Consider the following 56,902-nt stretch of genomic DNA (forward strand, 5'->3'; position numbering starts at 1 on the left):
CCCGACCCCCGCTACGACCGCGGCCCCGATCCGCGGTACGACCGCGACGCGCCCGACCCCCGCTACGACCGGGGGCGTGACCCGCGGTACGACCGCGGCGCACCCGATCCCCGGTACGACCGCGGCACGCCCGACCCGCGCTACGACCGCGAGGACCCGCCGCCGCGGCCGTCGTGGCCGGGCCCCGACGACCGGACGCGCCGCGTCCCGGACCCGCGCGATCCCGGGCCCGACTCGCGTCCGCCGTCGCGGTCCTGGGCGTACGACGACGAGGAGCTGCCGCCCCCGCCGCCGGCGGTACCCCCGTCCCGGCGCCGCCCGACGCCGCCCCGGCCCGCGGAGCCCGACGCGTCCTCCGGGCGACGCCCGGAGGACGCCCCCGCCGAGGAGCCCACCCGGCTCCGGCCGCCGGAGGTCCCGGCACCCGGGTCCGGGAGTCGCTTCGGGCGCCGCCGCCGGCGCCGGGACGACCGCTGAGCGACGGCGGCGCCCGTCGCCGGCGTGGCGCCCGGCCGCGCGACCGGGCCCGCCCCCCGCGGCTACGGGTTCTTGTCGACGCCGCGCTCGGCGTCCTGCTTCGCGTCGCCGATCGACCCGTCCGCGGGCGGCAGGCTCGTCGGGCGCAGGGTGTCGGGCGCGGGGCCCGGGGCGTCCTGCCAGGCGCCGAAGCCGCCGATGATCATCCCGAAGGTCGCCAGGAAGAGCAGCACGAGCCCGGTCGCGAGCAGGGACCGCAGCCGGGTCAGGTGGCCGAGGATCGCGAGCACGACGGCGATCGCCATGAGGACGACCACGGTCTGCGCGGAGATCGAGACCGCGAGCGGGAGCGAGGACACGATCCGAGGATCCCACAGGCCCGGCCCGGTGTGCGGCGGACCGCTCCGACCGGCGGGCTCGAACCGGCGACGGGCCGGAACGGCACGGGCCCCCGGGCGACCGGGTCCTATGATGCGGAGGACCGTGTCCGCCGTTCCCTCGACCGTCGACGAGCTCGCCACCGCACTGCGCGGCGTCGGGTACCTGCCGGGAGCCCGCACCGCGCTGGTCTCCCACCTGGCGGTCCAACTCGACAAGCCGGTCCTCGTCGAGGGGCCCGCCGGCGTCGGGAAGACCGAGCTCGCGAAGGCCCTGGCCGAGGTCCTCGGCCGCGATCTCGTGCGCCTGCAGTGCTACGAGGGGCTCGACGAGGCCAAGGCCCTCTACGAGTGGAACTACCGCAAGCAGCTGCTGGCGATCCAGGCGCGCACCGCGGCCGGTGACGGTGCGGCGACGCTCGACGACGACGTCTTCGGCCACGAATTCCTGCTCGAGCGGCCGCTGATGCGCGCGATCGCCAGCCCGACGCCGGTGGTCCTGCTGATCGACGAGATCGACAAGACCGACCAGGAGTTCGAGGCGATGCTGCTCGAGCTCCTGTCGGACTTCCAGATCACGATCCCCGAGCTCGGCCGGATCGAGGCCACGTCGCAGCCGATCGTGCTGCTGACGTCGAACAACTCGCGCGAGCTGACCGAGGCGCTGAAGCGCCGCTGCCTCTACCTCTGGCTCGACTACCCCGAACTGGAGCACGAGCTCGAGATCGTCCGCGGCCGCGTGCCCGGGCTCTCGGCGTCGTTCTCGCGCCGGCTCGTCGAGGTCATCGCGGACGTCCGCGCGCTCGACCTGAAGAAGCCGCCGTCGATCGCGGAGTCCATCGACTGGGCCCGCGCGCTCCTCCTGCTGGGGGCCGACGACATCGACCAGGACGTCTTCCGCGACACGCTCTCGGTGATCGTCAAGCACCGGACCGACCTCGACCTCGTGGCCGAGCGCATCGGCCTGCGCCTGCCCGAGTCCGGCGCGACCGCCGGCTGACCGCCGGACCCGCGCCGGCAGCGCCGATCCTCCCACCGCCGACCCTCCGGGCTCCCCGATCTCCCCACCGTCCTCCCGACCCCAGAAGGCCCTGAGCCCGCGGCAGCTGCGGCGCGCGGCGATCCACGCCGACGTCGAGGGGCCGGTCCCCGGCGGTCTGGCCGGCCAGCTCGTCGTGTTCACGGAGGAGCTCCGCGGGGAGGGCATGGCCGTCGGCACCAGCGAGCTGCTCGACGCGACCGTCGCGCTCGGGGCGATCGGGTGGTCGGCCCGCGAGGACTTCAAGGAGACGCTCGCCGCGACGCTGGCGAAGTCGCCGGAGGACCGCCACGTCTTCGACCTCGTCTTCGACCGGTTCTTCTTCCGCGCGGCCGAGCTCGAGGCCGTCCGGCACGCCGCCGCCGGGCACGACCCCGAGTCCGACCGCGAGGCGGACGAGGTCTCGGGCGACGGCGAGGGCGTCGACGGGGAGGGCGAGGGCGAAGGGGACTCCGGGCCGCCCGACCTGGACGCCGTCCGCGAGGCGATCGCGCGCGCGATCGCCGACGGCGCCAGCGGCCAGATGGGCGACCTCGCGTCGCTGGCGATCGGCAGCGTCGGCGGCCGCGTCAACGACACCGGCGTGGTCGGCGTCGACGTCCAGCGGATCCGGCGCGCGCTGGACCTGAAGCCCGAGGCCGACCCCGAGGCCCCCGAGGGCGACCCGCGGCGTGACGGCCTGCCGCGCGAGGGCATCCGCGAGTTCGAGCAGGCGCTCCGGCGCGAGCTCGAGCGCCGCAGGATCGAGCGGCTCGGCGAGCTGCCTCCCGCACGGGCCCTGAACCAGATGGACCGCGCCCTGCCCACGGGCGCCGGGCAGAGCCTCGCCGACATCCACCGGGTCGTCCGCCAGCTCAAGCGCCGCCTGAACACCCAGGGGCACGAGCTCCGCGGCCAGCGCCGACGGACCCAGGTCGACCTGCGCGCCACGATGCGCGCGTCGCTGCAGACCGGCGGCGTCCCCGTCGTCGTCAAGGAGCGCGCGATCCGCCCGCGCCGGCCCGAGATCTTCGTGCTCTGCGACGTCTCCACGTCGGTGACGAGCGCCTCGCTGTTCTTCCTCTCCGTGCTCCACGCGCTGCACGACGCGTTCCGGAAGATGCGCTCGTTCGTGTTCGTGGAGCGGATCTCCGAGGTCACCGAGCTGTTCGAGCGCGAGCGCGACTTCGCGAAGGTGTCGCTCGCCATCGGCCGCGACGCCGGGGTCGCCGACGTCACGGGCTACACCGACTACGGGCGGGTCTGGCGCGAGTTCCTCGAGCAGACCGAGGACGACCTGAACCCCCGCTCGACGGTCATCGTGCTGGGCGACGCCCGCACCAACGGCCGCGATCCGGCGGAGGCCGCGTTCGCGCAGATCGCCGAGCGCGCCGGGCGCGCGTTCTGGCTGAACCCGGAGCCCGCGCTCTACTGGGACTACGGCGACTCGGTGATCAGCCGCTACCGCCCGTACTGCCAGGTCCACGAGTGCTGGACCGCGGACCAGCTCGAGGAGTTCGTCACCGCGCTCACCTCGAGCGTCGTCACCGCGCCCGCCCCCGGCCGGCCGCCCCGGTAGGTCCGCCGCCGCTCCCGGCGGCGCAGGCCCGGTCCGACGGTCGGGCCCGGGTCAGGGGACCTTGATCCCCGGGAGCCCGACGACCGGCGGGACGGCGACGGTCAGCCCCGACGGGCCGCCGAGCGTCACGGTGCCCGAGCCCTGTCCGGGGATCGGCACGGCGAGCGTCACGCCGTCGGAGCCCACGGTCACCGTGGGGAGCGCCGGGAGCACGGGTGACGAGGTCGTCGGCGTGGGGGCCGGGCCGGGATCCGCGGCCGCCGTCGGGGTGGGCTCCTCGGCGGGCGACGCGACGGTCGGCTCCGTCGGCTCCGTCGTGCCGGGGGCGGGCGACTCGGTCGTGGTGGTCGGCGCGCTCGGCGTCGCCTCGTCCGTGTCGGTCGTCGTCGGGGGCGTGGGGTCCGTCGTCGCGGTGGGTGCCGGATCGTCCGCGGGTGCCGCGGCGACCGAGGTCGGACCGGCCGGATCCGTGACGGCGCGGAGCCCGGTGCCGCCGGCCCGCAGCGCCCGCCCGGCGTCGCGGCCCGTCGACCGGAGCGCGCGGCGCGTCGTCCGCACCGTGGCCCGGCGCTCGGCCGGCGTCGCCGCCGGCGGCGCGGACGCGACCGGCGGGGCGGTGGTCGTCGGCGCGGCCGACGCCTTCCGGTCGCCGCCGCCGGGCAGCACCGCGGCCGCGGTCGCGACCGCCGCGACGGACGCCACCGCGCCGGTGATGATGCCCGCCTGCGTGCCGATCCCCGCGAGGAGGCCGCCGAACCCGGACCCTCCCCCGGTCGCGACGGTCGCCGTGCCGCCGACGGACGCCGCCGCGCCGGCGCCGACGACCGACGCCCCGCCGACCGCGGCCGTCCCTCCCAGCACCGCCGGGACCTGGGTGGCGCTCAGGCCGACCGCGGCCCACGGGAGCACGATCGGCGGGACCGCCGCGCCGATCCCGCGGAGCGCCAGGACGCGGGCCCGGCAGCCCGAGCACTCCCGGAGGTGGTCGCGGGCCAGCACGTGGCGCGGACCGCCCTGCTCGAGGACGCCGAGCGCGTAGGCCGTGATCAGCGACCGCTGGGACGCGCACCACTCGTCGCCGCTGACCTCCTCGACGACCGACCGGACGACCTTCGACGCCCGGTCCATGACCTTCTGCATCCGCGAGGCGCGGATGCCGAGCTCGTCAGCGGCCTCGTCCCGCGAGTAGCCGTGCAGGTAGCAGAGGACCGCGGCGCGGCGCTCGCGCTCGCCGAGGCGCGCGCGCATGCCCTCGGCCAGCTCGCGGAGCCGGCGCTCGTCGTCGAGGCGGTCCTCGATGTCGCGGTGCGGCGCGGCGAGCGTCGCGGGATCGACGTCCTCGCGGCGGTCGCCCCGGCGGCCGCGGTGCTCGTCGACGACCCGGAAGAACGTCGCCTGCGTCAGGAAGCCCGCGGGGTTCTCGACCTCGTCGCCCGACGCGAGCTTCGCGTACAGGGCCTGCCACGCCAGGTTGTAGGCCGGATCGATGTCCGCGGGGTCGACCCGGGCCCCCAGCCGGCTGAGCTTGCGCTCCACGGCGGAGCACGTCGCCGCGCGGAGGCGCTCGTAGTCGCGCTCGAGGACCTTGCGGGCCCGGCGCTCCACCCCGTGGGCCCGCTCCCGCGGACGCGGGAGCTCCGGGGCGCTCATGGACGGAGGCCGGGCGGGCCGGCTGATCGACGGACGGACATCGGGATCGGGCGTCCCCGTGGACAGGGCCCGCGGAACGGTCCCGTTCATGATGCCCGATCCGCGGGCCGCCGTCGCTTCTTCCGTCGCGGCGGCACGGCCCCGTCCCTCGCCCGCGGCGGCGGAACGACGCCCGGTAGAGTCCGTAGCATGAACGAACCCGCCAAGCCGCCGGCTGCTCCCGGGACCCGTCGGAAGACGATCACCTGGGAGGACCCGCTGCTGACCGCCCGCGCCGGCGCCGACCTGCCCGGGCTCGAGTTCCTCGGTCGCGTGGCCGCCGGCGAGATCCCGCCGCCACCCATCGCCCGCCTGATGGGCTTCGATCTCGGCGAACTCGCCGAGGGCGTCGCCGAGTTCGTGGGGACGCCCGACGAGTCCGTCTACAACCCGATCGGGATGGTCCACGGCGGCTACGTCTGCACCATGCTCGACTCCGCCCTGGGTTGCGCGGTCCACACGACCCTGCCCGCGGGCGTCGCGTACACCTCGATCGAGATCAAGGTGAACTACCTGCGCCCGGCCCACGCAGACGTCGGCGAGCTCCGCGTGCGCGGCCGGGTCACGAAGGCGGGCCGGCGCGTCGCCTTCGCCGAGGGCGACGTCCGCGACGCCGCGGGACGCGTCTTGGCCACCGCCCAGAGCTCGCTGCTGATCATCGCCCCCGCGTAGCCGCGCCGGCGGCGCCCCCGGGACGGCCGGTACCCTGGGCCGCCGGTGAGCTCCGACGACCTCCCGGCCTCCGGGGCCGCCCCGCTGGTCGCCCGTAGCGTGTCGCGCAGTCTCGGCGCGCTGCCCGTCCTGGACGGGATCGACCTCGAGATCGGCCCGGGCGAGGTCGTCGCGCTCGTCGGGCCGTCCGGCTGCGGGAAGTCGACGCTGCTCGAGCTCGTCTGCGGGCTCCAGCCCGCGGACGCCGGGACGGTGACGGCCCGGCCCGCGGCGCTGATGCCCCAGCGGGACCTGCTGCTCCCCTGGCTCGACGCACGGGACAACGTCGCGCTGCCGCTCCGGATCGCGGGCACCGGCCGCAAGGAGGCCCGCGGGCGCGCCCAGGAGCTCCTGGACCACGTCGACCTGGGGCGCTTCGCCCGCAGCCGCCCGGACCAGCTCTCCGGGGGCATGCGCCAGCGGGTCGCCTTCCTGCGCGCCCTGGCGACCGACCGCGAGCTGCTGTGCCTCGACGAGCCCTTCGGCGCCCTCGACGCCATCACCCGCGAGGAGCTCCGCGCGTGGCTCGCGCGACTCCTGGACGAGCGACCGCGCGGCGTGCTGCTCGTGACGCACGACGTCGAGGAGGCCGTCCTGCTCGGCGACCGGGTCGTCGTCCTGTCGCCCCGCCCTGCGCGCGTGACCGGGACGTTCGCGGTCGAGGGCGCGCGCTCCGGGCGCGACGTCGCCGACCCGTCGGTGCTGGCGGCCCGGACCGCGGTGCGCGACGCGCTCCACGACGCGATCGCCGCCGGGCGCGGGGGCATCCCGTGAGCCCCGCGCCCCGCGCGTCGCGGCCGTCCGGCGACCGGCGCCCCCTGCCCCGCGGCGTCCGCGTCCTGCTGGGCGTGCTCGGCCCGCTGCTGCTCCTCGGCGGCTGGCAGGCGTACGTCCGCCTCGCCGACGTCGACGAGATCCTGCTGCCGGCGCCCACCACCGTGCTCACGGCGCTGCACGACGACCGCCACCTCCTGTGGCACGCGTTCCAGCGCACCGCGCAGGAGATCCTCCTCGGCCTGGCCATCGCGCTGGTGGTCGGAGCGCTCCTGGCGATGACGATGCACCTCTCGCGCGTCGTCCGGGCGCTGCTCGGCCCGCTGGTGATCGGCACCCAGGCGATCCCGCTCCCGGTCCTCGCCCCCGTCCTCGTGTTCTGGCTCGGCTTCGGGCTGGCGCCGAAGCTCGCGATCGTGGCGATCATCTGCTTCTTCCCGGTCACGATCGCGACGCTCGACGCCCTGGAGCGGGTCGACCCGGAGCTGCCGCGCCTGCTGCGCACGATGGGGGCCTCGCGGCTCCAGCTCCTGCGCTGGGTGGAGCTCCCGGCGGCCCTGCCGGCGGCGCTCTCGGGAGCGAAGGTGTCGGTCGCCATCGCCGGGATCGCGGCGATCTTCGCGGAGTACGCGGGCTACGAGCAGGGAGAGGGCGGGCTCGGCGGGGTGATCCAGACGGCCCAGCTGAACACCGCGCGGGCGTTCGCGGCGGTGGCGATCCTCGCCGTCTTCGCCGTCGTCACGACCGGGGCGCTGGCGGTCCTGCAGCGCCTCGCGGCGCCCTGGGCGCACAGCGGGCGGCGCGGCTGAGCGGACGGGCGTCGGGTGCGACGCCGCGATGCCGACCGGGCCGCGGGGACTACCGGCCGGTCGCGGCGACGCCGGCCCGACGGGCCGGGCGCTCCGCGGCAGCGACCTCGACGACGCGGCGCTGACCTGAACGATCGGCGTAGGCGACGGCCCCGAGGAGCGCGACGTTGACGGCGACCCAGGCCACGAGCAGGAGCAGGACGATCAGCATGGGATCCAGTGTGGTTGCGCCTCGAACCAAAGCCGGTACGAAACCGTATCGAGCTGGTGTCTCCGTCATCCGTCCACCGGACTTGCGTCGCCGCCCGGGCCCGGCCCGCGGCGTGCGGCGGGGCGGGCGGTCGAGCCGATACCCTCGACGCGTCTGAAGAACCGGGGAGTCCCAGGCGGGGGCTGAGAGGGCGCCGGGTCCGCGCCGACCCGACGACCTGATCCGGCTCATACCGGCGGAGGGAGCACGATGGAACGATCCGACGGACCGCTGAGCACGCGAGGGACCGGCCGATGACGCGCCGACCGCTCGTCCTGCTCGCCGCGGTCGCCACGACGCTCGGCCTCGCGGCCTGCGGCGAGCGCAGCGAGGACGTCGCGGGGACCTCGAAGCCCCCGGCGGCGAAGCTCTCGCTGCTGCTCGACTACCTGCCGAACGCCGACCACGCCGGGATCTTCCAGGCGCAGAGCAGCGGCGCGTTCACGAAGGCCGGTCTCGACGTCGACGTCAAGACCCCGGACGACCCGGCCACCGTCCTGAAGCTCGTCGAGACCGGCAAGGTCGACGTCGGCATCTCCTACGAGCCCGAGGTCCTGCTCGCCCGCGCCCAGGGCCAGAACGTCGTGGCGATCGCCGGCGTCGTCCAGCGTCCCCTGACGTCGCTGATCAGCCTGCCGAAGGCCGGCATCGCGAAGCCCGCCGACCTCGAGGGCAAGACGGTCGGCACGGCCGGGATCCCGTACCAGAACGCCTACCTCGACACGATCGCGAAGTCCGCCGGGATCTCCCCGTCGTCGATCAAGCGCGTGGACGTCGGGTTCAACCTCGACCAGGCCCTCGTCTCGGGCAAGGTCGACGCCACGCTCGGCGGCTTCTGGAACGTCGAGGGCGTCGAGCTGCAGCAGAAGAAGCGGGATCCGCGGATCACGCCGGTCGACAAGCTCGGGGTGCCGTCGTACGCGGAGCTCGTCCTCGTCGCCCGCGGGGACACCCTGACGAAGAAGGAGTCCTCGATCCGGCGCCTCGTCCGCGCGATCGGCCAGGGCTACCAGGTGGTCCGGAAGAACCCGTCGGAGGGCGTGAATCCGCTCCTGAAGGCCAACGAGGACCTCGACCCGAAGCTCCAGGAGGCGGCGGTCGCGAAGACCGTCGACGCGTTCTTCCCCACCGGCAAGAACGCGAAGCAGCCCTGGGGCTGGCTCGACACCGACCAGTGGGCCGACTACGCCCAGTGGATGCTGCAGAACGGCCTCCTGAAGAAGCAGCTCCCGCTCGACAACGTCGTCACGACGGACTTCCTCGCCGGTGAGGGCGCGGGCGTCGGCCGCAAGACGCCGGACGGCTCGGCCCGCCCGGACCAGAGCCTGCCGGGCTACCGCGGCGAGTAGCCGCGGGCGGGCCGGACGCGCCGGGGCGTCCGGCCCCACGCCCGTCGGGCGGTCGCGGTCCCGCGTCGACGACGCCGCGGCGCGCTCAGGCCGCGACGGGCGCCGCGTCCCGCGGGGGCGCCGCGACTCCCGCCGCGACGACGTCCGGGGCCCGGGGCGACGGAGCCCGCACGACCACCGGCGCCCCGGCCGCCGCGGGATGCCGCGGAGCGCGGGCGGCCCCGGCGGCGGGGACCGTGACGGCGCCCCGGCCCGCGAGGACCTCCGGGCGCGTGGCCATCACGTGGACCGCCGCCAGCGCCCCGTACGGCGCGTAGCGGTCCAGCCAGGCGTCGACCTCCTGCTCCGGCACCCGGGCCCGGGGGTCGCCGGTGAGGATCCGCCCGAGCGCCTTGCGGAGGTTGAGGTCACCGGACGGCGGGCGGTCGTGCCGGCCCAGCGCCTGGGAGGCCACGAGCGCGAGGGTCCACGTGCCGATCTCCGGGAGCCGCCCGAGCCGCAGGAGGACGCGGTCGGGGTCGCAGCCGGGGCCGGCGTCGATGCGGCCCGAGGCGATCTCCCGCGCCGCGCGATGGAGCGCGACGGCCCGCTTCGGGGCCAGCCCGCAGCCCTCGAGGTGCGCGGGGACGAGGCCGTCGGCCACGGCCTCCGCGTCGGGGGCGTCCCGGAGCCGGGGGTGGGTCGCGACGTCGGGCGCCCGGACCGTGCCGTGGCGGGCGATCAGGCGCCGCTCGATCCGCACGGCGTCCTCGTAGGCGATCAGCTGCTCGCACACGGCGCAGAGCAGCGCCTCGAAGACCGACAGCCGCCGGCCCGGACGCAGCCACGGCCGCGTGCGGATCGACGGCCCGATGAGCGGATCGTCCTTGTGGGCCGCCACGAACGGCGCGAGGTCGAGGTCCACGCCGAGCCCGAAGCGCCAGCGGGCGAGTGCGGACGCGGCGGCCCGCCGAGGATCGCCCTCCCCTCCCCCGTCCGCCCGGGCGCCGAGCACCACCCGGCCGTCGCGCAGCTGCGCGGCCCGGAGGAGCACGTCGTGCCCGCCGGAGCGCACGTAGCGGAAGAGCACGCCGTCCCGACGGCGCAGGAGCCCGTCGGCCGAGGAGCGCGGGAGGCGGTAGGGACCGGCCGGGCCGACCTCGGCACGGACCTCGATCACGCCGGGCAGGCTACGCCGCCGGGCGGACGGCGGGGTCAGCGGTCGCCGAGCAGGTGCACGTCGACGAGGAACCGCCGGGATCCCACGACGGGGGGCAGGCGCCGGGCGTCGCGTCGACCGCGGACCGCCGAGACCTTGTGCGAGACGACGGCGGTGGCGATCACCCCCGCCACGAACCCCGTGCCGACGGCCGCGGCGGCCGTCGCGGCGACCACGGCGGGGTTGCGGCGGGCGAGCTCCCGGACCTCGCTCCGGCCCGTGGTCACCGCGGAGCCCTCGTCGGGCGCCGGGGACACGAGCTCGGCGTCCACGAGCTCGACGACGACGTCGTCCTGGCCGTTCAGCGCGGTCTCGGGGGGCAGCACGCCGCCGAGGATAGCGGCGCCCGCGGTCGTCCCCGCCGGGCGCTCGGGAGCCGACGCCGGCGGGGCCGTGCCGGTCGCCCCCGCGCGCCCGTCGTGGGCCCGGGAAGGCCCCTCGGCAGTACCGAAGGCCCCCGGCCGGTGTACAACCAAGGAGCGCCATGACCGACTCCTCCGCACCCGCAGCCCCCGTCGACGTCTTCGCCAAGGTCCGCGGCCACGAGCGCGCCGAGCAGCTGGCGGCGGCGCGTGAGGCCAACCTGCTGCCGTACTTCCACGTGCAGGACAGCCCGGCGCTGCCGGTCGTCACGATGGAGGGTGCCGAGAAGATCCAGCTGGGCTCCAACAACTACCTGGGCCTGACCTCGGACCCCCGCGTGATCGCCGCCGCCCACGGCGCGATCGACGCCTACGGCACCGGCCTCACCGGGTCGCGCCTGCTCAACGGCACGATCCCGCTCCACGTCCAGCTGGAGGAGGAGATCGCCGACTGGATGGGCACCGAGGAGGCGATCGTCTACTCCACCGGCCACCAGGCGAACGTCGGCGCGCTCGGGACGATCCTGGCGCCCGGGGACACCGTCGTCGCCGACTCCGGCGACCACGCGTCGATCCTCGACGGCTGCCTGCTGTCGAAGGCGAAGCTGCGCCCGTTCCGCCACAACAAGCTCGACAAGCTCGAGAAGCAGCTCCAGCGCGCCCAGGGCGACGGCGGCGGCGTCCTCGTCGTCGTCGACGGCGTGTTCTCCATGGAGGGCGACATCGCCCCGCTTCCCGAGATCGCCGCGCTCTGCGAGCGCTACGGCGCCCGGCTGATGGTCGACGAGGCCCACGGCGCGGGCGTCCTCGGCGCCCGGGGGGCCGGCACCAGCGAGCTGCTCGGCGTCGAGGAGCAGGTCGACCTCCGGATGGGGACGTTCTCGAAGTCGCTGGCGTCCTGCGGCGGCTTCATCGCGGGCTCGCACGAGGTCGTCGAGTACCTGCGGATCAGCTCGCGGTCCTTCCTGTTCACCGCATCGGCCGTGCCCGCGGCCGTCGGGGCGGCGCTCGCGGCGCTCCGGATCGTGCGCTCCGACGAGGGCCCGGCGCTCACCGGCGCCGTCCTCGACAACGGCCGGTACCTGCGCCAGGGGCTCGAGGACCTCGGCTACGCCGTCCTGCAGCCGCAGCGCGTGAACCCGGCGGGTGCGCCGGAGACCGACATCGTCACGCCGATCGTGACCGTGACCGTCGGCGACGACTGGAAGGCCGTCCTGCTGTGGCGCGCCCTGTTCGACGCCGGGGTCTTCGTCAACACCGCCCTGCACCCCGCGGTGCCGCCGTCCGGCGCCGCGCTGCGCACGTCGGTGATGGCGACCCACTCCCGCGAGCACCTCGACCGCGCGCTCGAGATCTTCGGCCGGGTCAAGCGCGACTTCGAGGCCGAGCACGGCGAGCTGCCGGGCCCGGACCTCCACCGCTGAGCGGCTAGACGCGGTACGTCAGGCCGCCGCTCTTCTCCTTGAACTTCAGCCGCATCACGCGGAACGTCCCCGCGAAGACGAAGATCGCGACGAAGAGCAGCGGCCACTGGGGCAGGCCGACGTTCGCGACGTTCAGGAGCAGGCCCAGGCCGACGGCGCTGACCATCGCGCACACGGCCGAGATCAGGGACGAGTGCGAGCGGTAGCCGGCCATGTGCTCGCGCACCGCGAGCTCCAGGGAGCTCAGCACCAGCAGCGCGAGACCGCCGAGCACGAGGCCGGTGCTCTTGGAGAACAGGCCGACGACGGCCACGACGAGCCCGACGAGGATCAGGACCTCGGTGATCGGCAGCGGGTGCCAGATCGCCTGCGGGGCCTCGCTGCGGTCGGCCTTCACCGACGGCGGGCCGGGCGCGGCCTTCCGAGCCTCGCGGGCCTTCTGCGCGCGCTGCGCCTGGGTGACCTTCTTCGCCTTCGCCGGCTGGGGCTTGGGCCCGGGGGCCGCGGTGCCGGACGAGGTCGCCGTCCCCTTGGCCGGCGCGCCGCCTCCGGAGGCCGCGCGGGCGCGCTTGCGGGATCGACGCTTCTTGTTCTTCGGCTGGGCCACGACGCACCGAGGCTATCGGCCGGGAGGGGTCGCGTCGACCGTCGTCGTCGGCGGGGCGGCGGATCGTGCGAGACCGCGCATCGCACGCACGAGCGCGTCGGTGCTCAGCCGGCCGATGATCCGCTTCTCGACCGTGCCGTCGCGGCGGACGAACAGCACCAGCGGGCACGCCGGGGCGCCCAGCAGCGCGGAGAAGCCGCGGTCGCGGTCGTAGGCGACGGGGAGCGTCCAGCGCCGGGAGGCGGCGGTCTCGGCCGTCGCGTCGTGCTGCCCCAGCGTGGCGACCGCCAGCGTCTGCAGCGTCGGGAAGCGGCGGCGCTCGCGGTCGAGCAGGTCGACCGCGTCGACGCACTGCTGGACGCCGCGGCTGAAGAGCACGAGGACGAGCGGGCCACGGTCCAGGAGCGCGCAGGAGGTGACGACCGACGGGTTCCTGATCGAGCACGCCGCGTACTTGCCGGCCTCCCCCTGGCCGTCCTTCTGGGCGACGTTCACGTCGTCCCGGTCGAGCTTCGGCGCGGTCGCGAGCGGGGCCGCGAAGTCGGGGAGCTGCTCGCCCGCGGCGACGTCGCCGCCGGTCGGGCCGCCGTCCCGGCCCCCGATCAGCGTGGTCACGCCGACGAGGAGCACGAGGACGATGCCCGCCACGGCGAGCCAGCGGACGCCGACGGCCTGGGCCCGGGCCGACGCGGCCTCGGCGGCCGCGCGGATGCGCGCGGCCTCGTCGTCGGAGCGCCTGGCGGCCGAGGGGCGGCCGCGGCGCCGCCGCCGGGAGGGGGCTGCGGCGGTGGTGTCGTCGGCGCCGACGGGTGCCACGGCGGGACCGTCGGTCGCGCCGGGCGCGGCGTCCGGCCGGTCGTCCGCGGGCCCTTCGGAGCCGGGGAACGCGAACGGGTCCTCGTCGGCGGTCCCGCCGGCGTCCCGGGCCCGGTGATCGCCGGGCCCGCCGCCGGACGGACGCGAGTCGTCCGGGAACGCGAACGGGTCCTCGTTCCCACCGTCCTCCGACCGCGGGTCGCCGTGCTCGTCCGGCTCGTCGGGGCGCTCGTCGGTCATCGACGGTCCATCCTCGCGCGTCGCGGACCTCCGTGGGCCACGAGCCCCGCGATCGCGGGGCGGAGCGTCGTCCCGCTCAGCGGTCGGCGGGGACCTTCGGGACGTCCGTGCGGCTGCCGTCCGCCGCGGTGAACGGCGCCTGCTGCACGCACGGGGGCGCGGCCGTCGCGGTCGCGCCGCCGAGCAGCTGGAGCAGCCCGGACGCCGCGCCGGTCGTGGACGTGGAGCGGCCGCACTGCCGGCCCTCGAGCACGGGCAGCCCGGCGCCGAGGCCGGAGAAGACGCCCGGCTGGGCGTAGGCGTTCGGGCGGTTGGTGGGGAGCCGCTGCCGCTGGACGGCGACGTTCTCCCCGTTGATGGGGGTGATCAGCCGGAGGTAGCCGTAGCGCCGTCCGTCGGCGCCGGTCGACGACGCCTGCAGCGATGCCGCGGCGTTCGTGAAGAACGAGCGCAGCTCGCCCGGGTAGCGCGCGACGAACGCGGCCGCGGGGTTCGTCTCCCGGAGCAGCGGCTCGAGCTGCTGGAGGGCGGGCCGGAGCGCGTCGGTGGTGCGCCCGAGCGCCGGGACGCCGGCCGCCGAGGCGTTCACGAGCGGCGACACGTCGCCGAACAGGCCGCGGAGGTCGGGCGAGAGCCGGCGGAGGTCGTCGAGCGTCGGCGAGAGCTCCTGCGCGACGGGGGCGAGCCGGGCGACGAGCGGGTCGGCCTTGCGCTGGAAGCGGGCCAGCCGCTCGACGGACCGGCGGGCCTGGCGCTGGAACGGCGCCAGCGCCGTGATCGCCTGGCGCACGCCCGCGGAGCGCCGGTCGGTGATGGCGAAGAGCCCGTTCGCGTCGTCGATCAGCCCGGCGAGGTCGCCGCGGCGCTCGCTGAGCGCCCCGACGGCCACGCCGCCGTCCCGGACGAGCCGTCGGACGGCCTGCTCGTGGTCGTCGAGGATCCGGAGCAGCGTCCCGCCGTCCTGCGCGAAGGGCGAGAGCGTGCCGATCGACGCCGAGAGGTCCGCGCCGCGACCCTGGAGCGCCGTCGCCGAGCTCTGCAGGCCGTCCTGGAGCGCCCGGCGCGTCCGGGGGTCGAAGGTCCTGAGCACCTCGTCGAAGTCGACGGTCTCGCTGACGCGTCCGGCGCCGAGGGTCCCGCCGTCGGGGACCTTCGCCGCGGTCGCGGTGCCGGGAGAGAGCTCGACGTAGGTCTCGCCGAGCAGCGTCTTGCTCCGCAGCGTGGCGCGGGTGTCCCGCGGTACGGGCGCGAAGCGCGGCCGGATCTCGAGGACGACGTCGGAGCGCCCGGTCCGCCGGTCGGTGTCGATCGACTTGACCTTGCCGACCGGCACGCCGGAGATCCGGACGTCGGACTCGGTGACGAGCTGCGCGCCCTCCGTGAAGGTCACGTGCATCCGGTAGCCCTGCGCCCGCAGGGGGACGGAGCCGCCGAACGACGTCCAGAGGAACAGCAGCAGGCCGAAGCAGGAGCCCGCGAAGGCCACCATCACGAGGATCCGGGCGATCCCGGGCGAGCGCGTGCTCATCGGCCGCCCTTCCCGCCCGCGCGGGGCGTCGTCGTCAGATCGGACCCGCCGCCGGGCCCGATCGGGCAGGAGCCGCCCTGCGCGAGGGTCCCGAAGGCGCCGTCGAGCAGCGACGCGAGGGGGTTGACCTGCCCCACGCCCGCGAGGTCCTTCAGCGTGTCGCAGGTGAACATCAGCTGGCCGCGGCGGATCGGACCGTTCGCGTCCTGGGTGTTGAAGATCCACGGGGCGAGGTGCGACAGCCACTGCGCCCAGAAGAGGTAGCCCTGCTCGTCGCCGGGCGGGTCGTAGGCGAGCATGTTCCCGGCCGTGTTCAGCCGCCGGAGCGTCGCCGTCGCGTCCGGGGCGACGGCGTTCGTCGCGGCGACGGCGCTCCGCAGCCGCCGGACGGTCGGGAGCGTCTCCTCCGTGAGCGGCAGCAGCTGGTCCGTGAGGACAGGCGTCGTCCGCTCGAGGAACGGGTGCGTCGAGCGCAGCGCGGGGGCCAGTGCGTCGGCGACCGGCAGCAGGGCGCTGGTGGCGGGCCGCAGCTCGGCCGCCAGGCCGGCGGTGTCGGTCAGCGCCGCCTGCGTGGTGCGCAGGGTCGCCGGGAGGGCGCGCAGCGACGCGCGGAGCTCGGCGCTGCGGTCGGCGACCGTCCCGACGACGGTGTTCGTCGTCTCGACGGCGCGGACGACGTCGGTGCGGCGGCGCGCGAGCTCGCCGCTGACCAGCCGGAGGCTGCGGACGGCGCGCCTGGTGTTGGCGGCGCGGTCCTCGAGGGCCTCGCCGACCCGGCGCAGGTCGCGCGTGACCGGCCCGGTCTCCCGGATCGCCCGGGAGAGGTCGCGGGCGCGCTCCGCCGACCCGACGCCGGTGCCCGTCGAGGAGAGCAGCAGCTGGAGCGCGGACCGGGTGTCGACGTCGAGCGAGGCGAGGATCTCGTCGGGGTTGACGTTCGGGGTCGTCCGGGACTCGGCGATCGTCGCGCCGGCCCGCACCTTCCGCGCGGACGGGGTCCCCGGGTCGAGCTCGAGCACCATGTCGTTGAGGCCGGTCTTCGGGCGCAGCAGCGCGCTGGCGTCGGTGCGCATCATCGCGGCGTACTTCGGGCGCAGCCGGAACCCGACGCGCGCCCTGCCGTCCTGCACCCGGACGTCGGTGATGTCGCCGACGTCGATCCCGGCGATCGTGACCGTCTGGCCCTGGCCCGGGGTCAGCGACTGACCGGTCGAGAAGACGGCGTGGAACCCGACGCGGTCCTGGCCGCCCGGGAGCCACGACGGGAAGGCGACGCGCTGCTTGCCGAGGATGAAGATCGCGACGCCGGCGGCGAGCAGGACGTTGAAGGCGATCACGGCCACCCAGCGGCCGTGGCTCCGCATCGCGCGCATCATCGGTCGTCCTCCTTGCCGGTGGAGCGCAGCGCGCCGAGCGCCCGGCCGAGGCCGCGGGTCAGGCGCTCGTCGTCGGCGGCGCTGGACGCCCCGACGGCGGCCCGGCCGCGGGGGGCCGTCCCGTTGGCGCGCCCGACGACCGCGGCGGCGTCGCCGGGTGCGGAACGGGCCGCGTTGGCGTCGGGCACGGGCTGCGTGCGGCACGCCACGTCGTCGCGGTAGGGCGGACGGGCGCTCGGGCGGACCGGGCGGACGCCAATCGGGGCGTCGGCGGCGGCCGCGAGGAGGTTCCCCTGCTCGCCGACGGGGCCGAAGTCGAGGAGGTTCGGCCCGAGACCGGTCTGGACGCGGGCGTACGGGCCGTTGCCGTCGCTGTTCTGCCCCTCGCCGGCGAGGCCGACGAGGCCGTGGAAGAAGCTCTTGTAGAGCTCGCGGCCGGTGGTGAACCTCCCGTCCTCGATCTTCTGGTTGCCGGCCGGGATCACGACGCGGCTCAGGCACAGCGCGGCGTCGTCCAGCTGCGGGAACAGGGCCCGCCCCTCGGTCGTCAGGCGCGTGAGGACGGGGACCGTGGGGCGCAGCTCGCGGACGAACCCGCGCAGCGCGCCCTTGGCGGTCAGGCGTCGGGCGGCGGCCACCCACGGCAGGGCGTCGTCGACCGTGGGCCCGGTCTCGCGGACGCCGGGGACGAGGGCACGGGAGAGGCTGCGGACCCCCGGGAACGCCGCGTCCAGCGCGGTGAACGTGCCGTCGGCGCGCTCCAGCGTCGGTGCGAGCTCGGCCAGAGTGCGCTGCAGCGCCCCGCGGTCGGCGGTCAGCGCCGCGGTCGTCGTGTCGAGGGCGCGGACGGCGCCCCGCAGCTGCGTGAGCCGCGGGACCAGGCCGGAGGTGACGGCCCCGGTCGAGCGGACCAGCGCGGAGAGATCGTCCTGCCGCACCCCGCGCAGGGCGTCCAGGTTCGTCCGCGTGGTGCGCAGCGCGACCGGCGCGTCGTCGAAGGTGCGGTTCAGGGCGTCGGCGGCCGACGGCGGGTCCTCGAGCGCGTCGCCGAAGCCGACGATCGTCCGCCGGAGGTCCCCCCGGACGGTGCTCGGGAGCGCGGTCAGGAGCTGGTCGGCCTGGACCGCGGACGACGTCCGGGTGATAGGGAGCGTGCCGTTCTCGCCGAGCGCCGGGGCCTGTGGCGAGCCGGGCTGCAGGTCGACGAAGAAGTTGCCCTCGAGGAAGATCCGGGGCCGGATCTTCAGCGTCGCGTCGGCCCTGATCGACGGGACGTCCTTCGTCAGGTCCATTCGCACGACCGACGTGGTGCCGTCGCCCCGGGCGTCGACGGCGGTGACCTTGCCGACCGCGATCCCGGCGATGCGGACCGGGGAGCCCTTCGCGATGGCCTGGGTGTCGGCGACGACGGCGTTCACGCGCGTGCCGTGGGTGCCCGGGACGTGGCCCTTGGTGACGCCGACGGCGATCACGAGGGCCAGCACGAGCAGGGCGAGGGCGCCCGCCAGGAGCGGGTTCATGCCGGGCGCCTGGGCGCTGCGGGTCCGTCGGCGGAGGCGCACGCTACTTCTCCAGCCCGGGGCTGCGGTCGACGGTCGTGCCCTGGTTCCCGGGCACGTTCCCGATCCGACCGCCGGGCGCGAACGGCTCGTTGCCGCTCTCGCACTCGACGGGCGCGCCGGGCTGCCCGACGTTCGGGTAGGGGTCGTAGTTCAGGTCGGCGGCGGGCTTCGCGGTCGGCGTCGTCTGCTGCGGCGCGAGCATGAAGAGGATCCGCTCCCACGTGCCGTACCTGTTGCCCTCCGACAGGTGGTTCGCGAGGTTCTTCCCGAACAGCGTGATCGCGTTGCACGTCACCTGCGCGGGCGTCAGCTGGTCGAGGACCGGCGACAGGACCTTCGCCGCGCGCGTCTGCGCATCGAGGCTCCTCGGCGTCAGCGGGTCCTTCGCGAGCCGGTCTGCGGAGCGCAGGGCGCCGTCGAGCCGGGTGGTCAGCTGCGGCAGGCGCGGGAGCGTCCGCGTGCCGGTGCCGAGCGCCCCCGCGATGTCCGGCGCCGCAACCCGCAGGGACCGCAGCCCGGGGCGCAGGTCGTTCAGGAGCCTGCGCGTCCGGCGCATGAAGGGCCGCAGCTGCGGCGACCGCAGGATCACCGAGCCCTCGAGCGGGGCCGCGGTGCTGACGGCGTCCTGGAGCTCGGGGCGGGCGACCGGGGCCAGCGGCGTGAGCGTCCCGTCGAGGTGCCGGAGCAGGCTCGCCTGGGTGCCCGCGACGGGTGCGACCTCGCCCGCGGTGCGTCCGAGGAGGCCGATCGTCCCGGAGAGGGCGGTCGCCGGGTCCGCGAGGTTGCGCATCACGGGCGCGAGGTCGTCGAGGAACGGCCCGAACGCGTCGACGGCCGAGCCGAGCGCCTCGCCGCGGCCGGCCAGCGCGTCGCCGAGCTCGTGGTTGCCGCGCTGGTACGCGCGACGGGTCCGGTCGTCGAACGCGGCGGTGATCTGGTCGACGTCGACGGGCTCGACGGTCGCCTGCGCGAGCGTGAGCCCGCCGCCGTCGGGCACGGTCGTGCGCGAGCGCCCGCGGGTCAGCTCGAGGTACTTCAGCCCGAGCGCCGAGCGCGACCGGACGAGCACGGTGGTGTCGGTCGGGAGCGGCCCCACGCCCTCGTCGAGCTTCAGCTCGAGCGTCGCGTGGATCCGGCCGGTCCGCGGATCGCGGGTCGGGGTGACGTCGGCCACCTGGCCGACCCGCGCGCCGCCGAGCCGCACGTCGCCGCCGGGGAGCAGGTTCTGGCCGCTCGGCACCTCGGCGCGGATGTCGTACGTCTTCACGAACGGCAGCCCGCGGTTCGCGTTGTACGCCAGGACGACCGCGACGATCGCCAGGAGCACCGCGGCGGCGCCGATGAGGACCGGGTTGGCGACGATCGAGCTCTTCCGGCGCATCAGTCGCCCGTCCCGAGGAGGGTGCGCAGGAGCCGCGAGGCGGCGTCGACGGGCGAGGTCGCGCCGGGGATCGGGTCGTCCTGCACCTCGATCGGCGCGTCCGATCCGCGCGTGGTCGAGCCCGACGTCCGCGGCCGGACGGGGGCCGTCGAGCCGCGCCGGTCGGCGAGCCGCTCGAGCCGCAGGACCACCTGGCGGAACCGCGCGTCGCCGCGGGCGTCCCGTAGCACCGCTGCGGGCGACTCGCCCGACAGCACGCGGCGGGCGAGCGTCGCCTCGGGGGTCTCCCCCGCGCGGCGGGCCCTCCCGGCGGCGGACCGCGTCCCCGCGACGTCGCCGTACCGCGCGGAGCAGCCGGCGACGGGCGTCGTCGCGTAGACGCTGCACGGGCTGACGGTCGCGTTGATCCGCAGGTAGTGGCCGACGTCGTCGAACGCGTTGATCGCGAGGACCTGGAAGTAGCCGTAGTCGAGGATCCGCTTGAACCCCCCGGTGTCCTCCAGCGACGTCGTCAGCGCGCGGGCGTTCCGCAGCACCGGCGCGGCGGTGCGGGCCACGGTGCCGAGCCGGCGGATCGTCGGGTCGGCGTCCTCCAGCGTCGTGCGGGCGCGGTCGGCGGTCCGGCCGAGGTCCTCCACCGGCTCGATCGCCGCCTTCCCGAACGGGTCCAGGGCGCGCAGCACCTCGAGCCCGGCGGGCGCCGTGCGGCGGAGGTCGCGGGCGACGGGAGCGCCCTGACGCGACAGGCGCGAGAGCTCGCGGGCGGTCGGGCGCAGCTGCGCGAGCGTCGCGGGCAGGCGCCGCAGGTCGGTGTCCAGGTCGGTCCGACGGTCGGCGACGGCGTCCTGGAGGTCGGCGGCGCGGGAGACGACGTTCCCGAGCGCCGCCCGTTCCGCGGCGACGGGGCGGAGCGCGCGGTCCCCGTCGGCGGCGAGCCGGCGCAGCCCGTCGCTCTGCGAGCGCAGGAGCGCGAGGACGCGGTCGGTCTCCCGCAGGCCCGGGAGGGCGGCGCGGATCGCCCGGCGGAGCGCGGGCCCCCGGGCCGCGAGACCGACGCCGAGCTCGTTGAGGAGGATCGCGGTGCGCTGACGCTCGGGCAGGCGGTTCATGCCGACGACGAGGTCGAGGTCGATCGGCTTCGTCGTGCGCGAGACCGGGAGCAGCTGCTGGTGCTGCCCGTCGACCGTGACGGTCCGCAGGGGCGCCGGGAGCGTGCTGCCGGTGCCGCGCGGCTGCGTCGGCGTGCACTCGACGTAGCGCTCGCCGATGATCGACTGGGGGCGGATCGTGCACTCGGCGTCGGAGCGGAAGTCCTGGAACGCGCGGTCGTCGATCCGGAGCACGAGGACGGCCTTGCGGTCCGGGGTGACGTCGGTGTCGTCGACCTTGCCCACGCGGGCGCCGGCGACGCGGACCTCCTCGCCCGGGATGACGGCGAACGCGTTGTCGAAGATCGCCCGGACCCGGTAGGCGCCGTCGTCCCGCCCGTCGTCCGACGAGGACGTGAGCACGACGACGGCGACCGCGAGGACGAGGAGTCCGAGCACGACGGTGAGCGCGCGACGCCTCATGGGCCGGGGAGCACCGCCTTCTCGTCGCAGTCGAGCGGCTCGTCGCTCTTCGTCGGGTCGTTGGAGCCGTCGGGACGGATCTGGGTGGCGGTGCCGGGGCAGCGGCGCGCTCCGACGTCCTGCGCCCCGGTGCCGGCGGCCGGCCCGAGCAGGCCGACGAGGCTCCGCACCGCCGGGCCGAGCACGCTGTCGCCGACCACCGCGTTCTCGTTGATGATCGGCTGGATCCGCGCGTAGTGCCCGTTGGCGTCGTACCCGGCCGACGCCTGGGAGAAGTCGCGCAGCCAGCCGACGAAGTCGGGCGTGTACGGCCGGACGAACCGGGCCACCGGGCGGGCGGCCGTGGCCGTCGAGGCCGCGTCGCGGAGCGCCGGGACCGCGGCGTCGGCCAGCCCGGGGGTCCGTCGGAGCAGGTCGATCAGGTCGTTCTCGCGGCCGGGGCTGCGGACGAGCCTCCGCGTGTCGGAGATCGTGGGGACCGCGGCGCGCGCGAGCGGCCGGAACCGTCGCAGGAGCGGGGCGAGGCGCCGGGTCGCGGGGAGCGCGGCGTCGACGAGGGGGTCAGCGGTCGCCAGCGTGGTGTTCAGCCCGCCGAGCGTCCGCTGCCCGGCGCGCAGGGTCCCGGGCAGGCGGTCCAGCGCGGCGTCGACGGCGGACTCCTGCGCGACCACGTCGGCGGCGGTGGTGCGGGCGTGGCCGACGAGGCCCGTCAGCGTCCCCTTCTCGAGCGCGAGGGCGCCGACGACGCGGGACGAGCTCTCCAGGAACGTCCGGAGCGCCGGGGCGTCCGCCGCGACTTCGGCGAACAGCGCACGGCCCGAGCGCAGCGCCGGGTTCAGCTGCTCGAGGGTCGCATTCGCGAGCCGCTCGCGCCCGGCGGTCGTCCGCGACGCCCCGCGGATCAGCTTCCGCAGCCCGCGGCGGGTCGGCGCGTCGAGGGCCGAGAACAGCTGGTCGACGTCGACGATCTGCGTGACGCGGTCGGGCGCGATCGTGGCGCCGTCCGCGAGCTCCGGCGCGTTGTTGGGGCCCGGGCTGAGGGAGACGTAACGGTTGGCGATGCCCGACAGCGACGGTGCGCGGACCGTGGCCGTGGTCCCCTCGTGCAGGGGCGCGACGTCGTCGTCGACGTGCAGGTCGACGAGCGCCGTGCGGTCCCGCGCGAGCCGCAGGTCGCCGATCGTCCCGACGCGCCGGCCACCGACCCGGACCTCGTCCCCGTTCACGAGCTGCCCGGCGTTCGGCAGGGCCAGCAGGTAGCGGTGTGGTCGGTCGCGCGAGGCGAGCACGAGGACCGCGAGGACCGCGACCACGAGGACGGTGAGCGCCGCAGCGGCCCGTGGGCGCCAGGAGGACGCTGGCCCGTCGGGACCGGTCGATGAGGGGGGCGGGGTCGTCGGCACCGGTCGGGCGGCCGGGCGTCCGCCGCCCAGCTTCCCTACCGATGGTACGGATCCGCGGAGCCCCACTTCCGGGGGGCGTCACGGACGGCGTACGCCCGTCCGCCGCCGGCCCCGCGCGGACCGCGCGCCCGGGAGGCCCGGACGCGCCGCGCGGGCAGGCGGTCAGTTCATGCCGAGCGGGCCCCTTGAGGCGCCCGCGAGGAACTGGTTGACGAACGCGTTGTCGGAGTCGAACAGCTCGTCCGCCGGACCGGACTCGACGATCCGGCCCTTCCACACGACGTTGATGAACTGCGAGACGCGGCGCGCGGTCATGATGTCGTGCGTGATCAGGGTGAAGGCCGGCATGTGCGGCCAGTTCTTCTCCCGCGCGTCCTCCATCGTCTCCTGATGGATCTCCTGGATCAGCTCGCCCAACAGCGCGGTACGGACCGGGTCCAGACCGGAGTCCGGCTCGTCGAAGAGGACGATCGACGGGTCCAGCACCAGCGCGCGGGCGAACCCGGCGCGCTTGCGCATCCCGCCGGAGAGCTCGTTGGGGAACTTGTCCCACGCCGCGCCCAGACCGACCTCGTCCATGCGGCGGTCGACGATCTCGAGGATGTCCTTGTCCGGCTTGTCGGTGTGCTGCCGGAGCGGGAACGCGACGTTGTCGCGGATGTTCATCGACCCGAACAGCGCCCCGTCCTGGAACAGCACCCCGAACTTCTGGCGCATCCCGAGCAGGTGGTCCAGCCCCATCGACGGCACCGACTCGCCGTGGACCAGCACGTCGCCGTCGTCGGGGTAGAGCAGCCCGACCATGTGCTTGATGCAGACCGACTTGCCGGTGCCGGACGGCCCGAGGATCATCGAGATCATGCCCTCCGGCAGGCCCATGTTCAGGCCGCGGAGGATCTTGTTGCGACCGAACGCCTTGTGCGTCTCGACGAACTCGACGGCGTCGGGGTTGCCCGTCGGACGACGGATCCCGGTGTGCCACTGGTACTCGTCGTCCGGATCCTCCGCCTGCGGCTCCCGCACGACGCTGACGCCGCCTCCGGTTCCGGCCGACGACTCCCTGCGGGACTCCTCGGCGTTCCCGGACAGGCGCGTGAGCGGCGCCCGCTGGTCGACGTCCTCGGTCCGGTCGTCCGGCAGGTCGAGCTCGGTGTCGTCCGTCGTGGACGCCCGACCCTCGTCGGGGTCGACGAACAGGCCGGTGTCGTCGGGGACGGCGACGTCGTCCTTCCGGCCGGAGCCCGCCGTCGGGTGGACGGCGGTGTCCTCGGTCTCGGGGCGGTCGTCGTCATCGCGCCCGCGGCGCTTGGGAATGAACGGCATAGGTCCTTAGCCTCCGATCGGAGCGCGCGGGTTGGCGCCCCAGAACAACTGTGTGCCGAGCATCCCGATCAGGTGGACCATGATCAGGTTGACGACCATCGACTTCGCCGTCGCCGTGCCGACGCCGACCGGTCCGCCGTTGGCGTTGTAGCCGTAGTAGCAGCCGACGAGCACGATCACGGTGGCCATCGACATGGCCTTGATCAGGCTGTACAGCAGGTCGGGCGGGTTCTGGAACATCCAGAAGATCAGCAGGTAGCCACCGGACGAGACGTCCCCGACCTGCTCCACGACCGTCAGGTACGACGCGAAGAAGCCGGCGCCGATCGCGGCGACGTACATGAACGGCAGCACGAGCCACGACGCGAGGAGGCGGGTGGCGCAGAGGAACAGCACCGAGTCGAAGCCCATGACCTCGAGGGCGTCGATCTCCTCCGAGATCCGCATCGAGCCGAGCTCGGCCACGATGCCGGTGCCGACCTTGGCGGCCATCATGTACCCGAAGGCGTACGGCACGAGCTCGCGGAGATCGCACCACGCGGCGAACACGCCGGCGTACGCCGGGGAGCCGATGGAGCGGGTGAAGTACGCGCCCTCGAGGCCGCACTGCAGGCCGATGATGAAGACGAGCCCCCAGATGACGACCGTCGAGCTGGTGATCAGCACGCCGGCCTGGCGCAGGGCCTCGCCGAGGAACCGGAGCACCCGCAGCGAGTACACCTGCCCCATGATCTTGGCGGAGAACTTGGCGCCCTCGCCGACGTTGGCGAGGAGGTCCTTCGGCTGCTCGAGCCACGCGCTCATCGCACGACCTCCGTCCGGGTGACGCAGCGGGAGGTCACTTGATCACCAGCATCTCGGGGTTGGTGGCCAGGAGCGTCTGGGTGAAGACGTAGTTGAACGCGAAGATGCCGAGGAAGGCGATCACCACCGCCTGGTTCACCGCTCTGCCGACGCCCTCTGCACCGCCCTTCGCGGTCATGCCCTTGTACGAACAGACCACGGCGATGATGGCGCCGAACAACGTGCATTTGACGAAGGACCCCCACAGGTCGGTCGTCGACGCGTTGCCGAAGAACGTCGCCCAGAACGGCCCGAGCGGTGCCCCGTTGACCAGGGTCGCGACGATGCCGCCGAAGATGCCGAAGATCAGCGCGTAGACGTCGAAGAGGCCCGTGACGATCATCAGCGCGAGGAAGCGCGGGACGACGAGGCTCTTGACCGGGTCGACGCCGAGGACCTGCAGGGCGTCGAGCTCCTCGCGGATCTTCCGCGCGCCGAGGTCGGCGGTGATCGCGGTCCCCGCCACGCCGGCGAGCACGACCGCGGTCACGAACGGCGCGAACTCGCGGATGGACGCGAGCACGAAGAAGCCGCCCAGGCGGTCCAACGCGCCGAACAGCACGAGGAAGTTCGCCGCCTGGAGGCCCGGGGCGCCGAAGCCGAAGGCCACGGTCGACACCAGCAGCGGGAACCAGCAGAGCCGGAGCGCGAAGAGGAACTGGTGGACGAACTCGTCGCCGTAGGAGTACGGCGGCCTGACGGCGGAGACGATCGTCTTCCCCGCCAGGATCATCATGTCGCCGACCTCTTCCAGAGCTCCCTTGGCGGGATCGAAGACGCGGTTGACGACGGTGGATGCCATGAAGGTGTTCCTGCTTCCGCGCGGGGCACGAAGGGACGGCTGCAGCCTACGCCATGCCATCGCTGTGTGCCACCGACCACACGAAACTCCAGTGCTGGAGCGGGTTTGCAGATGACGCCCGCGGCAGGTTTGGTTCGTGTTCAGTTTCGGACCGTCGGTCACAACCCGTCTCGGGACCACGTCCGGACCCGCGTTTTCGCCCTCCGCGCTGTGTTAGCCTGCCCGCGCGATGACGGCCCCTCCCACTCCATCCCGCACGAGGCCGTCCCGCCGGCCGCTCCACGGGGTCCCGGCGCTCGCGCTGGTGGCCTGCGCCGTCGGGCTCACCGCCTGCGGCGGGGGCGACGGCGAGCTCAAGGACGCGTCGGGTGGCCAGCCGTTCGCGGTCTCCGCGCAGGCGACCTTCGCCAAGGACCAGAAGCTCGCGAACGTCGAGACGCTGACCGTCACGGTCAAGAACGCCGATCAGCGCGCCCTGCCCGACGTCGCCGTCACGCTCGGGGGCCTGAACCGGTCGATCGCCGTGGCCGACAACGGTGCCGGCCGCGTCGCCGATCCGCGTCGTCCGATCTGGGTCGTCGACGAGCCGCCGAAGGGCGGCACCACCGCCTACGTGGGCACCTGGGCGCTGGGTCGCCTGGCCCCGGGCGCGTCGAAGACGTTCACGTGGAAGCTCACCCCCGCCGTCGCGGGCAGCCACGCGGTGCGTTGGCGCGTCTCGGCCGGCCTCGACGAGAACGGCCCGGTGCGGGCGGCGTCCGGCGGCAGCACGAGCGGCACGCTCGACACCGTCGTCTCCGACGACTGACCGCCGACGGGCCGGGCGGCGCGCGCTCCCGGCGACCGCCCGGAACGACGACGGGCGCCGCCGGGAGAACCGGCGACGCCCGAGGCGACCGAGGATCGGGACCGGGAGCGTCAGCCCCCGGCCCTCGTGATCACTTCGGCGGCAGGTCGTCCGTCGAATGGGCCTGCAGCGTCTCGCTGCCGGCCTCGCCCGTGCGGATGCGGTACGACTCGTCGACCGGCATCAGGAACACCTTGCCGTCGCCCACGGCACCCGTGCGGGCGTGCTTGAGGATCGAGTCGACGATCGTCTGGACGTCGCCGTCCTCGACGACGCACTCGATCTTGAGCTTCGGACGCAGGTAGTTCGTCAGCTCGGCGCCGCGGTAGCGCTCCGTGATCCCCTTCTGACGGCCGGAGCCCTTGACCTCGCTCACCGACAGGCTCGGGAAGCCGAGGTCGAGCAGCTCGCCACGGATCGGCTCGAAAGCCTCGTGGCGGACGTATGCGACGACCATCTTCATGCGGGAATCTCCTTGCTGGGCGTGCTCAGCCGGTCCACCGGGGCCGCGTTGGCGGCGCCGATGAGCTCGGCCTCCGGGATGAACTGCTCAGGGTAGCCGTACATGCCGTGCTCGGAGATGTCGAGGCCGGCGCGCTCGTCCTCGGCGGACACGCGGATGCCGATCGTCATGTCGAGGAGCTTGAAGACCGCGAACGAGACGACGAAGACGAACACGAAGGCGATGCCGACGGCCGCCGCCTGGGTGCCGAGCTGGCCGAGGCCGCCGCCGTAGAACAGGCCGGTCTGGCCCGGGTCGAGCACGAGGCGGTTCGAGGCGAAGAGGCCGCAGGCCAGGGTGCCCCAGATGCCGGCCAGACCGTGCGCGGAGGTCGCGCCGACCGGGTCGTCGATCTTCAGCTTGTCGATGCCGAGGACGCCGAAGACGACGATGACGCCGCCGATGAAGCCGATCGGCACGGCGGCCCAGACCTCGATGAAGCCGGACGGGGCGGTCACGGAGACCAGGCCGGCGATCGCGCCGTTGCCGATCATGCCGACGTCGAACTTCTTCGTGATGGCGAAGATCGTGATCATCGCCGCGATCGCGCCGGCGCCGGCCGCGAGGTTGGTCGACAGGATCACGTGGGCGAAGAACGAGCCGTCGGTGGCGACGGTCGAGGCGCCGTTGAAGCCGAACCAGCCGACCCACAGGACGATCACGCCGATGGCGAAGATCGGCATCGAGTGGCCGGGGATCGCCCGCGGCTTGCCGTCCTTGTCGTACTTGCCGATGCGCGGCCCCAGGACGATCGCGGCGGCGAGCGCGGCGGTCGCACCCGTCAGGTGGACGACGGTCGAGCCGGCGAAGTCCAGCGCGCCGGAGCCGATGTCGGAGAACAGGCCGCCACCGAAGCCCCAGTGGGCGATGACCGGGTAGATGAACCCGACGAAGACCACGCCGAAGATCGGGTAGACGATGAACTTGATCCGCTCGAGCGTCGAGCCCCAGACGATCGCCAGGGAGACCGCGGCGAACGTGAACTGGAAGAACATGAACGCGATGTCGGAGTTCGTCGCGCCGACGCCCTTGAAGTCGGTCCCGTTCTGGAACAGGAAGCCGGATGCGCCGAGCAGCCAGCCACCGGGCGCGCCGTCGTCGCCGTTGCCGCCGAAGGCGAGACCGAAGCCGAGCGCCCACCAGACGATGCTGGCGACGGAGAGGTTGACGAAGATCTTGGCCACGCCGGAGCCGACGTTCTTGCCCCGCGAGAACCCGACCTCGAGTCCGAGGAAGCCGAGCTGCATCAGGAAGACGAGCGCGCCGCCGAAGATGAGCCAGAACATGTTGACCTCGTTCGCGAGGTCCGCGAGCGAGTTGCCGATGTTCTGGACGTTCCCGCCGAAGCCGGGCTCGTCGGGTGCCGCGACCGCCAGGGCGGACGCCGGCAGCACGAGGGCCGCGCCGGCTGCGGTGGCCGCGACGGCGGCGAAGCGCCCGCGACGCGAGCGGAGGCCCCGCGCGGGGGCCGCGGGCTCGTCGGGGGTGGACGGACCTTCTGAGACGGCGGGACCAGGCCCGCCTGTCGACCGGCGTAGGGTCGAAGACATCGGGAGTTCTCCTTGATCGGACTGACCACAGGCTCCCGGCCCGGCGTCGAAGGTCCGCTGTCCCGATGGCGAAAGCCCCGATGTACAGATGCTCCACATGGGAGGGGCCCATCCGTCGTGTCGACCGGACGAACCGCCCTCTTGGACATCGGGATAAGGTCTGGGTCACCCAGTCGGACCTAGTGTCGCCGCTGGTCCGTACGCGCCGGAGGACTGTGTCCCGCGCGTACGACGACGGTCACCGACCCCGAGGAGCACCCGCAGCCCATGACCCATCCCCGCCAGAGGAACGTCTCCGCCGCCCGGTGGAACGCCGACGAGGTCGCGTTCGGCATCGACGACCTCACACGCCCGCAGAACCAGGTCTTCGGCGTCGACGTCTTCAGCCCCGCCGTCCAGCGGCAGCGCCTTCCGAAGGACGTCTACAAGCGCCTGCAGCGCACGCTCGAGCGCGGCGAGGCGCTCGACGTCACGCTGGCCGACGCCGTCGCGTCCGCCATGCGGGACTGGGCCCTGGAGAAGGGCGCCAGCCACTACACCCACTGGTTCCAGCCGCTGACGGGCCACACGGCCGAGAAGCACGACTCCTTCTTCAACCCCACCGGCGACGGCGGCGCGATCGCCGACTTCTCCGGCAAGGAGCTGATCCAGGCCGAGCCGGACGCCTCGTCCTTCCCGTCCGGCGGCATCCGCTCGACGTTCGAGGCCCGCGGCTACACCGCGTGGGACCCGACGTCGCCGGCGTTCGTCCTCGAGAACCCGAACGGCGCGCTGCTCTGCATCCCGACGGCGTTCACGTCGTGGACCGGCGAGGCGCTGGACACGAAGATCCCGCTGCTCCGCTCCATGGACGTGCTGTCGCGCTCCGCGATCCGCGCCCTCTCCACGCTGGGCGACGACGACCCGCAGCGCGTGCTGACGACGATCGGCGCCGAGCAGGAGTACTTCCTGATCGACGAGCAGTACTACTACGAGCGCCCCGACCTCCAGATCACGGGCCGCACGCTGTTCGGCACGAAGCCGCCGAAGGGCCACGAGCTCGACGACCACTACTTCGGGTCGATCCCGGAGCGCGTGCTGGCGTACATGATGGAGGCCGAGCGCACCCTCGAGAAGCTGGGCGTGCCGATCAAGACGCGCCACAACGAGGTCGCGCCGGGCCAGTACGAGCTCGCTCCGCTGTTCGAGACCTCGAACGTCGCCGCGGACCACCAGCACCTGGTCATGCAGATCATGGCCTCGACGGCCACCCGCTACGGCCTCGTCTGCCTGCTGCACGAGAAGCCGTTCTCGGGCGTCAACGGCTCGGGCAAGCACAACAACTGGTCGATGGGCACCGACCTGGGCGGCAACCTGCTCGACCCGGGCGACACGCCGCACGGCAACCTCATCTTCCTGTTCTTCTGCTCGGCCGTGATCCAGGCCGTCGACGAGCACGCCGGCATGCTGCGGGCGACCGCCGCGAACGTCGGCCAGGACTGGCGCCTCGGTGCCAACGAGGCACCGCCGGCGATCATCTCGATGTTCCTGGGCTCCGAGCTGGAGTCGATCTTCGAGGCCATCGAGGCCGGCGAGGGCGATCCGTCCGCCCCGGGCTCGTTCCTCGGCATGGGCACCCCGGTGCTGCCGCCGCTTCCGCGCCACGGCGGGGACCGCAACCGCACCTCGCCGTTCGCGTTCACCGGCAACAAGTTCGAGTTCCGCGCGCTGGGCTCGTCCCAGTCGCTCGGCCTGACGAACACGGTGCTGAACACGATGACCGCCGAGGCCATCGACGACCTCAACGAGCGCCTCGAGGCGAAGCTCGAGGCCGGCACCGAGCTCGCGGCCGCGGTCACGGAGCTCACGGCCGAGGTCTACAAGGCCCACAAGCGCGTCGTCTTCGGCGGCGACGGCTACTCCCAGGAGTGGCAGGACGAGGCGGCCAAGCGCGGTCTGCTGAACCACCGCACGACCCCGGACGCGCTCCCCGAGCTCGTCACGGAGAAGTCGATCAAGCTGTTCGAGCGCTACGAGGTCCTCTCGGAGCGCGAGATCGAGGCCCGCTACGACGTCCTCGTCGAGCAGTACTCGGCGAAGCTGAACATCGAGGCCGAGACCTGCGCCTCGATGGCGCGGACCCTCATCCTGCCCGCCGGCATCGCGCAGCTCAGCCGGGTCGAGTCGGTCGGGCTCGAGAAGCAGGCCGCCGAGGTCCGGGCGCTCGTCGACACGTTCTACGACAAGATCCTCCACCTCGAGAAGCTGAACGCGACGGAGGGCGAGCTCGCCGACCTCGAGCACGCGAAGTTCCTCCGCGACGAGGTCCTCCCGGCGATGGAGTCGGTCCGCGAGACCGCCGACGAGCTCGAGAAGATCGTCGCCGACGACCTGTGGCCGCTGCCGCACTACTCGGAGATGCTCTTCATCAAGTAGCGCCTCCTCGCCGGCGACCGGCCGGCGACGCAGCACCCGAGGGCCCCGCAGACGCGGGGCCCTCGGTCGTCCGGAGCACGAGCTCCTCCGCGCCGTCCCAGCCCGCCTCCGCCGGCGCCGGGCGCCCGCGCACGCGGCGGAGGACCTCCCGGGCCCCCGCGAGCGCATCGACGACGGCCAGGCGCGGCCGCCGCCCCCGGAGCGCGACGCGCCAGCGCCGCCCCTCCCCCGTGGAGAGCGTCCGCTTGTAGTCGACGCCGCCGGGGAGGAAGTCGTAGGTCTCGAGCCCCCGCCTGCGGGCCTCAGCCATCGTCAGGAGGTCGCCGAGCGCCCCCGGCCGCAGTCGGCCACCACCCGCCGGTGCCAGGCCGGTCTGGTAGCTGCGCAGGTGCCCACCGTCGACGAAGCCGTACGTGGTCGCGATCGTCCGCCCGTCGCACCGCACGCGGGAGAGCGCGACGCGGCCGTCGGCCACGAGGCGCTCCACCAGCTCCCGGTGGAACGCGAGCACCTCAGGGCGGGCGAAGGCACCGGGGCGACCGTCGGCGTTCCAGCGCACCTGGTGCAGCCGCACGAGCTCGTCGAGCATCGCGAGCCCCTCGGCCGGCGTCTCGGCCCAGTCGACCGTGACCTCCCCCGTGCGCTGGAACGCGCGCAGCGTCCGCCGGGCGTTGCGGCGGTGGCTCCGGCGCAGCGACGCGGTCACGTCACCGTCGACGGGCTGCCGGCGGAGGTCGTGGAGCGGCGAGGCCAGGCGCTGGGCCCGGACGCGGGAGGCCGGCCAGGTCGTCGCGAACCGCCGGGCGTCGTCGTCGAGCGCCCCGGTGAGGCGCAGCTCGTCCCAGCCGCCCTCGTCGGCCAGCGCGGCGATGAGGGCCCGGAGCACCGGCGACTCGTGCCCCGGGAGCGCGACCGGACCGTTGGCGTCCGGGAACGCCTCCGCCCCTTCGGGGAGGTCCCCGGTGCCGAGCCAGCGGACGTCCAGCGGCACCGGCCCCCGACGCGTCTGTCCGGCGGTGACCAGCGTCGCCCCGACCGTCCGGCCGCGTGGGTCGACGACGAAGGCGAAGCGGCAGGCGACCTCCGGACCGAACGCGCGCACCCATGCGGACGACCACACCCACGAGCGCATCACGGGGACGGGTCCGGCATCGGCCTCGAGCTCGCGCCACCGCCTCCCGGCCTCGTCGAGCGCCGTCGGGGCGAGGAACTCGACCCGCAGCGGGCCGGGGCCGTCGTCGGAGAAGGACGCCACGCCCGGCAGACTAGACGAGTGGCAACGCGCCACGTTCCGGGAGCGCGACGCCCCGCCCGGTGCGGGCCCTCCGTGCCCCGAGCCGCCGGGTGCCGGCCGGCCGTGCAGGGCTCCGGTCCCGTCCGTCACGGAGTCGTCACACGCCGTGACGGTCCCGGCACGACGATCGCGGGGTCCCATTCCCGAGAAGGAGGCACCGATGCGCTCCCCCAGCATCCGCCGCCCGATCGTCGTCGTCCTCGCGACGGCGGCCACCGCAGTGACCCTGACCCCCGCCGTGGCGTCTGCCGCCAGCACGACGCTCAAGGCCGGCGTGTCCGCCCTGCCGGGCGCGACCGAGAGCCGCACGGGCTACGAGCGGTCGAAGTTCAAGCTCTGGATCGACGCCGACTCCGACGGCTGCGACACGCGCCGCGAGGTCCTGATCGACGAGGCCGTGAAGGCCCCGACGGTCGGCAGCGGCTGCTCGCTCACGAACGGCAGTTGGACGTCACCGTACGACGGCGAGCGGTGGACGGACATCGCCGACCTCGACATCGACCACGTCGTCCCCCTCGCGGAGGCGTGGGACTCCGGGGCGTCGAAGTGGACGGCGACCCGCCGTGAGTCCTACGCGAACGACCTGAGCGATCCGCGGACGCTGATCGCGGTCACGGACAGCCTGAACCAGGCGAAGGGCGACAAGGACCCCGCCGAGTGGGAGCCGCCGCTGACGTCCTACCGCTGCACGTACGCGGCCGAGTGGGTGTCGGTGAAGCTCCGCTGGGGGCTCACCGTGGACACGGCGGAGCGCAGCGCGCTGGCGTCGCGGGCGGCGGGCTGCCCGTCGACGACGATCACGTACACGCCGGCGGGCTGATCCTGGCGGGGACGCGGTGGGCGGGCTACGGTTGCGGGGCGTGTCCCGTCCCGGCCTCCGCCCATCCTCGTCGTGACCCCGCGCAGGCCGCCGGTCCTGGTCGTCGTCGCGTGCGCGGTCGTCGTGCTCGCGCTGCTCGCGCCGGCGGTGCTGCCGCGCGGGCACCGGACCGACCTGCTCCCCATCGACGGCGGCGAGACCGTCCTCCGGGAGGCGCCGGCACCACGGCCGGCGTCACCCCCGATCGCGGCGGCCGACCGGCCCGGCCCGACGGACGGGCGCGGGACCCGGGCCGCGCTGCGCCGCCTGCTGGTGGCGCGCGGCGTGCCCGCCCGGGGCGCGAAGCGCCTGGCCCACGACGCGGAGTGGGGCGCGTTCCCCGTGCGCCGGACCGGTCCCGGGCGCAGCCGCATCGGCGGGCCCCCGGTCCTCCCCCGCGGCACCCGGTGGCCCGTCCGCAAGGGCCGGCCGCTGTCGTTCGTGGCGCTGATCGACCTGGCCGAGCTGCCGCAGTTCCCCGGTCGCCGGCGGCTCCCCGCGACGGGCACCCTGACGTTCTTCGCCGCCCTGGAGCGCCTGTTCGAGCCCGAGTCGGGCAACCGCCCCGGACGCCGGCTCCGGGTCCTCTACCGGCCCGCGCGGGTGCCGCTGGAGGACGCCACGAAGCCCCGGCCCACGCGACGCCCGCCGCCGGACGTGGGGATCGAGGACGCGACGGTCCCGTCCGTCGCGGTCGGGTTCCGGCCCCGGCTGACGCTGGTCGACAGCCTCTTCCTGGCCGACGCCCCGCGCTACCGGCTCGGGGAGGCCGGCGAGCGGGCCTACGAACGGACCATCCCCGAGTGGAACCGGCGCTCGGGCGTCCCGTCCTACGACGAGCGCGGGAGCGAGCTGGCGGAGCACGCCGTCCTGGGCATCCCGACCACCGCCCAGGACGATCCGCGGGAACCGGGCCAGCTGACGCTCCTGACGCTGCTCCCCGACACCGTCGGCGGATCGTTCCTCGACGGTGGGAGCGTCAGCTTCCTGATCGACGCGCAGGACCTGAAGGCGCGCCGCTGGAGCCGCATCGAGGTCTACCCCGACAGCGGCTGACCGGCGGCGAGGGCGCCGGGACGGCACCGCCGGTCCGCGTCGTCGTCCGCACCGGACGACGACGGCCCCCGGGGGTCCGGGGGCCGTGGGTCCTGCGGGTGCGCCGGCCCGGGAGGGCCGGCACCGGGATCGCTACGCCGCGACGTCGTAGCGGTCGAGGTCCGTGACCTTCGCCCAGGCGGCGACGAAGTCGTGGACGAACTGCTCGGACGCGTCGTCGGACGCGTAGACCTCGGCCAGTGCGCGCAGCTCGGAGTTCGAGCCGAACACGAGGTCGGCGCGCGTGCCGGTCCACTTGACCGAGCCGTCGCCGTTCCGTCCCTCGAACGTGTTCTCGCCGGCGCCCGTCCAGCTGACGCCCATGTCGAGCAGGTTCACGAAGAAGTCGTTCGTGAGCGTGCCGACGCGGTCGGTGAGGACGCCGTGCTTCGAGTTCCCGGCGTTCGCGCCGAGGACGCGCAGCCCGCCGACCAGGACGGTCATCTCCGGCGCGCTGAGCGTCAGGAGGTTCGCGCGGTCGACGAGCAGGTACTCCGCGCGCTGCGGCTGGTTGCCCGCCGCGTAGTTGCGGAAGCCGTCGGAGGCGGGCTCGAGGGCGTCGAAGGACTCGACGTCCGTCTGCTCCTGCGACGCGTCGCCACGACCCGGGGTGAACGGCACCGTGACGTCGACGCCGCCGGCCTTCGCGGCCTGCTCGACGCCCACGTTGCCGCCGAGGACCACGAGGTCGGCGATCGAGACGTCGCCGTCGAAGGCCTGCTGCACGCCCTCGAGGGCGGTCAGGACCTTCTGCAGCTCGGCCGGGTCGTTGACCTCCCAGTCCTTCTGCGGGGCGAGGCGGATCCGGCCGCCGTTGGCGCCGCCGCGCTTGTCGCTGCCGCGGAAGCTGCCCGCGGAGGCCCAGGCGGCCTTCACGAGCTCGGTGACCGTGAGGCCCGTGTCCGCGATGGCCTGCTTCAGCGTCGCCACCTGGGCGTCGGTCAGCTGCGGGCCGGCCGGGACCGGGTCCTGCCAGAGGAGCTCCTCCTGCGGGACCTCGGGGCCGAGGTAGCGCTGGATCGGACCCATGTCGCGGTGCGTGAGCTTGAACCAGGCGCGGGCGAACGCGTCGGCGAACTGGTCCGGGTGCTCGTGGAACCGCTTCGAGATCTTCCGGTACTCGGGGTCCTCGATGAGCGAGAGGTCCGTCGTCAGCATCGTCGGCTTGCGCGGCGGGGCGTCCGGCGTCGGGCCGGGGATGATGGCCTCGGCACCCTTGGCGACCCACTGGTGCGCGCCGGCCGGGCTCTTCTCGAGCTCCCACTCGTACTCGAAGAGGAAGTCGAAGTAGTCGTTCGACCACTGCACCGGGGTGCGGGTCCAGGTGACCTCGAGACCCGACGTGATCGTGTCGTTGCCCGCACCGGACGCGTAGCTGCTCTTCCAGCCGAGGCCCTGCTCGACGAGGTCGGCGCCCTCCGGCTCCGGGCCGACGTGCTGGTCGGGGTCGGCGGCGCCGTGGGTCTTGCCGAACGTGTGGCCGCCGGCGATCAGCGCGACGGTCTCCTCGTCGTTCATCGCCATGTTGCCGAAGGTCAGGCGGATGTCCTTCGCGGCGGCGACCGGGTCGGGGTTGCCCTCCGGGCCCTCCGGGTTGACGTAGATGAGGCCCATCTGCGACGCGCCGAGCGGCTTCTCGAGGACGCGCTCGCCGGTGTAGCGCTTGTCCCCCTTGAGCCACTCCTGCTCCGGGCCCCAGTAGACCTCGTCCTGCGGCTCCCAGACGTCCTCGCGGCCGCCGGCGAAGCCGAAGGTCTGGAAGCCCATCGACTCGAGCGCGACGTTGCCGGCGAGGACCATGAGGTCGGCCCACGAGAGGTTGCGGCCGTACCGCTGCTTGATCGGCCAGAGGAGACGGCGGCCCTTGTCGAGGTTCGCGTTGTCGGGCCAGGAGTTCAACGGGGCGAAGCGCTGCTGGCCGGCGCCGGCGCCGCCGCGGCCGTCGTGGATCCGGTAGGTGCCGGCGCTGTGCCAGGCCAGGCGGATCATCAGGCCGCCGTAGTGCCCGAAGTCCGCGGGCCACCAGTCCTGCGAGGTCGTGAGGACCTCCTCGATGTCCTTCTTGACCTGCGCCAGGTCGAGGCTCTGGAACGCCTGCGCGTAGTCGAAGTCCTCGCCGAGCGGGTTCGCGACGGCGGGGTTCGGCGCCAGGATCTTCAGGTTCAGGCGGTCGGGCCACCAGTCGCGGTTCCCGCCGCCCTGGGTCGGATAGGGCAGGCGGTCGTGGGCGACCGGGCAGCGGGCCTCGGCGGCCTCCGGCTGCTGCTCGTTCATCTTGCCTTCGACGGCATCCGGCGTATCGGACACGGGCTCTCTCCGGTGTGGTGTGAGGGGGTTCAGGAACTGCTGTGCGTCGCCGCGCACGCGGGGCAGGTGCCCCAGTAGACGACCTCGGCCTCGTCGATGACGAAGCCGTGGTCCTCGGACGGGTGCAGGCACGGGGCCTCGCCGACGGCGCAGTCGACGTCGGCGATCGCCCCGCACGACCGGCAGACCACGTGGTGGTGGTTGTCGGCCACGCGCGACTCGTACCGCGCGACGGACCCGCGCAGATGGATGCGGCGCACCAGCCCGGCGCTGGTCAGCGCGTCGAGCACGTCGTAGACCGTCTGCGGCGCCACGGCCCCGAGCTCGCCGCGGACGGCGTCGATCAGGGAGGACGTGTCGGCGTGCGGGTGCTCGTGCACGGCGTGCAGGACCGCGACCCGGGGGCGCGTGACGCGGAGGGACGCCCCGCGCAGCACGCTCTCGAGTTCGGGGACCGACGGCACGGCGCCGAGTCTCGCACATCATCTGGAACCGATCCAGAAACGTCACGCGATCGTCACGACGACCGCCACCGGGACCGGGTCACGACGCGTGGCCGGCGCCGGCCGGGGCTCAGAGGTCGTGGACGACGAGCCCGGGGACGCGGTCGGCGAGGCGTTCCACGAGGACCCGTCGGTGGCAGACGGCGGGGTCCGCCTCGAGGCACATCAGGACGGTCCGGAGCGCATCCGGGGACGCGACCTCCTCGGCGAGGACGTCGAGCGCCGCCGACGGCCCGGCCTCCTCCTCGACCCACCGCTCCATGCGCTCGCGGCCCGCCGCCACGTGGCCCTGCTTGTAGTCGACGCGGATGTCGGGCGGGGTCCCGAGCTCGCGGCGGTGCTCGTAGGCGATCCGGTGCTCGCCGAGCAGCAGGCCGAGCTTCGTCTTCGACATGCCGGCGCGGCGCGACTGCGGCCGGTACCGGACGTCGATCAGCCGTTCGATCCCGGTGGCCTCGAGCTCGGCGACGAGGGCCTCGGGGAGCAGGGTCTCGTAGCCGACGGTCCAGATCTCGGGGGCCATGGGCGCAGCATCGCACCGGACGGGGTCACGACCTGTCCGCATCGGGCCGACCGGTGCGACGGGTCACCGACCGTACGGACCGAGCGGCCGCCGACGGATCGCGGGCGCGCCGTCCCGCCCGGCGGCCCACCGCCGCCCGGCGAGGACGCAGACCGCGGTCGCCGCCACGAACGCGGCGATCCCCAGGACGCGCAGGACGAGCGCGATCGGCTCCTCGGCGCCCGGGACGTCCCAGATCTCGTAGATCAGCTGCCCCCAGTCGTGGTGGCTGCTGTCGCCGGTGATCAGGGGGAGCTCCCGCGCCCGGGCGTCGGCGACGTACGTCGCGGCCGAGTACGCGGAGGTCGACAGCAGCATCAGCACGACGACGAGGGCCCCCGGACGCCGCTCGCGGACCGCGAGTCCCACGAGCACGATCGGGACCAGGAGCTGGAGCAGCGTGCCGCCGAGCAGGGTCAGCGCGTCCCACCCGAGCGGCGCGAGCAACACGTGCCCGGCCTCGTGGAAGAGGAGGTTCACGGTGTGGGCCACCCGTGCGATCCACCCGGCGGGCCCGCCGCCGTACTCCACCCCCGGGTCCTCGACCCACAGCCGGAAGGCGAGCAACGCCGCGACGAACCATCCCGCCAGCGCGATGACGGGGTGCAGGCCGCGGGGCGCCGGGAGGCGCGTGAGGAGCGGGGCCATCCCCCGACCGATCGGCGGTCGGTGGTCGCGCCTCGCGCACGCCCGGCGCCGCTCGACGGACGGGCCACCGCCGGCATCCGGGGCGCGGTGCCGACGCGTAGCGTGCGCCGTTCCTCCGCCCCCGACGACCCCAACCTTGACGCGCTCGTGTCAAGGTTGGCCCGCACGTTGCTAGGATCGGTGCATGGCCGAGCGCGATTACCTGGCAGCCGTCCGCGATCACGTCGTGGTGTTCGACGGGTCGATGGGCGCCCTGCTCGAGGACAAGAACCTCTCGCTCGAGGACGACTACAAGCTCCCCGGGCGCGCCCACGAGGTCCTGGTCCTCAACCGACCGGACGTCATCGAGGAGCTCCACACCACGATGCTCGACGCCGGCGCCACGGTGCTGGAGACCGACTCGTTCCAGGCCTCGCGGTTGAAGCTCGAGGAGTGGGGCCTCGAGGACCACACGCTCGAGATCAACCAGAAGGCCGCCGAGATCGCCCGCAAGGCCGCCGGCCCGGACCGCTACGTCGCCGGCTCGATCGGCCCGACGGGCTACCTGCCGAGCTCGGACGACCCGACGCTCGGCAACATCATGTTCCGCGACCTCGTGAAGGTCTTCGAGGAGCAGTCGCGCGGCCTGATCCAGGGCGGCTCGGACCTCCTGATCATCGAGACCGCGCAGGACATCCTCGAGGTCAAGGCCGCCATCTTCGGTGCCCGCGAGGCGTTCAAGTCGACGGGCATCAAGGTCCCGCTGCAGATCTCGGTGTCGCTGCTGCCCAACGGCGGCAAGATGCTGCTCGGCACCGACATCGCCTCCGTCGTCACGACGCTCGAGGCCCTGAAGGCCGACGTCATCGGGCTGAACTGCTCGACCGGCCCGGAGGACATGCGCGACGCGATCCGCTACCTCGGCGAGTACGCCTCGGTGCCGGTCCACTGCATCCCGAACGCCGGCATCCCGCAGCAGGGCATCAACGGCGAGACCGTCTTCCCCGAGAAGCCGCAGCCCCTGGCCGACGCGCTGGGCACGTTCGTCGACGACTTCGGCGTCGCCATCGTCGGCGGCTGCTGCGGCACCACGCCGGAGCACATCTCCGCGATCGCCGAGCGCGTCGCGAAGACCGACCCGGGCGCCACGGCGTTCAACGTCGGCGCGAACTCGAAGGACAAGCGCGCGATCCAGGTCTCGTCGATGATCGGCGCCGCCGACCTCGTGCAGGAGCCGCGCCCGACGATCGTCGGCGAGCGCGTCAACTCGCAGGGCTCGCGCAAGGCCAAGGAGCTCCTCCTGGCCGACGACTACGACTCCCTCGTCACGATCGCCGAGGGTCAGGTCGAGGGCGGCGCCCACGTCCTGGACGTCTGCGTCGCGCTGACCGAGCGCGCCGACGAGGCCGAGCAGATGCGGCAGGTCGTCAAGAAGATCTCGCTGACGCAGCCCGCGCCGATCCAGATCGACTCGACCGAGCCCGACGTCATCTCCATCGCCCTGGACCAGATCCCGGGCCGCGCGATCGTCAACTCGGTCAACCTCGAGGCCGGCCGCGACAAGATGGACCTCGTCGTGCCGATGGCGCTCGAGCACGGCGCCGCGGTCATCGCGCTGACCATCGACGAGGTCGGGATGGGCAAGACGGTCGAGCGCAAGCTCGAGATCGCCGAGCGCATCCACGACATCGCCGTGAAGGAGCACGGCCTCGAGAACGAGGCCCTGATCTTCGACCTCCTGACGTTCACCCTGACCACGGGTGACGAGGAGTGGCGCGACTCCGCCGTGCAGACGATCGGCGCGATCAAGGAGATCTCGAACCGCCTGCCCGGCGTCAAGACGTCGCTGGGCGTCTCGAACGTCTCCTTCGGCGTCGGCTTGGCCGCGCGCTCGGTCCTGAACTCCGTCTTCCTCTACCACTGCGTCGAGGCCGGCCTGGACCTCGCGATGGTCAACCCCGCGCACATCATCCCGATGGGCGAGATCGACCCGGTCGAGCGCGAGCTGGCCGAGAACCTCGTGTGGAACACGAGCGAGGACGCGCTCGAGAAGTTCATCAACCACTTCGAGTCCAAGGGCCCCGGCGCGGAGGCCGAGGAGAAGGCCGACCCGACGGCGGAGATGGAGCCCGAGGACGCGCTGCACTTCCGCATCCTCAAGCGCAAGAAGCAGGGCGTGGAGGCCGACATCGACCGCGCCGTCGAGAAGCTCGGCGCCGTGCCGACGCTGAACGACGTGCTGCTCCCGGCGATGAAGGAGGTCGGCGACAAGTTCGGCGCCGGCGAGCTCATCCTGCCGTTCGTGCTGCAGTCCGCCGAGGTCATGAAGAAGGCCGTCGCACAGCTCGAGAACTACCTCGAGCGCACCGCGGACTACACGAAGGGCACCGTCGTCCTGGCGACCGTGTTCGGCGACGTGCACGACATCGGCAAGTCGCTGGTCAACACGATCCTCTCCAACAACGGCTACACCGTCGTCGACCTCGGCAAGCAGGTCCCGGTCGGCACGATCCTCGAGGCCGCCAAGGAGCACAAGGCCACGGCGATCGGCCTGTCGGCCCTGCTCGTCTCGACGTCGAAGCAGATGCCGCTGGCGATCCAGGAGCTCCACCGCGAGGGCCTCGACTTCCCCGTGCTGCTCGGCGGCGCGGCGATCAACCGCAACTTCTCCTACCGCGCGCTGCATCCCAACGGGTTCGACGACGACACGACTTACGAGGGCGGCGTCTTCTACTGCAAGGACGCCTTCGAGGGCCTCGGCGTCATGGACCGCATGGTCGACAAGGAGGAGCACCCGCAGATGATCGAGGAGATCAAGGCGGGGGCCATCAAGCTGCGCGACCAGGCGAAGAACGAGGAGGAGCTGCCCGAGACCACCGAGGTCGCGGACTCCCCCGTGGACCGGAACGCACCGGTGCCGGAGCCGCCGTTCTGGGGCGTGCAGGAGGTGCCCGTCGACATGGACGAGCTCTACCACCACCTCGACACGCACGTGCTCTTCAAGCTCCACTGGGGCGGCAAGGGCATCAAGGGCGACGCCTGGAAGAAGCTCATCGAGGGCGATCCGTCCGACCCTGAGTCCGAGGAGGGCTTCCGCCACAAGCTCGAGCGCATGTGGAAGGAGCAGGACTACCTGCGCCCGCGCGCCCTGATCGGGTTCTTCCCCTGCTACGCCGACGGCAACGACGTCGTGCTGCTCGACCCGGAGGACCGGAAGACCGAGATCGAGCGCTTCGTCACGCCGCGCCAGCAGAAGGGCGACCGCATGGCGACGTCGGACTTCTACCGCCCGGGCGTGAAGCAGCCGGACGGCACCGTCGCGCCGCCGGAGGAGCTCGACGTCATCGCCGTGCAGGCGCTGACGGTCGGCGAGGAGGTCACGGAGCTCATGGCCAAGCTGGAGCAGGACGGCGAGTACGCCGAGCAGCTGTTCGTGCACGGCCTCGGCGTGCAGACCGCCGAGGGCCTCTCCGAGTGGCTGCACTGGAAGGTCCGCGAGTGGTACGGCATCCCCGTGACCCAGGGCCGCCGCCTGTCCTGGGGCTACGCGGCGATCCCGGACCAGTCCGAGCACGAGAAGGTCAAGGAGCTCCTCGACATCTCGCAGATCGGCCTGGACATCACCGACGGCTACTCCCCCACGCCGGAGCAGTCGACGCTCGCGATGGTCGTCCACCACCCGCAGGCCACGTACTACGGCATGCGCAACGGGCGGTTCATGAAGGACGGCACGCCCGACGACGTCATCAAGGACACCGAGCGCGACCCGACCCGCATCGAGGCCGACTTCCTCGAGGCCGAGGTCGAGGAGGCTGCCGACACGGTCAACGCGGACGGGACGCCGGCCGCCGCCTGAGGTCCTTGCCGGTGCCCGGACGGGCACCGACGGCGCGTCACCCGCGGCGCCGCCGGCGTCGCGGGACGTCCGGCTGCACCCGCAGCGTCGTCAGCACCGTCGCGAGCATCTCGTAGTGCCCGACGAGCAGGCAGAGCTCGATCGCCTCCCGCTCGCCGAGGTGCACCCGCAGGAGCGCCCACTCCGCGTCGTCCAGGTCGCGGCGCTCGTGGAGCGCATCGACGGTCGCCAGGAGGGTGCGCTCCCGGGAGCTCCACCCCGGGACACCCGGGCCCACGGCCACGCGGCGGAGGTCGTCCGGGTCGAGGCCCGCGCGCCGGCCGAGCCGCTCGTGGTGGGCGACCTCGTACGACGAGCCCGCCAGGTGCGCGACGCGGAGGATCACGAGCTCGGTCTCCCGGCGCGGGAGCAGCCCGCCGGGCATCAGCCGACCGGCGAAGCGGAGCCACCCGCGGAACAGCCGACGGTGGCGACCGAGCGTCAGGAAGACGTTCGGCGGGCCGGTCCCGGCAACGAGGCCGGCGGCGTGCGCGAACGCCCAGCCCGCGGTACCGACGTCCCTCCTGCCGCCGGGGGCGATGCGCGGGCCCGTCGCGGCGCCGGCCGGCCCGGGGGCGCGCTCAGGCACGCATCCGCTCCGGGGCGTCCGGCTGCTCCGTGGTGAACGGCACCCGTTCGTCGCGCGCGATCCGCAGCGCCTCCGGGACCCCGGCCCGGAGCCGCCGCGCGACGACGGCCGTCGCAACCGGTGCGATCGCCCGCACCGCCGGGACCCACGCCGGCGACGCGATCCGCCGGGACCGGCGGGCGATCCCGCGCTCGACGGCATCGACGGCGGGACCGAGCGGTGCGACGCCGGTGAGCGTCAGGCCGGAGAGCGCGGCGCGCGCGGCGTCGGTGTCGAAGCCCCGGCGCGTCATCTCGGTGTCGAGCTCGGCGAACGACGCGACACCGACACGGGCACCCGTGTGGTGGAGCTCTTGACGCAGCGTCGACGCCAGCGCCTCCACCGCGGCCTTCGACGCGCTGTACGCCCCCATCAGCGGCAGGTGCACGACGGCGCCGAGGGAGGAGGTCAGGAGCACGTAGCCGCCCGGGTGCGCGACGTGCGGTCCCGCGGCGTCGATCGTGTTCCCCGTCCCGACGACGTTCACGCGCAGCGTGGTCGCCAGCACGGCGGGGTCGCCGCCGACCAGCGGCAGCTGCCGCCCGATGCCGGCGTTGGCGACGACGACGTCCAGACCGCCCAGGCTGCCCGCGAGGTCGTCGATCGCCGCCCTCGTGGCGTGGTGGTCCGCGACGTCGCAGAACCGCCACGGTGCGTCGCCGGCCTCGGCGGCGGCCTCCTGCAGCCGCTCCGGCTCGAGACCGAGCAGCGCCACGCGCGCCCCGCGCTCGTGCATGTGGACGGCCAACGCTCGTCCGATGCCGCGGCCGCCGCCGGTGATCAGCACCCGACGACCGGCGAGAAGCGGGGTGGTGCGGCACAGCATGCGGGCACCGTAGCACTCGTGTACGTCGTCGTTCACGGAACGCAGGGTCGGTCCGATGACCCGACGATCCGGTGGTTCGTGGGTTTCCACTGCTAGCGTGGCCGCGTGCCCGACAGCGTCGCGCCCGACCCGCGCTCCCCGGACCGCCGTGACGACGACCCCACCGTCGACCGCCTGCCCCGTGGCCGGCACGGCCTCTCGCGCGAGGAGGTCGTGCGGTCGCAGCGCGAGCGGATCATCCACGGCATGGCCGGCGCGATGGCCGTGGACGGCTACGTGGGGACGTCGGTGACCGCGATCCTCAAGCGCGCCGGGGTCTCGCGACAGACGTTCTACGAGCAGTTCACCTCGAAGGAGGAGTGCTTCGCCGCGACCTACGCGTGGGCGGTGGAGATCGTCCTCGCGCAGACCACGCGGGCCGCGGAGGCCGGAGGCCCCGGCGCGGATCCGGGCGACCGCGTCGACCGGATGCTCGAGTCCTACCTCGGTGGGCTCGCGTCGAAGCCCCAGTTCGCCCGGGTCCTCCTGATCGAGACCTACGCCGCCGGACCGACCGCGCTCCAGGCCCGGATCGCGCTGCAGCGGCGCTTCGTCGAGGTCCTCGGCGGCATCCTCGGCGCCACGACCCCGGAGGACCTGTTCAGGTGCGAGGTCCTCGTCGGCGCGATCAGCTCGCTGGTCACCGCCCGGCTCGCGACCGGCGACACCGACGGGGTGCTGGCGCTGCAGGAGCCGCTGTCGCGCCTGCTGCGGCGCGAGGCGGCCGCGTTCGGCGCGGGCTGATCTACGGGATCAGCGCCGGCGCGACGCCGCCGTCGACCTTGAGCGCGGCACCGGTCGTCGCGGAGGACGCCTCCGAGCCGACGTAGTGCACGAGGCTCGCGACCTCCTCCGGGCGGATCAGGCGCCCCAGGAGCGAGGTCGGGCGCTCCTCCGCGATGAACCGGCGCTCGGCCTCCTCGAACGAGACGTCGTCGCCGACGCGGTCGCGGATGAACTCCTCCACGCCGGGGGTCAGCGTCGGCCCCGGGAGCACGGTGTTGACGGTGACGCCGGAGCCCGAGAGCTCCTGCGCCATGCCGCGGGCGACCGCGAGCTGCGCGGTCTTCGTCATCCCGTAGTGGACCATCTCCGTCGGGATCAGGACGGAGGACTCGCTGCTGATGAAGACCACGCGCCCCCACCCCCGCTCCGCCATGGCGGGCGCGTAGAGGCGGGCCAGCCGGACCCCGCTGAGGACGTTGACCTCGAAGAACCGGCGCCACTCCTCGTCGGGGATCTCGAAGACCGGCTGCGCGGCGAAGATCCCGAGGTTGTTGACGAGGACGTCGACCGCGGGCTCCGCGTCGAGCAGCCGCTGCGCACCCTCCTCCCCCGCGACGTCCGCGGCGACGGGCACGACCTCGCCGGCGCCGCCCGCGGCCTCCCGGACCCGGACGGCCGCGGCCGCGGTGCGCGCCTCGTCGCGGCCGTTGACGATCACGCGGTCGCCGCCCCGGGCGAACGCGACGGCGATCGCCTCGCCGATGCCGGCGGTCGATCCGGTGACGAGGACGGTGCGGGGGCTCTGCGGGGGCATGGGGCTCCTGGCGCGGGCACGGGCGGCCGGCGCGGATCGGGGAACGTCCTCCCGACCGTAGAGGACCGCTCCGCCGGGCCCGGGGCGGCGGGGATCCCGGCCGCCGTCCGTGCGACCCTCGACCGATGCGCCCGCCGCTCAGCAAGGACACCCGCCTCTGCATGTCGCTCTCCGGCCGGCCGGGGTCGTTCGGCACGCGGTTCCACAACCACCTCTACGACCAGCTCCGGCTCGACCTCCTCTACAAGGCCTTCACGACGACGAACCTGCCCGCCGCGATCGGCGGCGTCCGGGCGCTCGGGATCCGCGGGTGCGCGGTCTCGATGCCGTTCAAGGAGGACGTGATCGCCCTCGTGGACGAGCTGCACCCGTCCGCGGAGGTGATCGCGTCGGTGAACACGATCGTCAACGACGACGGGCACCTGCGCGCGTTCAACACGGACTTCATCGCGGTCGCGACGCTGCTGCGTGAGCGCGAGGTCCCGACCGGCGCCCCGGTGCTCCTGCGGGGCAGCGGCGGGATGGCGAAGGCCGTGGCCCACGCGCTGCGGGAGGGCGGGTTCCGGACCGGGACCGTCGTCGCGCGCAACGCGACCGCCGGACGCGCGCTCGCCGACGGCGCCGGGTTCGACTGGGCCGCGGAGACGCCGGCGGTGGGCGGTCCCGCCCCCGTGCTCGTGAACGCGACGCCGATCGGCATGGAGGGCGGAGACGAGTCGCGCGACCTGCCGTTCCCGGCCGAGCTCGTCGACGGCGCCGCCGCGGTGTTCGACGTCGTCGCGCTGCCGCCGGAGACCCCGCTGGTCCTCCGGGCCCGGGCGGCGGGCGTCCCGGTCATCACGGGAGCCGAGGTGATGGTGCTCCAGGCCGTGGAGCAGTTCGTGCTCTACACCGGCGTGCGACCGACCGACGAGCAGGTCGCGGCCGCGGCGGCGCACGCGCGGGGCTGAGGCGGCGGGTCCCTCAGTCGGCGCGCGAGGCGGTCTCCAGGGCGACCTCGGCCGCGCGGGCCGGGTCCTCCCAGAAGAACAGGTGCCCGGCACCCTCGAAGGTCTCGAGGGTCGCGCCGGGGACCGCCTCGGCGACCTTCAGGCCGTTCGGGTACGGCAGCAGGAGGTCCTCGGTGCCGTGCGCGACGGTCGTCGGCACCGCGATGCGGCCGAGCCGGTCCACCGTGTCGTGGGTCCCGATCGCCTGCATCTGCTCGGACAGGATCCGCAGCGTCACCCGGTTGGCGAGCGTCGCCTCGGAGAACTCCTCGAAGCGGTCCTGCCGCTCCTCGGCGAACGCCCGCGAGACGTTGATGCCCCAGCTGGCGCGCAGCGCCTGGCCGGTGTCGCCGCTCTGCAGCGCGGACACGAGACCCGCCATGTCGGACTGCGCCATCCACGTGGCGGCCGACGCACCGGCCGTGGTGCAGCCGAGGACGAGGGAGCGGACCCGGCCGGGATGGCGGAGCGCGAGCTCCTGGGCGGTCATGCCGCCCATCGAGATGCCGAACACGTCGACCGGACCGTCGATCCCGAGGGCGTCGAGCGCGGCGGCCTGGGCGTCCGCCAGGTCGACGATCGAGAACTGCTCCCGTGAGCGGCTCGACCCGGCGACCCCGACGTGGTTGACGGTGATGACCCGGCGACCGGCGGCGACGAGCCGCTCGAGGAACGGCAGGCCCCAGTGGGCGTGGGTGCCGGAGAGCCCGTGGATGAGGAGGAAGGGCTCGCCCTCACCGAGCTCGAGCACCGTGCGGTGCGTGCCGTCGGCCAGGTCGATGCGTCGCGTCTCGTACGGGAGGGTCACTGATCCGAGCTCGCTCTGCATGGGCGGTCAACAGTAGATGAGCACCCACGCCGCGAACCCGGTTCCGGACCCGCCTCCCGGACGTCCGGCGGGGTCGTCGTGCGCCACGATCCGCCTGCGTCCACCGCGAGCGGCGCGGCGTGTGCGGGGGGTCACGGTGCGGTGCCGGGTCACCGAGTCACCGGGTCAGCGCGAGCCGGCGGGTCCGGGGGCCCGCGCCGTCGGAGGTGGCCGTCGCGACGACGGTCAGCCGGCGGGTCCGGCGCAGCAGCGCGCGCCCGTCGGAGGTGGGCCGGACGTGCAGCGTCGCCGTCCGGCCCGCCTCGACCGCGTAGGTCGTGCTCAGGACCACGAACGTGCCCCGTCGGCGGCCGAGCGTCGCGCGCGTCGCCGTCCGGACGCGGACCGACCCGGCGCACGGTGTCGACCCCTTCGGGCACGACACCGTCGCTGCGACGCTGCCGCCCTTCAGGCGCAGAGCCTTCGCAGAGACCGCGACCGTGCGCGCGGGCATCGTCCTCGGTGTCGTCGGCACCGGCGTCGTAGCGGCCGGCGGCGCGGTCGTCGCGGGCGGGGCCGTGACCGTCGCCGGGGGTGCCGCGGTGGTCGTCACCGGCGGGCCCGGGTCGATCGGCGCCGGGGCGACGTACGCCTCGGCCGCCGCCCGGTCGAGGAGGTGCCGGCGCACGACGGTGCCGTACGTCGCGGTCGGGGTGCCGCCGTAGTCCTCGATCACCGCCGGACTGGTGCTGCAGTTCCAGCTCGGGAGGCGCCCGACGGGCTTCGTCTCGTTCCACGTCCAGGCGAGGTAGGAGATCCCGCCGCGTGCCCCGGACCTGGGGCCCTGGGCATCGGCCCACGTCATGTAGCGCTCCACGTACGCCCCGGCGCAGTCGAACTGCCCGATCTCCCCCGTCACCACCGGGTGCCCGGCCGCGAGGATCGGGGCGACCTGCTGGTTCCAGCACGTCTCGTACGCGCACCGGGTCTGCGGCGGCGCGTACGCGTGGAAGGAGGCGACGAGCCCACCGTCCGGGTCGGTCGGCAACGAGGACAGCCAGCCGCTGGCGCCCGACACGAAGGTGCTCGCATATCCGAGCCCGCCGAGCAGGATCGGCTGGTGGGCGCCGGCCTGACGGATGCTGGTGACGAGCTGCTGCATCCCGGCGGCCTGGTACGCCGGCGTGGGCGTCGAGGTGGGCGGTGGGTCCGTGGACGCGGGATCGGCGGGCGGGTCCGCGGGGTCCGCCGGATCGAGCAGGCAGCCGTTCCGCCAGCACGCCCACCGCTGTGCGTCGGTGTCACGGACGCCGTCGTCGCCGATGTCGTCGCTGTGCCGCGCGTCGAAGGCGCCTCCCGTGGTGAGCGTCTCGTCGATGAACGGCTCGTTGTAGGCGTCGAAGACGACGTTGGTCCGGAGCCTGAAGCGGTCCGCGACCTGGGACCAGAAGATCGGGGCCCCTTGGGCGGCGGGCAGCGGCCACAACGTGCCGTCGAAGTTCGGGCTGGCGGAGGTGGATGCGACGTGCAGCGAGAGGATCGCGACGATCCCGTGGGCCTTCAGCTGGTCGACGTACTGGGCGATCGCGGTCTGGTACGCCGCACCCGAGAACCGTGTCTGGAGCCCCGGGCGCCCGAACCAGCAGGACTCGCTGAGGGGGATCCGCACCGCGTTGATGCCCCAGGACTCCATCGCCGTGAGCATCGATTCGGGTTGCGTGACGTTCGCGGCCGCGTACGACGGTCCGTCGAAGATCGAGAACCCGTTGACCGTGGTCGCCGTGCTCCCCGGGACGGTCGGGTCGGCCGGGGTCGTGATCGGCTTCGAGCAGGCGAACTCCGTCCCGGAGCGGTTCACGCCTCGCAGCTGGAGCGGGGCGCGGTCCGTGCGTGAGGCGTCGACCAGCCGGCCGGACTCGACGCGCGGCTCCGGTGCGGACGGCGTCGCGGCACCGGCCGGGCCCGCAGTGACGAGCAGCACGACGAACGCGAGCGCGGCGACGAGACGGGCTGGGCGGGACATCCCCACCAGTATCGGCCGCAGGTTCGGAACCTGCGCCGGACGGCGGTCCGACCGGACGGGTGTCCGCAAGAGGTCCGACGTCCCTCGGGCGCCCGACGGCCCGAACCGGCGCGCCGTCACGCGCCCGGACCGCCTACGACTCGATCTCGACGCCGCTGCCGGCGTGCACGCCCTTGGGCAGCGGCGGCAGGTCGACGGGGCTGGCGTGCAGCGCCCGCGTCTTGATGTCGCGCCAGGTGACGCCCTCGCCGAGCATCGCGGGCATGCCGAGCGCGAGCGCTGTCGCGACCTCGACGGCCTGCAGGATGATCCCGTAGCCCAGGGCGTCGGCGTAGCTGACGCCGTAGCCGGCGCCGAGCACGGTCACGCACGCGGCCTGGAAGACGCCGAGGTTCGACGGCGTCAGCGGCAGCACGGCCGTGACGTTGACGGCGAAGAGCACGGCCGCGGCGGCGCCCAGGCCCTCGTCGATGCCGAACGCCTTCAGGAGCAGGAAGCAGGAGATCCACTGCAGGACCCACGCGAACAGCTGCGCGCTGACCGCGATCGCCCCGAGCCGCGGGCTGCGGAAGACCCGCAGGCCGGCGCGCAGCGAGTGCGCGAAGTCGCGGAGCTTCGTCTGGATGCGGTGCAGGCGGCCGCTGCGGTCGCTGGAGCCCCAGCGGACGCGGAGCAGCACCGGGCCGAACAGCAGGACGAGGAGGATGGCCGCCGGGGCGATCGCCAGCGTGACGAGCGCGCCGTCGTGGCCGCGGAAGATCTTGATCGAGCTGACCATCACGGCGCCGAGGAGGATCAGCGCGAAGACGTTCATCAACGTCTGGGAGACGAGCGTGCCCACCACGACGGGCAGGCGCTCGCGTGGTCGGCCGATGCGCCGGGCCATGATCAGCGCACGCGACGGCTCGCCGAGGCGGGCCGGCAGCGTGGCGGACATCATCACCCCGATGGCGGTGGCCCGGAAGGTCTCCATCCGGGTCATCGCGGCCTCGGGGATGGCCGCGCGGAGGATCGCGTGCCAGGAGATCGCGCGGAAGCCCATGGAGAGGGCCATCACGGCGAGGGCGAAGAGGACCCAGACGGGCGAGCTGCGCAGCAGGCTGTCGCCGATGCTCTCGAGCCCGATGCGGTTGAGCGCGACCGCGCCCATGCCGACGGTCGCGGCGACGCCGAGGCCGACGAGGCCGCGGCGGGCGAGGCGCCGGCGCTTCTGCGAGCGCTCGTCGCGGGTCGGCGGCTCGGTCGGGGCGTCCGGCCGTGGCATGCGACGGGCGGGGACCGCGGGGCGACCGTCGGCGGGCTTGAGGCCCCGGTGGACCTGGAAGCGCTCGAACGCGCCCTCGGGCTCCGGGGCCGTCTGGGCGTCCTCGTAGACCGTCGCGACGCGCGCGGCGATGCGGGACCACTCGTACTTGTGGGCGGAGCGCGCGGCGACCTCGCTCATCGTCCGGCGGCGCGCGGGGCGGAGGGCGAGATCGCGGAGGGCGTGTGCGAGTGCGAGGGCGTCGCCGGGCGGGACGAGGATGCCGTCGCGGCCGTGGTCGACGACGTCGCGGTAGCCGACGATGTCGGACGCGACGACCGGGACGCCCTGGGCGAAGGCCTCCGTCAGGACCATGCCGAAGCTCTCGCCGCCGAGCGACGGGGCGCAGAGGACGTCGCAGTCGGCGAGCTCGCGGTGCTTCGTGTCGTCGTCGACGCGGCCGAGGACGCGGACGCCCTCCATGCGGTCGTCGAGCGCGAGGCGGCGGACCTCCTGCTCCTCCGGGCCGATCACGACGAGCTCGACGGGCAGCTGCTCGCGCAGGGCGTCGAACGCGCGGAGCAGGACCGGGAGGCCCTTGCGCTCGACGGCCTGGCCGACGAACGCGATCTTCATCGTGCCGGGCGGGCGCAGCGGGCGCTCGCGGGACGCCTGCTCGGGCTCGAGCAGGTCGACGCCGTTCGGGATCACGCGGTAGCGCCCGCCGTAGTACCGCTGCCCGGTCCACGCGGCGGCGTCGGAGACGGCGATGCGCTCCGTCAGGCGGTTCAGGCGACGACGGGCGCCCGCGACGACGCCGAGCCCGTTCGTGAGGTTGTTCGTCGAGTAGCAGTGGAACGTGCCGACGAGCGGGGCCGCGCGGCAGCCGAGCAGCGTGTACCAGCCGAGCAGCGGGGCGTGGGGCTCGTGCAGGTGGATGACGTCGTAGCCGCCGGCGTCGAGCTCGCGCCGCAGGAGCGACACGGACGCGGGGCTGATCGAGAGATTGGAGACGCCACCGTTGGCGGGGATGCCCACGGTGCGACCGAGTGGCACGAGCCACTCCGGTGGAGTGCGTTCCTGGGGCGGGGCACCTTTGTGGAGCCGGGTGGCGAGACGATCGGGCGGATCGAACGGCGCGAGCACCCGGGCGTCGTGCCCCTGCTCGCGAAGTTCCCGCCCGAGTGCCTCGATGTGCCGGGCCACGCCCCCGGGATACGTCCACGAGTACGGCGAAACCAGCGCAACGCGCATTACCGGCACAGTACACGCGACAGGGGACGGGGGAACACCGGCTTCCGGGGGGTTCCCCGGATCGTCACCGGGCCGACCACGCGGAAGCCCTGTGAACACCGTGCGATCGGGGCTCGCACGGGCCGGAACGGGCACTCCGCCGGATGGCGCACAGACGCTCCTGCGGGCGCGACGCCACCCGGCGCCCGGGTGGCCGGCTCACCCGGGCGGCGCCGAGGCCGCACCGTCGTCCGACGGCTCCCGGCAGTCCGCGGGCAGCGCCGGCGCGGGCGCGGCCGGGTCCCGTGCGCCGCCCCAGGCCGCCCAGACCCCCGCGACCGGGAACGTCCGCGTGAGCCCCTCGTCGAGGAGGCCGGTCGGGAACGCCGGGTCCTCGCGCACCGCGTACTGGAACGCGGCCGTGACCCGGGGCTCGTGGTACCAGTGATCGAGCTGGCGGTCCATCAGCCGGCACTCGGCGCGCAGGGTCGACGCCGACGTGTCGCGCTTCCCGCCCGCCCGGGGCGACCCGACCGCGGTCTCGGTGATCCACGCGGGGCGGTCGTCCAGGCACCGACGGCGGTCGAGCTCGGCGAGCCCGGCGGCGACGGGTTCGCCGCGGCCGCTGCGGGGCCGCGCCTCGAAGTACCCGTGGAGCGACACGACGTCGGCGCGGCAGAGCACGTCGTCCGGCAGCGCGCGGAGGAACTCGTCCGACGGCACGGACCGCGGTGCCGGGGCGGCCCAGGCCGCGAGCTCGCCGACGACGAGGCGGTCGTCGCGGGCGGCCGAGCCGGCCGGGGCCGCGGCGCGCAGGCGGTGCAGCTCGCCGTCCATCGCGACGACGAGGCGCCCGAACTCCGCGGGCGAGCGGGGCGCGGCGTCGACGGCGCACGACGCGCGCTGCGGATCGAGGAAGTACGGGGCGTTCGGCTCGTTCCACGGGGTCCAGTCGGCGCCGTCGATGCCGGCCGCGCGCACGGCCTCCCAGACCCGGGCGACGGCCGCGCGGTACGCGGGCTCCTTCCCCGGCGCCAGGGGTCGGGCGCCGTCGCGGGCCTTCGCGGCGTCGCAGCCCGTGCCGGGTGCGCCCGCCCAGGTCGGCATGCCCCAGAAGCTGATGAGGGGCCGGTAGTGCCCGGGGTGCGCGACCTGCGCCGCCTTGAGCGCCCCGAGCGTCCGCGCGAGGCTGATCGGGCCGGAGCAGGGCTTGGCGCTCTCGCGCCCGCACCCGTCGCCGATCACGCGGGCCGGGTCCAGCGGCGTGGCGGCGTCGGGCTGGAGGAGGTCCCAGCGCACGTCGACGCGGACGAACCGCGCGGCGATGCGGTCGGTGACCGCCTGGGCGGCCGAGAAGTCCGGGACCGGCGTGGCCGGCGGGGTGAGCGCGCCGGCGTCGGTGGTGACGAGCCCGACGGCGAGCGTCGGGGGCCGGACCTCGCGGTCCGGGGCGGCGCGGTCGGCGGCGGGTGGCGGGTCGCCGCCCTCGTCCGGCGCCGTGGCGCGGCCGACGAACGCGCCGATCGCCAGCAGGAGGAGCGCGGCGAGCGCCAGGGTCGCGACCCGGCGACGGCCGGGGGCGGACGACGACACGCCGCCCACGCTAGCGAGCGGCGGCGGGTGGGCGCGGCGGTGCCGCGCCCGGGCGGGTCAGACCGCCGAGACCTCTTCCTCGTCCTGCACGCGGAACGACGAGCCGCAGCCGCAGGCGGCCGTGACGTTCGGGTTCTCGACCTTGAAGCCGGCGCCGGTCATGGCGTCGAGGTAGTCGATCGTGGAGCCGGTGACGTACGGGAACGACTGGCGGTCGCAGAGGACCGTGATGCCACCCGAGGTGAAGGTCATGTCGCCGTCGCGCTTCTCGTCGAAGGCGAGGACGTACTGGAAGCCCGAACAGCCGCCGCCGCGGACGCCGACGCGCAGACCGGCCTCGCCCTCCTGCGGGTTGCTGTCGAGGAACTCGCGGACCTTCTCCGCGCCCTTGTCCGTGATCGTGATCATGCGTGGTCCTCCGAAGCGGTGTGGGGCCTCTGGGCCCCAATGCTTCAACAAGTGTAGCGACCCCGGACCCCGGTCCGGCAGCGTCCGTCGGTCACCGCGTCCGCGGGCGATCCCGGCGCCGCGACGGCTCCTCCCCCGGCCAGGGGCGGCGCCGCACCGCACCCCCGCGGGGCCGGGCCCCCGGCCCGCTACCCTTGGCGGAATGCCCAGTGCCGAGGACATCAAGCAGCGCATCGAGGCCGCGCTCCCGGACGCCTCCGCCCAGGTCGAGGGCGCCGACGGCGTCCACTTCCAGGCCGTGGTGACGTCACCGGCGTTCGCGGGCAAGACCCGCGTCGCCCAGCACCGGATGGTGATGGACGTCTTCGCCGGCGAGCTCGGCGGCTCGATCCACGCCATGGCCCTCACCACCAAGACCCCGTCCTGAAGGACAGCGACATGAGCGAGAACCAGCTCCGCGACGCCATCTCCGAGGCGATCACGGACAACGAGATCATCCTCTTCATGAAGGGCACGCCCGAGCAGCCGGCGTGCGGCTTCTCCGCCCGCACCGTCGGGGTGATGCAGGCGCTCGACGTGTCGTTCGCGAGCGTCGACATCCTCCCCGACCCGCGGATCCGCCAGGAGCTCTCGGCGCTCTCGCAGTGGCCGACGATCCCGCAGCTCTTCGTCCGCGGTGAGCTCGTCGGCGGGTGCGACATCGTGATGGAGATGTACGAGAGCGGCGAGCTCGCCGGGCTCGTCGGCGCGGAGGCCGCGGCCCCCGCCGCCCCGGAGGCGCCCGACGCCCCGGTCGGGCAGGACGGGCTGCTGCAGCCCGAGAACCGGCTGGCCTGAGCCACGGGCGGCGGGGTCGTGCCGGGTCGCGCCCCACGCCGCGCCCTCCCGCTGGTCGCCGCGCTCGCCGCGCTGCCGGTCGGTGTGGCCCTCCTCGCGCCGTCGGGCACCGCGGCCGGCGCGGGGGGCCGCGCGACGACCTGCCCCGCCGTCGCGGGTGCCGCCGCCCTGCCGACGGCCGACGCCGTGCTCGGGCGTCCGCTCGACGCCGCGCCCCTCTCCCCCGAGGACGCCGACCGCTATCTCCTCGCCCTCGACGCCGCGTCCGCGCGGATCGTGACGGGCGTCGCCGGGCGCTCGGTCCAGGGCCGGCCGCTGCGGTACGCCCTGGTCGGCGACCCGCGCGCGCTCGCGCCCGCGAGGCGTCGTGCGATCTCCGCGGCGCTGCGGGCCGTCCGGCGCGGGGATCTCGACACCCGGGCGGTCGACCGCGCCGCCGCCGGCCCCGCCGTCGTCTGGATCGGCGCCGGGGTGCACGCCAACGAGCCGTCGGGCACGACCGCGTCCCTGGCGCTGCTCCGGCGCCTGGGCACCGACGACTCGTGCGCGACCCGGCGCACCCTCCGCGCGACCCTCGCGGTGGTCGTGCCGGACCAGAACCCCGACGGTCGCGCGATCGGCACCCGGACCAACGCCGCCGACGTCGACCTCAACCGCGACTGGTTCGCCGGCAGCCAGCCGGAGACCACGGCCCGCACCGAGCTCCTCTCGCGGTTCCCGCCGACCGTCGCCCTCGACGCCCACGAGCAGACCGGGACGGGGTACTTCGTCCCGCCGTACGCCGCGCCCGTGGTCGCCGGGCTCCCGCACGCGACCCGGCGCCTGGCCGACCGCACGGTGAGCGGCGCGATCGACCGCGCCCTCGGACGCATCGGGACGACCCCCGACCACGGGGACTACGACCTGCTCTTCCCCGGCTACGCCGACTCGGCCACGAGCCTCCTCTTCGGCGCGGGCGGGATGACCCTCGAGCAGGGCTCCGACGTCCCGCTCCCCGAGAAGGCCCGCCGCCACGAGACCGCCATGCTCGCCGCGCTGGAGGCCGTCGGGCGCCGCCCCGAGGCCGCGATCCGCGACTGGGCGGCGGGGTTCGCCGCCGCCGAGCGCGCCGGGCGCGAGGGTCGGGGCACCGTCGGCGACCGGTCCTTCGGCTGGGCGCTCAGGACCGACCACCACGGCGCGGACGCGACCGCCCTGGCGCTGCGGCTGCGCCGGCAGGGCGTGCACGTGCGCGTCCTCCGTCGTCCCGCGCGCCTGCGGCTCGATCCGCTGGGGCCCGCGCCGACCGCGGCGACGACGCTGCCCGCGGGGACGATCGTCGTGCCCGCCGCCCAGCCGCTCGCGCGGTGGGCGGACGTCCTGCTCGGCCGCGACGCCGACGAGGCCGGCGCCGCGTCGGCGGGTGCGGACACGTGGTCGGTGCCCCGGGCCGCCGGCGTCGACGCCGCCGTGGTCCGCTCGCCGCTGCCGACCGACGACCTCGCCCGGTTCGGTGGCCCCGCCACGTCGCCCGCGGCGTCCGGGTCCGCGGTCGCGTTCGACGCCGACAGCGCCGCCGGGTCCCGGGCGGCGCTCGCCGCGCTCGCCGCCGGGCGTCCGGTCACCCGCACCACGGGCGGCAACTTCCGCACGAGCGCAGACCCCGCGTGGTCGGCGGCCGCGGCGGCGGCCGGCGTCGAGGTCCGCGCGTCCGGCGGGCCCGCGGCCGGCGACGTCGCCGTCCCGCCCGTGCACGTCGTCGTCCCGGAGGACCCGACGCCCCTGATGACCGGGACCCCGGCGCAGCTCCCGGTCCAGGACCGTCCGGAGGGCTGGGTGACCGGGGCGCTCCGGGCCGGGCACGCCGCGCCGACCGTCGTCACCGGTGCCGCGCTCGCCGCGGGAGTCCCGTCGGGCACGACCCACCTGGTCCTCGGGCCCGCCGCGCTGACCGGCGGCGCGACCCCCGAGGTCCGCGCGTCGGTCGACGCGTTCGTGCGCGGAGGCGGGACCGTCGTCGCGCTCGGGGCGCAGGGCGTCGCCGCGACGCGGGCGCTGGGCCTCAGCGGCGTGACCACCGAGCCGGCCCCCGGATCCGGTGCGGTGGCGGTCCGCGCGGTCCCCGGCGCCGACCGGGTGGGGCACGCGATCGGCTCCCCGACGTCGGTCACGATCGCGGGGGAGCCGCTGCTGTCCGCCCCCGCGGGCGCCGCGGTGTCGCTCCGGGCCGGCACCGGGGACGCGCTCGCGCCGTCCGGTGCCGCCGGGGCCGGGCGCGGCCTGGCGGGACGCCCGCTGGTCGTCGACGAGACCGTCGGTGCGGGCCACGTGCTGAGCGTCGGCTTCTCCCCCGCGTTCCGCCGCCAGTCGGACGGCGGCGAGCACGTCCTCCTGGCGCTGCTGCTCGCCGGGCGCTGAGGACCGGCCCGGCCGCGGTGCCCACCGGCCGGCGCGCGCCCGCTGCTACCGACGGTCGGATCGCGGGTCGCGGGCGCGCCGCACCGCCCCGGGCTCCGCCCAACCGACCATCTAGGCTGGCGGGATGTCCGTCGCGGTCGTCACCGATTCCACGCACTACCTCCCCCGGGAGCTCGTCGCCGAGCACGGGATCCACGAGGTCAGCCTGTACGTGACGCGCGGCGAGAGCGCCGAGCGGGAGCTCGACATCACCGACCTCGACGCGTTCTACGCCGGGCTCCGCGACCAGCAGGACCTGCCGTCGACGTCGCAGCCGTCGCCGGGCGACTTCCTCGCGGTCTACGAGCCGCTCCTGGCCGCCGGGCACGACATCGTGTCGATCCACCTGGCCGGCGGCATCTCGGGGACCTACG

General features: G+C 74.4%; 49 protein-coding genes, 1 pseudogene and 1 riboswitch (1 of these 51 cut by a window edge). Of the genes and pseudogenes, 19 read left to right on the top strand and 31 right to left on the bottom strand.

Going from position 1 to position 56,902, the window contains the following annotated elements; all coding sequences use genetic code 11:
• Window positions 1–477: pseudogene (locus PATMI_RS38060) on the top strand (hypothetical protein); the annotation flags it as partial.
• Between the two features lie 62 nt (window positions 478–539).
• Here the strand turns inward: PATMI_RS38060 and PATMI_RS0124980 are convergent.
• On the bottom strand, window positions 540–836 hold the full coding sequence (locus PATMI_RS0124980) for a hypothetical protein (protein WP_026912881.1): 297 nt from the start codon (window positions 834–836) through the stop codon (window positions 540–542).
• A 112-nt stretch (window positions 837–948) separates the two neighbouring features.
• Here PATMI_RS0124980 and PATMI_RS33210 point away from each other — a divergent pair, with 112 nt between their 5' ends.
• Both PATMI_RS33210 and PATMI_RS0124990 read left to right on the top strand, forming a co-directional pair.
• Window positions 949–1,854, top strand: coding sequence for an AAA family ATPase (locus tag PATMI_RS33210; RefSeq protein WP_036729997.1), 906 nt, complete (start codon window positions 949–951; stop codon window positions 1,852–1,854).
• Window positions 1,855–2,029: 175 nt separating this feature from the next.
• Entirely contained in the window at window positions 2,030–3,451 is a 1,422-nt protein-coding gene (locus tag PATMI_RS0124990; RefSeq protein ID WP_245604288.1) for a VWA domain-containing protein, read from the top strand.
• 51 nt (window positions 3,452–3,502) lie between these two features.
• Here the strand turns inward: PATMI_RS0124990 and PATMI_RS0124995 are convergent, their stop codons facing one another.
• Window positions 3,503–5,101, bottom strand: coding sequence for a sigma-70 family RNA polymerase sigma factor (locus PATMI_RS0124995; protein ID WP_026912883.1), 1,599 nt, complete (start codon window positions 5,099–5,101; stop codon window positions 3,503–3,505).
• Window positions 5,102–5,290: 189 nt separating this feature from the next.
• Between PATMI_RS0124995 and PATMI_RS0125000 the strand changes: the two genes are divergently transcribed.
• From PATMI_RS0125000 to PATMI_RS0125010, 3 genes are read left to right on the top strand one after another with little or no spacing between them, the layout of a single operon-like run.
• The gene (locus PATMI_RS0125000; protein WP_026912884.1) at window positions 5,291–5,812 is read left to right on the top strand and encodes a PaaI family thioesterase; all 522 of its coding nucleotides are present in this window, start codon (window positions 5,291–5,293) and stop codon (window positions 5,810–5,812) included.
• A 45-nt stretch (window positions 5,813–5,857) separates the two neighbouring features.
• Complete coding sequence (locus tag PATMI_RS33215; protein ID WP_245604289.1) at window positions 5,858–6,625, top strand: ABC transporter ATP-binding protein; 768 nt, start codon at window positions 5,858–5,860, stop codon at window positions 6,623–6,625.
• Window positions 6,622–7,434 (top strand): ABC transporter permease, encoded by an 813-nt coding sequence (locus PATMI_RS0125010; protein ID WP_084270236.1) that lies wholly within the window; start codon window positions 6,622–6,624, stop codon window positions 7,432–7,434. Before PATMI_RS33215 ends, PATMI_RS0125010 begins: the two co-directional genes overlap by 4 nt.
• 49 nt (window positions 7,435–7,483) lie before the next feature.
• Here the strand turns inward: PATMI_RS0125010 and PATMI_RS37055 are convergent, their stop codons facing one another.
• Entirely contained in the window at window positions 7,484–7,645 is a 162-nt protein-coding gene (locus tag PATMI_RS37055) for a hypothetical protein (RefSeq protein ID WP_157260971.1), read from the bottom strand.
• 152 nt (window positions 7,646–7,797) lie between these two features.
• Window positions 7,798–7,906: riboswitch (TPP riboswitch) on the top strand.
• A gap of 32 nt (window positions 7,907–7,938) precedes the next feature.
• Here PATMI_RS37055 and PATMI_RS33220 point away from each other — a divergent pair.
• Entirely contained in the window at window positions 7,939–9,033 is a 1,095-nt protein-coding gene (locus PATMI_RS33220; protein WP_051472264.1) for an ABC transporter substrate-binding protein, read from the top strand.
• Between the two features lie 85 nt (window positions 9,034–9,118).
• Here the strand turns inward: PATMI_RS33220 and PATMI_RS0125025 are convergent, their stop codons facing one another.
• Window positions 9,119–10,192, bottom strand: coding sequence for a DNA-3-methyladenine glycosylase family protein (locus PATMI_RS0125025; RefSeq protein WP_026912886.1), 1,074 nt, complete (start codon window positions 10,190–10,192; stop codon window positions 9,119–9,121).
• A gap of 35 nt (window positions 10,193–10,227) precedes the next feature.
• Window positions 10,228–10,557, bottom strand: a complete 330-nt coding sequence (locus PATMI_RS0125030) for a hypothetical protein (RefSeq protein ID WP_026912887.1) — start codon at window positions 10,555–10,557, stop codon at window positions 10,228–10,230.
• 158 nt (window positions 10,558–10,715) lie between these two features.
• On the opposite strand from PATMI_RS0125030, the gene PATMI_RS0125035 reads away from it, so the two are divergent.
• A complete protein-coding gene (locus tag PATMI_RS0125035; RefSeq protein ID WP_026912888.1) occupies window positions 10,716–12,017 on the top strand; it encodes an aminotransferase class I/II-fold pyridoxal phosphate-dependent enzyme in 1,302 nt (433 codons plus the stop codon).
• A 4-nt stretch (window positions 12,018–12,021) separates the two neighbouring features.
• Here the strand turns inward: PATMI_RS0125035 and PATMI_RS0125040 are convergent, their stop codons facing one another.
• From PATMI_RS0125040 to PATMI_RS0125090, 11 genes are all read right to left on the bottom strand, one after another.
• Window positions 12,022–12,624: a hypothetical protein gene (locus tag PATMI_RS0125040; protein ID WP_026912889.1), complete on the bottom strand. Its 603-nt coding sequence runs from the start codon at window positions 12,622–12,624 to the stop codon at window positions 12,022–12,024.
• Between the two features lie 12 nt (window positions 12,625–12,636).
• Window positions 12,637–13,680: a thioredoxin domain-containing protein gene (locus PATMI_RS0125045; protein WP_026912890.1), complete on the bottom strand. Its 1,044-nt coding sequence runs from the start codon at window positions 13,678–13,680 to the stop codon at window positions 12,637–12,639.
• 76 nt (window positions 13,681–13,756) lie between these two features.
• Entirely contained in the window at window positions 13,757–15,208 is a 1,452-nt protein-coding gene (locus PATMI_RS0125050) for an MlaD family protein (RefSeq protein WP_026912891.1), read from the bottom strand.
• The gene (locus PATMI_RS0125055) at window positions 15,205–16,572 is read right to left on the bottom strand and encodes an MlaD family protein (protein WP_026912892.1); all 1,368 of its coding nucleotides are present in this window, start codon (window positions 16,570–16,572) and stop codon (window positions 15,205–15,207) included. The genes PATMI_RS0125050 and PATMI_RS0125055 overlap by 4 nt, the downstream gene beginning before the upstream one ends.
• 8 nt (window positions 16,573–16,580) lie before the next feature.
• Window positions 16,581–18,104 (bottom strand): MlaD family protein, encoded by a 1,524-nt coding sequence (locus PATMI_RS0125060; protein ID WP_157260972.1) that lies wholly within the window; start codon window positions 18,102–18,104, stop codon window positions 16,581–16,583.
• A gap of 43 nt (window positions 18,105–18,147) precedes the next feature.
• Window positions 18,148–19,527, bottom strand: a complete 1,380-nt coding sequence (locus PATMI_RS0125065; protein ID WP_026912894.1) for an MlaD family protein — start codon at window positions 19,525–19,527, stop codon at window positions 18,148–18,150.
• Complete coding sequence (locus PATMI_RS0125070; protein ID WP_026912895.1) at window positions 19,527–21,098, bottom strand: MlaD family protein; 1,572 nt, start codon at window positions 21,096–21,098, stop codon at window positions 19,527–19,529. Before PATMI_RS0125070 ends, PATMI_RS0125065 begins: the two co-directional genes overlap by 1 nt.
• Complete coding sequence (locus PATMI_RS0125075; RefSeq protein ID WP_026912896.1) at window positions 21,095–22,411, bottom strand: MlaD family protein; 1,317 nt, start codon at window positions 22,409–22,411, stop codon at window positions 21,095–21,097. The genes PATMI_RS0125070 and PATMI_RS0125075 overlap by 4 nt, the downstream gene beginning before the upstream one ends.
• 252 nt (window positions 22,412–22,663) lie before the next feature.
• A complete protein-coding gene (locus PATMI_RS0125080) occupies window positions 22,664–23,824 on the bottom strand; it encodes an ABC transporter ATP-binding protein (RefSeq protein WP_026912897.1) in 1,161 nt (386 codons plus the stop codon).
• Between the two features lie 6 nt (window positions 23,825–23,830).
• Window positions 23,831–24,628, bottom strand: a complete 798-nt coding sequence (locus PATMI_RS0125085) for an ABC transporter permease (protein ID WP_026912898.1) — start codon at window positions 24,626–24,628, stop codon at window positions 23,831–23,833.
• Between the two features lie 34 nt (window positions 24,629–24,662).
• Entirely contained in the window at window positions 24,663–25,403 is a 741-nt protein-coding gene (locus PATMI_RS0125090) for an MlaE family ABC transporter permease (RefSeq protein ID WP_026912899.1), read from the bottom strand.
• 295 nt (window positions 25,404–25,698) lie between these two features.
• Between PATMI_RS0125090 and PATMI_RS0125095 the strand changes: the two genes are divergently transcribed.
• Window positions 25,699–26,277 carry a hypothetical protein gene (locus PATMI_RS0125095; protein WP_026912900.1) on the top strand — a complete coding sequence of 193 codons (579 nt, stop codon included), beginning with the start codon at window positions 25,699–25,701 and terminating at the stop codon, window positions 26,275–26,277.
• Window positions 26,278–26,407: 130 nt separating this feature from the next.
• Here the strand turns inward: PATMI_RS0125095 and PATMI_RS33225 are convergent, their stop codons facing one another.
• Both PATMI_RS33225 and PATMI_RS33230 read right to left on the bottom strand, forming a co-directional pair.
• Window positions 26,408–26,779, bottom strand: coding sequence for a P-II family nitrogen regulator (locus PATMI_RS33225; RefSeq protein ID WP_051472265.1), 372 nt, complete (start codon window positions 26,777–26,779; stop codon window positions 26,408–26,410).
• Entirely contained in the window at window positions 26,776–28,212 is a 1,437-nt protein-coding gene (locus PATMI_RS33230) for an ammonium transporter (protein WP_051472266.1), read from the bottom strand. Before PATMI_RS33230 ends, PATMI_RS33225 begins: the two co-directional genes overlap by 4 nt.
• A gap of 423 nt (window positions 28,213–28,635) precedes the next feature.
• Between PATMI_RS33230 and PATMI_RS0125110 the strand changes: the two genes are divergently transcribed.
• The gene (locus tag PATMI_RS0125110; RefSeq protein WP_026912901.1) at window positions 28,636–30,783 is read left to right on the top strand and encodes a glutamine synthetase III family protein; all 2,148 of its coding nucleotides are present in this window, start codon (window positions 28,636–28,638) and stop codon (window positions 30,781–30,783) included.
• Here PATMI_RS0125110 and PATMI_RS0125115 read toward each other — a convergent pair.
• Window positions 30,776–32,038, bottom strand: a complete 1,263-nt coding sequence (locus PATMI_RS0125115) for a GNAT family N-acetyltransferase (protein WP_026912902.1) — start codon at window positions 32,036–32,038, stop codon at window positions 30,776–30,778. The two genes, PATMI_RS0125110 and PATMI_RS0125115, sit on opposite strands and share 8 nt — an antisense overlap.
• 199 nt (window positions 32,039–32,237) lie before the next feature.
• Here PATMI_RS0125115 and PATMI_RS0125120 point away from each other — a divergent pair, with 199 nt between their 5' ends.
• Together PATMI_RS0125120 and PATMI_RS0125125 are read left to right on the top strand one after the other, a co-directional pair.
• Window positions 32,238–32,897 carry an HNH endonuclease family protein gene (locus PATMI_RS0125120; RefSeq protein WP_026912903.1) on the top strand — a complete coding sequence of 220 codons (660 nt, stop codon included), beginning with the start codon at window positions 32,238–32,240 and terminating at the stop codon, window positions 32,895–32,897.
• 72 nt (window positions 32,898–32,969) lie between these two features.
• Window positions 32,970–33,992, top strand: coding sequence for a DUF1963 domain-containing protein (locus PATMI_RS0125125; protein ID WP_026912904.1), 1,023 nt, complete (start codon window positions 32,970–32,972; stop codon window positions 33,990–33,992).
• Window positions 33,993–34,124: 132 nt separating this feature from the next.
• Here the strand turns inward: PATMI_RS0125125 and katG are convergent, their stop codons facing one another.
• The 4 genes from katG to PATMI_RS35480 form a co-directional block, all read right to left on the bottom strand.
• A complete protein-coding gene (gene katG / locus PATMI_RS0125130) occupies window positions 34,125–36,305 on the bottom strand; it encodes a catalase/peroxidase HPI (protein WP_157260973.1) in 2,181 nt (726 codons plus the stop codon).
• Window positions 36,306–36,367: 62 nt separating this feature from the next.
• Complete coding sequence (locus tag PATMI_RS33235; RefSeq protein WP_036726405.1) at window positions 36,368–36,802, bottom strand: Fur family transcriptional regulator; 435 nt, start codon at window positions 36,800–36,802, stop codon at window positions 36,368–36,370.
• Between the two features lie 109 nt (window positions 36,803–36,911).
• Window positions 36,912–37,364, bottom strand: coding sequence for a DUF488 domain-containing protein (locus PATMI_RS0125140; RefSeq protein WP_026912905.1), 453 nt, complete (start codon window positions 37,362–37,364; stop codon window positions 36,912–36,914).
• 63 nt (window positions 37,365–37,427) lie between these two features.
• Entirely contained in the window at window positions 37,428–38,051 is a 624-nt protein-coding gene (locus tag PATMI_RS35480; protein ID WP_051472267.1) for a hypothetical protein, read from the bottom strand.
• A 184-nt stretch (window positions 38,052–38,235) separates the two neighbouring features.
• Here PATMI_RS35480 and PATMI_RS0125150 point away from each other — a divergent pair, with 184 nt between their 5' ends.
• Complete coding sequence (locus PATMI_RS0125150; protein ID WP_026912906.1) at window positions 38,236–41,886, top strand: methionine synthase; 3,651 nt, start codon at window positions 38,236–38,238, stop codon at window positions 41,884–41,886.
• A 37-nt stretch (window positions 41,887–41,923) separates the two neighbouring features.
• On the opposite strand, the gene PATMI_RS0125155 is transcribed toward PATMI_RS0125150, so the two are convergent.
• Both PATMI_RS0125155 and PATMI_RS0125160 read right to left on the bottom strand, forming a co-directional pair.
• Complete coding sequence (locus tag PATMI_RS0125155) at window positions 41,924–42,514, bottom strand: carboxymuconolactone decarboxylase family protein (RefSeq protein WP_051472268.1); 591 nt, start codon at window positions 42,512–42,514, stop codon at window positions 41,924–41,926.
• Complete coding sequence (locus PATMI_RS0125160; RefSeq protein ID WP_026912908.1) at window positions 42,507–43,379, bottom strand: SDR family NAD(P)-dependent oxidoreductase; 873 nt, start codon at window positions 43,377–43,379, stop codon at window positions 42,507–42,509. Before PATMI_RS0125160 ends, PATMI_RS0125155 begins: the two co-directional genes overlap by 8 nt.
• A 105-nt stretch (window positions 43,380–43,484) precedes the next feature.
• Here PATMI_RS0125160 and PATMI_RS0125165 point away from each other — a divergent pair, with 105 nt between their 5' ends.
• Entirely contained in the window at window positions 43,485–44,162 is a 678-nt protein-coding gene (locus PATMI_RS0125165) for a TetR/AcrR family transcriptional regulator (protein WP_245604291.1), read from the top strand.
• Between the two features lies 1 nt (window position 44,163).
• Here PATMI_RS0125165 and PATMI_RS0125170 read toward each other — a convergent pair whose 3' ends face one another.
• Window positions 44,164–44,958: an SDR family NAD(P)-dependent oxidoreductase gene (locus tag PATMI_RS0125170; RefSeq protein ID WP_026912910.1), complete on the bottom strand. Its 795-nt coding sequence runs from the start codon at window positions 44,956–44,958 to the stop codon at window positions 44,164–44,166.
• A 125-nt stretch (window positions 44,959–45,083) separates the two neighbouring features.
• Here PATMI_RS0125170 and PATMI_RS0125175 point away from each other — a divergent pair, with 125 nt between their 5' ends.
• Window positions 45,084–45,908 (top strand): shikimate 5-dehydrogenase, encoded by an 825-nt coding sequence (locus PATMI_RS0125175; protein ID WP_026912911.1) that lies wholly within the window; start codon window positions 45,084–45,086, stop codon window positions 45,906–45,908.
• 13 nt (window positions 45,909–45,921) lie between these two features.
• On the opposite strand, the gene PATMI_RS0125180 is transcribed toward PATMI_RS0125175, so the two are convergent.
• The 5 genes from PATMI_RS0125180 to PATMI_RS0125200 form a co-directional block, all read right to left on the bottom strand.
• Window positions 45,922–46,776: an alpha/beta fold hydrolase gene (locus PATMI_RS0125180; RefSeq protein WP_084270243.1), complete on the bottom strand. Its 855-nt coding sequence runs from the start codon at window positions 46,774–46,776 to the stop codon at window positions 45,922–45,924.
• Window positions 46,777–46,933: 157 nt separating this feature from the next.
• Entirely contained in the window at window positions 46,934–48,778 is a 1,845-nt protein-coding gene (locus tag PATMI_RS0125185; RefSeq protein WP_026912913.1) for a glycoside hydrolase family 5 protein, read from the bottom strand.
• 133 nt (window positions 48,779–48,911) lie between these two features.
• On the bottom strand, window positions 48,912–51,227 hold the full coding sequence (locus tag PATMI_RS0125190) for a lysylphosphatidylglycerol synthase domain-containing protein (RefSeq protein ID WP_245604294.1): 2,316 nt from the start codon (window positions 51,225–51,227) through the stop codon (window positions 48,912–48,914).
• 246 nt (window positions 51,228–51,473) lie between these two features.
• A complete protein-coding gene (locus tag PATMI_RS0125195; protein WP_026912915.1) occupies window positions 51,474–52,847 on the bottom strand; it encodes a hypothetical protein in 1,374 nt (457 codons plus the stop codon).
• Between the two features lie 57 nt (window positions 52,848–52,904).
• Window positions 52,905–53,255, bottom strand: coding sequence for a HesB/IscA family protein (locus tag PATMI_RS0125200; RefSeq protein ID WP_026912916.1), 351 nt, complete (start codon window positions 53,253–53,255; stop codon window positions 52,905–52,907).
• A 202-nt stretch (window positions 53,256–53,457) separates the two neighbouring features.
• On the opposite strand from PATMI_RS0125200, the gene PATMI_RS0125205 reads away from it, so the two are divergent.
• The 4 genes from PATMI_RS0125205 to PATMI_RS0125220 all read left to right on the top strand — a co-directional run.
• Window positions 53,458–53,682, top strand: coding sequence for a BolA family protein (locus PATMI_RS0125205; RefSeq protein ID WP_026912917.1), 225 nt, complete (start codon window positions 53,458–53,460; stop codon window positions 53,680–53,682).
• An 11-nt stretch (window positions 53,683–53,693) separates the two neighbouring features.
• Window positions 53,694–54,092, top strand: coding sequence for a Grx4 family monothiol glutaredoxin (gene grxD / locus PATMI_RS0125210; RefSeq protein ID WP_026912918.1), 399 nt, complete (start codon window positions 53,694–53,696; stop codon window positions 54,090–54,092).
• 18 nt (window positions 54,093–54,110) lie between these two features.
• Window positions 54,111–56,489 (top strand): M14 family zinc carboxypeptidase, encoded by a 2,379-nt coding sequence (locus PATMI_RS0125215; protein ID WP_026912919.1) that lies wholly within the window; start codon window positions 54,111–54,113, stop codon window positions 56,487–56,489.
• Window positions 56,490–56,613: 124 nt separating this feature from the next.
• A protein-coding gene (locus PATMI_RS0125220) for a DegV family protein (protein WP_026912920.1) crosses the window boundary here: on the top strand, window positions 56,614–56,902 show its 5' portion. 584 nt of this gene lie beyond the right edge of the window; the window shows 289 of its 873 coding nt (coding positions 1–289); it begins with the start codon at window positions 56,614–56,616; its stop codon lies beyond the right edge, outside the window.

This window comes from Patulibacter minatonensis DSM 18081 (genome assembly GCF_000519325.1).
Lineage (GTDB): Bacteria > Actinomycetota > Thermoleophilia > Solirubrobacterales > Solirubrobacteraceae > Patulibacter > Patulibacter minatonensis.

Bases quoted from the DNA above. Each gene is read 5' to 3' on its own strand.
- PATMI_RS33210 (WP_036729997.1), top strand. From the start codon at position 949: ATGCGGAGGACCGTGTCCGCCGTTCCCTCGACCGTCGACGAGCTCGCC.
- PATMI_RS0124995 (WP_026912883.1), bottom strand. From the start codon at position 5,101: ATGAGCGCCCCGGAGCTCCCGCGTCCGCGGGAGCGGGCCCACGGGGTG.
- PATMI_RS0125000 (WP_026912884.1), top strand. From the start codon at position 5,291: ATGAACGAACCCGCCAAGCCGCCGGCTGCTCCCGGGACCCGTCGGAAG.
- PATMI_RS37055 (WP_157260971.1), bottom strand. From the start codon at position 7,645: ATGCTGATCGTCCTGCTCCTGCTCGTGGCCTGGGTCGCCGTCAACGTC.
- PATMI_RS33220 (WP_051472264.1), top strand. From the start codon at position 7,939: ATGACGCGCCGACCGCTCGTCCTGCTCGCCGCGGTCGCCACGACGCTC.
- PATMI_RS0125035 (WP_026912888.1), top strand. From the start codon at position 10,716: ATGACCGACTCCTCCGCACCCGCAGCCCCCGTCGACGTCTTCGCCAAG.
- PATMI_RS0125045 (WP_026912890.1), bottom strand. From the start codon at position 13,680: ATGACCGACGAGCGCCCCGACGAGCCGGACGAGCACGGCGACCCGCGG.
- PATMI_RS0125050 (WP_026912891.1), bottom strand. From the start codon at position 15,208: ATGAGCACGCGCTCGCCCGGGATCGCCCGGATCCTCGTGATGGTGGCC.
- PATMI_RS0125055 (WP_026912892.1), bottom strand. From the start codon at position 16,572: ATGCGGAGCCACGGCCGCTGGGTGGCCGTGATCGCCTTCAACGTCCTG.
- PATMI_RS0125060 (WP_157260972.1), bottom strand. From the start codon at position 18,104: ATGAACCCGCTCCTGGCGGGCGCCCTCGCCCTGCTCGTGCTGGCCCTC.
- PATMI_RS0125065 (WP_026912894.1), bottom strand. From the start codon at position 19,527: ATGCGCCGGAAGAGCTCGATCGTCGCCAACCCGGTCCTCATCGGCGCC.
- PATMI_RS0125070 (WP_026912895.1), bottom strand. From the start codon at position 21,098: ATGAGGCGTCGCGCGCTCACCGTCGTGCTCGGACTCCTCGTCCTCGCG.
- PATMI_RS0125080 (WP_026912897.1), bottom strand. From the start codon at position 23,824: ATGCCGTTCATTCCCAAGCGCCGCGGGCGCGATGACGACGACCGCCCC.
- PATMI_RS0125085 (WP_026912898.1), bottom strand. From the start codon at position 24,628: ATGAGCGCGTGGCTCGAGCAGCCGAAGGACCTCCTCGCCAACGTCGGC.
- PATMI_RS0125090 (WP_026912899.1), bottom strand. From the start codon at position 25,403: ATGATGATCCTGGCGGGGAAGACGATCGTCTCCGCCGTCAGGCCGCCG.
- PATMI_RS0125095 (WP_026912900.1), top strand. From the start codon at position 25,699: ATGACGGCCCCTCCCACTCCATCCCGCACGAGGCCGTCCCGCCGGCCG.
- PATMI_RS33225 (WP_051472265.1), bottom strand. From the start codon at position 26,779: ATGAAGATGGTCGTCGCATACGTCCGCCACGAGGCTTTCGAGCCGATC.
- PATMI_RS0125110 (WP_026912901.1), top strand. From the start codon at position 28,636: ATGACCCATCCCCGCCAGAGGAACGTCTCCGCCGCCCGGTGGAACGCC.
- PATMI_RS0125120 (WP_026912903.1), top strand. From the start codon at position 32,238: ATGCGCTCCCCCAGCATCCGCCGCCCGATCGTCGTCGTCCTCGCGACG.
- katG (WP_157260973.1), bottom strand. From the start codon at position 36,305: ATGAACGAGCAGCAGCCGGAGGCCGCCGAGGCCCGCTGCCCGGTCGCC.
- PATMI_RS0125140 (WP_026912905.1), bottom strand. From the start codon at position 37,364: ATGGCCCCCGAGATCTGGACCGTCGGCTACGAGACCCTGCTCCCCGAG.
- PATMI_RS35480 (WP_051472267.1), bottom strand. From the start codon at position 38,051: ATGGCCCCGCTCCTCACGCGCCTCCCGGCGCCCCGCGGCCTGCACCCC.
- PATMI_RS0125150 (WP_026912906.1), top strand. From the start codon at position 38,236: ATGGCCGAGCGCGATTACCTGGCAGCCGTCCGCGATCACGTCGTGGTG.
- PATMI_RS0125160 (WP_026912908.1), bottom strand. From the start codon at position 43,379: ATGCTGTGCCGCACCACCCCGCTTCTCGCCGGTCGTCGGGTGCTGATC.
- PATMI_RS0125170 (WP_026912910.1), bottom strand. From the start codon at position 44,958: ATGCCCCCGCAGAGCCCCCGCACCGTCCTCGTCACCGGATCGACCGCC.
- PATMI_RS0125175 (WP_026912911.1), top strand. From the start codon at position 45,084: ATGCGCCCGCCGCTCAGCAAGGACACCCGCCTCTGCATGTCGCTCTCC.
- PATMI_RS0125180 (WP_084270243.1), bottom strand. From the start codon at position 46,776: ATGCAGAGCGAGCTCGGATCAGTGACCCTCCCGTACGAGACGCGACGC.
- PATMI_RS0125185 (WP_026912913.1), bottom strand. From the start codon at position 48,778: ATGTCCCGCCCAGCCCGTCTCGTCGCCGCGCTCGCGTTCGTCGTGCTG.
- PATMI_RS0125200 (WP_026912916.1), bottom strand. From the start codon at position 53,255: ATGATCACGATCACGGACAAGGGCGCGGAGAAGGTCCGCGAGTTCCTC.
- PATMI_RS0125205 (WP_026912917.1), top strand. From the start codon at position 53,458: ATGCCCAGTGCCGAGGACATCAAGCAGCGCATCGAGGCCGCGCTCCCG.
- grxD (WP_026912918.1), top strand. From the start codon at position 53,694: ATGAGCGAGAACCAGCTCCGCGACGCCATCTCCGAGGCGATCACGGAC.